54 protein-coding genes and 8 tRNA genes (2 of these 62 cut by a window edge) are annotated in these 55055 nt (G+C 66.5%); 35 read left to right on the top strand and 27 right to left on the bottom strand.

Annotated features, from left to right (window positions below):
- The 4 genes from AC5W54_RS05880 to AC5W54_RS05865 all read right to left on the bottom strand — a co-directional run.
- Positions 1–799, bottom strand: the start of a protein-coding gene (locus tag AC5W54_RS05880; protein WP_495961135.1) for a hybrid sensor histidine kinase/response regulator. Its footprint begins 3152 nt before the window's first position; the window shows 799 of its 3951 coding nt (coding positions 1–799); it begins with the start codon at positions 797–799; its stop codon lies beyond the left edge, outside the window.
- Between the two features lie 90 nt (positions 800–889).
- Positions 890–1423 (bottom strand): hypothetical protein, encoded by a 534-nt coding sequence (locus AC5W54_RS05875; protein ID WP_495961134.1) that lies wholly within the window; start codon positions 1421–1423, stop codon positions 890–892.
- 97 nt (positions 1424–1520) lie between these two features.
- Complete coding sequence (locus AC5W54_RS05870) at positions 1521–3317, bottom strand: sodium:solute symporter family protein (protein WP_495961133.1); 1797 nt, start codon at positions 3315–3317, stop codon at positions 1521–1523.
- A gap of 6 nt (positions 3318–3323) precedes the next feature.
- Complete coding sequence (locus tag AC5W54_RS05865) at positions 3324–3584, bottom strand: DUF4212 domain-containing protein (protein WP_495961132.1); 261 nt, start codon at positions 3582–3584, stop codon at positions 3324–3326.
- A 523-nt stretch (positions 3585–4107) separates the two neighbouring features.
- On the opposite strand from AC5W54_RS05865, the gene AC5W54_RS05860 reads away from it, so the two are divergent.
- From AC5W54_RS05860 to ttcA, 3 genes are all read left to right on the top strand, one after another.
- On the top strand, positions 4108–5931 hold the full coding sequence (locus AC5W54_RS05860; RefSeq protein WP_495961131.1) for a putative nucleotidyltransferase substrate binding domain-containing protein: 1824 nt from the start codon (positions 4108–4110) through the stop codon (positions 5929–5931).
- A 48-nt stretch (positions 5932–5979) separates the two neighbouring features.
- The gene (locus AC5W54_RS05855) at positions 5980–6606 is read left to right on the top strand and encodes a 3'-5' exonuclease (RefSeq protein ID WP_495961130.1); all 627 of its coding nucleotides are present in this window, start codon (positions 5980–5982) and stop codon (positions 6604–6606) included.
- Between the two features lie 96 nt (positions 6607–6702).
- The gene (gene ttcA, locus AC5W54_RS05850; RefSeq protein ID WP_495961129.1) at positions 6703–7614 is read left to right on the top strand and encodes a tRNA 2-thiocytidine(32) synthetase TtcA; all 912 of its coding nucleotides are present in this window, start codon (positions 6703–6705) and stop codon (positions 7612–7614) included.
- 222 nt (positions 7615–7836) lie between these two features.
- On the opposite strand, the gene fnr is transcribed toward ttcA, so the two are convergent.
- The 11 genes from fnr to ccoN all read right to left on the bottom strand — a co-directional run bounded on the left by fnr (position 7837) and on the right by ccoN (position 18904).
- Positions 7837–8580, bottom strand: a complete 744-nt coding sequence (gene fnr / locus AC5W54_RS05845; RefSeq protein WP_495961128.1) for a fumarate/nitrate reduction transcriptional regulator Fnr — start codon at positions 8578–8580, stop codon at positions 7837–7839.
- 101 nt (positions 8581–8681) lie between these two features.
- Positions 8682–10097: an oxygen-independent coproporphyrinogen III oxidase gene (hemN, locus tag AC5W54_RS05840; RefSeq protein WP_495961127.1), complete on the bottom strand. Its 1416-nt coding sequence runs from the start codon at positions 10095–10097 to the stop codon at positions 8682–8684.
- 95 nt (positions 10098–10192) lie between these two features.
- Positions 10193–10891 carry a sulfite exporter TauE/SafE family protein gene (locus tag AC5W54_RS05835; RefSeq protein ID WP_495961126.1) on the bottom strand — a complete coding sequence of 233 codons (699 nt, stop codon included), beginning with the start codon at positions 10889–10891 and terminating at the stop codon, positions 10193–10195.
- Positions 10891–11109, bottom strand: a complete 219-nt coding sequence (gene ccoS / locus AC5W54_RS05830; RefSeq protein ID WP_495961125.1) for a cbb3-type cytochrome oxidase assembly protein CcoS — start codon at positions 11107–11109, stop codon at positions 10891–10893. Before ccoS ends, AC5W54_RS05835 begins: the two co-directional genes overlap by 1 nt.
- Complete coding sequence (locus AC5W54_RS05825) at positions 11106–13574, bottom strand: heavy metal translocating P-type ATPase (RefSeq protein ID WP_495961124.1); 2469 nt, start codon at positions 13572–13574, stop codon at positions 11106–11108. The genes ccoS and AC5W54_RS05825 overlap by 4 nt, the downstream gene beginning before the upstream one ends.
- Before the next feature lie 37 nt (positions 13575–13611).
- The gene (locus AC5W54_RS05820) at positions 13612–14127 is read right to left on the bottom strand and encodes a FixH family protein (RefSeq protein WP_495961123.1); all 516 of its coding nucleotides are present in this window, start codon (positions 14125–14127) and stop codon (positions 13612–13614) included.
- 2 nt (positions 14128–14129) lie between these two features.
- Entirely contained in the window at positions 14130–15569 is a 1440-nt protein-coding gene (gene ccoG / locus AC5W54_RS05815; protein WP_495961122.1) for a cytochrome c oxidase accessory protein CcoG, read from the bottom strand.
- A gap of 123 nt (positions 15570–15692) precedes the next feature.
- Positions 15693–16622 carry a cytochrome-c oxidase, cbb3-type subunit III gene (ccoP, locus tag AC5W54_RS05810; protein WP_495961121.1) on the bottom strand — a complete coding sequence of 310 codons (930 nt, stop codon included), beginning with the start codon at positions 16620–16622 and terminating at the stop codon, positions 15693–15695.
- On the bottom strand, positions 16619–16846 hold the full coding sequence (locus AC5W54_RS05805) for a cbb3-type cytochrome oxidase subunit 3 (protein WP_495961120.1): 228 nt from the start codon (positions 16844–16846) through the stop codon (positions 16619–16621). Before AC5W54_RS05805 ends, ccoP begins: the two co-directional genes overlap by 4 nt.
- Position 16847: 1 nt before the next feature.
- A complete protein-coding gene (ccoO, locus tag AC5W54_RS05800; RefSeq protein ID WP_495961119.1) occupies positions 16848–17456 on the bottom strand; it encodes a cytochrome-c oxidase, cbb3-type subunit II in 609 nt (202 codons plus the stop codon).
- Positions 17457–17479: 23 nt separating this feature from the next.
- Positions 17480–18904: a cytochrome-c oxidase, cbb3-type subunit I gene (ccoN, locus tag AC5W54_RS05795; RefSeq protein WP_495961118.1), complete on the bottom strand. Its 1425-nt coding sequence runs from the start codon at positions 18902–18904 to the stop codon at positions 17480–17482.
- Between the two features lie 165 nt (positions 18905–19069).
- Here ccoN and AC5W54_RS05790 point away from each other — a divergent pair, with 165 nt between their 5' ends.
- The 10 genes from AC5W54_RS05790 to AC5W54_RS05745 all read left to right on the top strand — a co-directional run bounded on the left by AC5W54_RS05790 (position 19070) and on the right by AC5W54_RS05745 (position 27718).
- Positions 19070–19792, top strand: coding sequence for an alpha/beta family hydrolase (locus AC5W54_RS05790; RefSeq protein ID WP_495961117.1), 723 nt, complete (start codon positions 19070–19072; stop codon positions 19790–19792).
- A 134-nt stretch (positions 19793–19926) separates the two neighbouring features.
- A tRNA-Val gene (locus AC5W54_RS05785) sits at positions 19927–20002 on the top strand.
- Positions 20003–20041: 39 nt separating this feature from the next.
- A tRNA-Asp gene (locus AC5W54_RS05780) sits at positions 20042–20118 on the top strand.
- 27 nt (positions 20119–20145) lie between these two features.
- A tRNA-Asp gene (locus AC5W54_RS05775) sits at positions 20146–20222 on the top strand.
- Positions 20223–20261: 39 nt separating this feature from the next.
- Positions 20262–20338 (top strand) — tRNA-Val (locus AC5W54_RS05770).
- Between the two features lie 3 nt (positions 20339–20341).
- A tRNA-Asp gene (locus AC5W54_RS05765) sits at positions 20342–20418 on the top strand.
- 223 nt (positions 20419–20641) lie between these two features.
- Positions 20642–22651 carry an FAD-dependent oxidoreductase gene (locus AC5W54_RS05760; RefSeq protein ID WP_495961116.1) on the top strand — a complete coding sequence of 670 codons (2010 nt, stop codon included), beginning with the start codon at positions 20642–20644 and terminating at the stop codon, positions 22649–22651.
- A gap of 266 nt (positions 22652–22917) precedes the next feature.
- Positions 22918–24840, top strand: coding sequence for a PrkA family serine protein kinase (locus tag AC5W54_RS05755; RefSeq protein ID WP_495961115.1), 1923 nt, complete (start codon positions 22918–22920; stop codon positions 24838–24840).
- Between the two features lie 28 nt (positions 24841–24868).
- Positions 24869–26149: a YeaH/YhbH family protein gene (locus tag AC5W54_RS05750; RefSeq protein ID WP_495961114.1), complete on the top strand. Its 1281-nt coding sequence runs from the start codon at positions 24869–24871 to the stop codon at positions 26147–26149.
- 18 nt (positions 26150–26167) lie between these two features.
- A complete protein-coding gene (locus tag AC5W54_RS05745) occupies positions 26168–27718 on the top strand; it encodes a SpoVR family protein (protein WP_495961113.1) in 1551 nt (516 codons plus the stop codon).
- Between the two features lie 78 nt (positions 27719–27796).
- Here AC5W54_RS05745 and AC5W54_RS05740 read toward each other — a convergent pair whose 3' ends face one another.
- Positions 27797–28111: a high-potential iron-sulfur protein gene (locus tag AC5W54_RS05740; RefSeq protein WP_495961112.1), complete on the bottom strand. Its 315-nt coding sequence runs from the start codon at positions 28109–28111 to the stop codon at positions 27797–27799.
- A gap of 242 nt (positions 28112–28353) precedes the next feature.
- On the opposite strand from AC5W54_RS05740, the gene AC5W54_RS05735 reads away from it, so the two are divergent.
- From AC5W54_RS05735 to AC5W54_RS05725, 3 genes are all read left to right on the top strand, one after another.
- Complete coding sequence (locus AC5W54_RS05735; protein ID WP_495961111.1) at positions 28354–28815, top strand: methylated-DNA--[protein]-cysteine S-methyltransferase; 462 nt, start codon at positions 28354–28356, stop codon at positions 28813–28815.
- Positions 28816–28915: 100 nt separating this feature from the next.
- Positions 28916–29191 (top strand): Lrp/AsnC family transcriptional regulator, encoded by a 276-nt coding sequence (locus AC5W54_RS05730; RefSeq protein ID WP_495961110.1) that lies wholly within the window; start codon positions 28916–28918, stop codon positions 29189–29191.
- 75 nt (positions 29192–29266) lie between these two features.
- Complete coding sequence (locus AC5W54_RS05725) at positions 29267–30136, top strand: DNA/RNA non-specific endonuclease (protein WP_495961109.1); 870 nt, start codon at positions 29267–29269, stop codon at positions 30134–30136.
- A gap of 104 nt (positions 30137–30240) precedes the next feature.
- On the opposite strand, the gene AC5W54_RS05720 is transcribed toward AC5W54_RS05725, so the two are convergent.
- From AC5W54_RS05720 to AC5W54_RS05710, 3 genes are all read right to left on the bottom strand, one after another.
- Positions 30241–30327 (bottom strand) — tRNA-Leu (locus AC5W54_RS05720).
- Between the two features lie 45 nt (positions 30328–30372).
- Positions 30373–30459: transfer RNA gene (locus AC5W54_RS05715), tRNA-Leu, on the bottom strand.
- Between the two features lie 79 nt (positions 30460–30538).
- A tRNA-Leu gene (locus tag AC5W54_RS05710) sits at positions 30539–30625 on the bottom strand.
- 240 nt (positions 30626–30865) lie between these two features.
- Between AC5W54_RS05710 and rnr the strand changes: the two genes are divergently transcribed.
- The 10 genes from rnr (at position 30866) to hemH (ending at position 39928) form a co-directional block, all read left to right on the top strand.
- A complete protein-coding gene (gene rnr / locus AC5W54_RS05705) occupies positions 30866–33253 on the top strand; it encodes a ribonuclease R (RefSeq protein ID WP_495961108.1) in 2388 nt (795 codons plus the stop codon).
- 32 nt (positions 33254–33285) lie between these two features.
- Complete coding sequence (rlmB, locus tag AC5W54_RS05700; RefSeq protein WP_495961171.1) at positions 33286–34089, top strand: 23S rRNA (guanosine(2251)-2'-O)-methyltransferase RlmB; 804 nt, start codon at positions 33286–33288, stop codon at positions 34087–34089.
- A 117-nt stretch (positions 34090–34206) separates the two neighbouring features.
- Positions 34207–34578, top strand: a complete 372-nt coding sequence (gene rpsF / locus AC5W54_RS05695) for a 30S ribosomal protein S6 (protein WP_495961107.1) — start codon at positions 34207–34209, stop codon at positions 34576–34578.
- Positions 34579–34611: 33 nt separating this feature from the next.
- Positions 34612–34839, top strand: coding sequence for a 30S ribosomal protein S18 (gene rpsR / locus AC5W54_RS05690; RefSeq protein ID WP_016853668.1), 228 nt, complete (start codon positions 34612–34614; stop codon positions 34837–34839).
- 12 nt (positions 34840–34851) lie between these two features.
- Positions 34852–35703, top strand: a complete 852-nt coding sequence (locus AC5W54_RS05685; RefSeq protein WP_495961170.1) for a hypothetical protein — start codon at positions 34852–34854, stop codon at positions 35701–35703.
- Positions 35704–35718: 15 nt separating this feature from the next.
- On the top strand, positions 35719–36165 hold the full coding sequence (rplI, locus tag AC5W54_RS05680) for a 50S ribosomal protein L9 (RefSeq protein ID WP_495961106.1): 447 nt from the start codon (positions 35719–35721) through the stop codon (positions 36163–36165).
- 280 nt (positions 36166–36445) lie between these two features.
- Positions 36446–37834 (top strand): replicative DNA helicase, encoded by a 1389-nt coding sequence (gene dnaB / locus AC5W54_RS05675; protein ID WP_495961105.1) that lies wholly within the window; start codon positions 36446–36448, stop codon positions 37832–37834.
- A 68-nt stretch (positions 37835–37902) separates the two neighbouring features.
- A complete protein-coding gene (locus tag AC5W54_RS05670) occupies positions 37903–38196 on the top strand; it encodes a hypothetical protein (RefSeq protein WP_495961104.1) in 294 nt (97 codons plus the stop codon).
- A gap of 148 nt (positions 38197–38344) precedes the next feature.
- Entirely contained in the window at positions 38345–38647 is a 303-nt protein-coding gene (locus AC5W54_RS05665; protein ID WP_495961103.1) for a DUF6482 family protein, read from the top strand.
- Positions 38648–38842: 195 nt separating this feature from the next.
- A complete protein-coding gene (gene hemH, locus AC5W54_RS05660; protein WP_495961102.1) occupies positions 38843–39928 on the top strand; it encodes a ferrochelatase in 1086 nt (361 codons plus the stop codon).
- Positions 39929–39946: 18 nt separating this feature from the next.
- Here the strand turns inward: hemH and AC5W54_RS05655 are convergent, their stop codons facing one another.
- The 6 genes from AC5W54_RS05655 to AC5W54_RS05630 are packed head-to-tail and all read right to left on the bottom strand — an operon-like array spanning position 39947 to position 45841.
- On the bottom strand, positions 39947–40384 hold the full coding sequence (locus AC5W54_RS05655) for a Na+/H+ antiporter subunit G (RefSeq protein ID WP_495961101.1): 438 nt from the start codon (positions 40382–40384) through the stop codon (positions 39947–39949).
- A gap of 10 nt (positions 40385–40394) precedes the next feature.
- Positions 40395–40664, bottom strand: a complete 270-nt coding sequence (locus tag AC5W54_RS05650) for a K+/H+ antiporter subunit F (protein ID WP_495961100.1) — start codon at positions 40662–40664, stop codon at positions 40395–40397.
- Entirely contained in the window at positions 40658–41155 is a 498-nt protein-coding gene (locus AC5W54_RS05645; RefSeq protein WP_495961099.1) for a Na+/H+ antiporter subunit E, read from the bottom strand. Before AC5W54_RS05645 ends, AC5W54_RS05650 begins: the two co-directional genes overlap by 7 nt.
- Entirely contained in the window at positions 41152–42693 is a 1542-nt protein-coding gene (locus tag AC5W54_RS05640) for a monovalent cation/H+ antiporter subunit D (RefSeq protein ID WP_495961098.1), read from the bottom strand. Before AC5W54_RS05640 ends, AC5W54_RS05645 begins: the two co-directional genes overlap by 4 nt.
- Positions 42690–43031, bottom strand: coding sequence for a Na+/H+ antiporter subunit C (locus AC5W54_RS05635; protein WP_495961097.1), 342 nt, complete (start codon positions 43029–43031; stop codon positions 42690–42692). Before AC5W54_RS05635 ends, AC5W54_RS05640 begins: the two co-directional genes overlap by 4 nt.
- Entirely contained in the window at positions 43031–45841 is a 2811-nt protein-coding gene (locus AC5W54_RS05630; protein WP_495961096.1) for a monovalent cation/H+ antiporter subunit A, read from the bottom strand. Before AC5W54_RS05630 ends, AC5W54_RS05635 begins: the two co-directional genes overlap by 1 nt.
- Before the next feature lie 401 nt (positions 45842–46242).
- On the opposite strand from AC5W54_RS05630, the gene AC5W54_RS05625 reads away from it, so the two are divergent.
- The 8 genes from AC5W54_RS05625 (at position 46243) to AC5W54_RS05590 (ending at position 53559) form a co-directional block, all read left to right on the top strand.
- Positions 46243–48576 carry a putative monovalent cation/H+ antiporter subunit A gene (locus tag AC5W54_RS05625; RefSeq protein ID WP_495961169.1) on the top strand — a complete coding sequence of 778 codons (2334 nt, stop codon included), beginning with the start codon at positions 46243–46245 and terminating at the stop codon, positions 48574–48576.
- On the top strand, positions 48569–49000 hold the full coding sequence (locus AC5W54_RS05620) for a Na+/H+ antiporter subunit B (protein ID WP_495961095.1): 432 nt from the start codon (positions 48569–48571) through the stop codon (positions 48998–49000). The genes AC5W54_RS05625 and AC5W54_RS05620 overlap by 8 nt, the downstream gene beginning before the upstream one ends.
- A 54-nt stretch (positions 49001–49054) precedes the next feature.
- Positions 49055–49402 carry a Na+/H+ antiporter subunit C gene (locus AC5W54_RS05615; protein ID WP_495961094.1) on the top strand — a complete coding sequence of 116 codons (348 nt, stop codon included), beginning with the start codon at positions 49055–49057 and terminating at the stop codon, positions 49400–49402.
- Positions 49399–50973, top strand: coding sequence for a Na+/H+ antiporter subunit D (locus tag AC5W54_RS05610; protein ID WP_495961093.1), 1575 nt, complete (start codon positions 49399–49401; stop codon positions 50971–50973). Before AC5W54_RS05615 ends, AC5W54_RS05610 begins: the two co-directional genes overlap by 4 nt.
- The gene (locus tag AC5W54_RS05605) at positions 50970–51443 is read left to right on the top strand and encodes a Na+/H+ antiporter subunit E (protein ID WP_495961092.1); all 474 of its coding nucleotides are present in this window, start codon (positions 50970–50972) and stop codon (positions 51441–51443) included. The genes AC5W54_RS05610 and AC5W54_RS05605 overlap by 4 nt, the downstream gene beginning before the upstream one ends.
- A 21-nt stretch (positions 51444–51464) precedes the next feature.
- Positions 51465–51734: an MrpF/PhaF family protein gene (locus tag AC5W54_RS05600; protein ID WP_495961091.1), complete on the top strand. Its 270-nt coding sequence runs from the start codon at positions 51465–51467 to the stop codon at positions 51732–51734.
- Positions 51727–52131 (top strand): monovalent cation/H(+) antiporter subunit G, encoded by a 405-nt coding sequence (gene mnhG / locus AC5W54_RS05595; RefSeq protein WP_495961090.1) that lies wholly within the window; start codon positions 51727–51729, stop codon positions 52129–52131. Before AC5W54_RS05600 ends, mnhG begins: the two co-directional genes overlap by 8 nt.
- Positions 52132–52272: 141 nt before the next feature.
- Positions 52273–53559, top strand: a complete 1287-nt coding sequence (locus tag AC5W54_RS05590) for a lytic murein transglycosylase (RefSeq protein ID WP_495961089.1) — start codon at positions 52273–52275, stop codon at positions 53557–53559.
- Between the two features lie 22 nt (positions 53560–53581).
- Here AC5W54_RS05590 and AC5W54_RS05585 read toward each other — a convergent pair whose 3' ends face one another.
- On the bottom strand, positions 53582–54157 hold the full coding sequence (locus AC5W54_RS05585) for a PRC-barrel domain containing protein (RefSeq protein WP_495961088.1): 576 nt from the start codon (positions 54155–54157) through the stop codon (positions 53582–53584).
- A gap of 195 nt (positions 54158–54352) precedes the next feature.
- Between AC5W54_RS05585 and rloA3 the strand changes: the two genes are divergently transcribed.
- Positions 54353–54931, top strand: a complete 579-nt coding sequence (gene rloA3 / locus AC5W54_RS05580) for a retropepsin-like aspartic peptidase RloA3 (protein ID WP_495961087.1) — start codon at positions 54353–54355, stop codon at positions 54929–54931.
- A 7-nt stretch (positions 54932–54938) separates the two neighbouring features.
- Here rloA3 and AC5W54_RS05575 read toward each other — a convergent pair whose 3' ends face one another.
- Positions 54939–55055 carry the final stretch of a 16S rRNA (uracil(1498)-N(3))-methyltransferase gene (locus AC5W54_RS05575; protein WP_495961086.1) on the bottom strand. The gene runs 597 nt beyond the window's last position, so 117 of the gene's 714 nt are visible here — the last part of the coding sequence; the start codon falls outside the window, past its right edge — the gene reads right to left on this strand; it ends in the stop codon at positions 54939–54941.

The following is a 55055-nucleotide window of genomic DNA, read 5'->3' as shown; positions in this document are numbered from 1 at the left end:
CCACGTGGAACTGGCGGGGCAGGCAGAGGATGGCCAGCATGGCGAGCAGGGTCTGGGCCCAGAAGCTCTGGCCGAAGTCCTGCTGGGCGAGCTGACGCTGCAGTTCCAGTTGGGTTTCGGCCCGCCCCAGCAGATCGCCGAGCCCGTCGAACATGCCCCAGGTGACGTAGGCACCGAGCAGCAGGAAGGCGAGCAGCTTGACCAGCGACTCGAAGGCCACGGCATGGATCAGCCCCTCGTGGTGCTCGGTGGCGTCGGTGTGGCGGGTGCCGAAGAGGATGGCGAAGGCCGCCATCACCAGCGCCACGTAGAAGGCGGTGTCGCCGAACAGCGGGGTGCGGGTGATGTCGCCGGCATCGGTGAGCACGCCGAAGGAGGTCGATACCGCCTTCAGCTGCAGCGCGATGTAGGGCAGGGTGCCGATCAGCGCGACCAGGCTGGCGAAGGCCGCCAGCGACTGGGTCTTGCCGTAGCGGGAAGCAATGAAGTCGGCGATGGAGGTGACGTTCTGATGCTTGGCCACTCGGATCATCTTGGCCAGCACCGGCCAGAACAGCAGGAACGTCAGGATCGGCCCCACGTAGATGCTGGCGAAGGACCAGCCGGCGGTCGCCGCCTGGCCCACGGCGCCATAGAAGGTCCACGAGGTGCAGTAGATCGCCAGCGCCAGGCTGTAGATCACCGGGCGGCGACGGCTGGCGCCGTGCTGCCGGGCATGCCGGTCTCCCCGCCAGGCGATGGCGAACAGCACGGCGATGTAGGTCAACGAAACGGCTATCAACAGCCAGCCTGCGAACATGCGCACTCCCCCCTGTGTGCGCCCATTCTAGGGCAATGCCGCCCGCGAGGGCAGCCGGGAGCCGCGTGGTCGTCCGCCGACCGGTGGCCGTCAGGTACCCTGGGGGGCTTTCTCGTCGGTGCACAGCGCCCGGAACAGCGGAGCGTCGGCATCGACACTGCTCAGGTCGTCGAAGCGTGGCCGGCGCTGCTCGCCGACGAGGGGCAGCTTGGACCGCGTGGTGCAGTTCATCAGCCAGGCCTGGTGCGTCACCTGGTCCACGTACTGTCTTTCGAAGCGATAGAGGATGAACTCGACCAGACGGTGGTCCTCCACCTGCCGTCGTACCAGGTTGTCCCCGTCCACGACACTGAACGCCGTGGTCATGGGGAAGACGTAGGTCCAGGGGCGCCAGAAGGCGCCGCCCCGCTCGACGGAGACGACCCGGGCCGATTCGGGCAGCTGAAACTGTTTCTGGTGGAACCAGGAGTACTCGTAGTGGATCTGGTAGCCCAGCATGCCGAGGCCGCCACAGACGGGAATGATCCAGCGCGGCAGCCGCTTGCCGCTGACAAAGCGCAGCATCAGGCCGATCCCCGCGGCGCCCAGACCGGCAAAGATGGCGCCAATCAAATGCCATAACATAAATCGACCTTCCTCAAAGAAATCGGGCTTCCTGCTGGAAGCCCGATCTGGTTTGGGTCCACGACGCGGACGTGTTGCGTCAGGGAGCCATTATGGCTTAGTGGTCGACCGCGGCGCCAGCGCCTTTCGGGAAGCGAACGCTCTCGACCAGGTCCTGGATCTCCTGCGGCGGTTCCTCGGTCGCGCTGGAGACGGCGAAGGCCACGGCGAAGTTGATCATTGCGCCGATCGCACCGAAGGAGAGCGGCGAGATGCCCAGGATCCAGTTGTCCGGCGTGTTGGGCAGCATGTTGGTGCCCGGAATGAACAGCCAGCCGAGGTAGGTGAAGATGTAGAGCAGGGTCGCGATCAGACCGGCCAGCATGCCGGCAACCGCGCCCTTGTTGTTCACCCGCTTGGAGAAGATGCCCATCATCAGTGCCGGGAAGAGCGAGGCACCCGCGATACCGAAGGCCAACGCCACTGTCTGCGCCGCGAATCCGGGTGGGTTCAGGCCCAGGTAGGTGGCCAGCAGGATGGCACCGGCCATGGAGATTCGCGCCGCCAGCATCTCGCCCTTCTCGGTGATGTTGGGGTTGATGGTGGTCTTGATCAGGTCATGACTGATGGCCGAGGAGATGGCCAGCAGCAGGCCTGCGGCGGTGGAGAGTGCCGCGGCGATACCGCCCGCGGCGATCAGGCCGATGACCCATCCGGGCAGGTTGGCGATCTCCGGGTTGGCCAGTACCAGGATGTCGTTGTTGACCACCAGCTCGTTGCCTTCCCAGCCACGCTCGGCAGCAGTGGCAGCGAAGGCCTCGTTCCCCTCGTTGTAGAACTGGATGCGGCCGTCGTCGTTCAGGTCATTGAAGGTGATCAGGCCGGTCTCCTCCCAGGTCCTGAACCAGTCGGGACGCTCTTCGTAGAGCAGGGCACCGTCCATCGCCTCTTCGTAGTTCTCTACCTGGCCGGCGGTTTCCGGATAGACGGTGGTCAGCAGGTTGAGGCGTGCCATGGAGGCCACCGCCGGTGCGGTCAGGTAGAGCAGGGCGATGAACACCAGGGCCCAACCGGCGGACCAGCGCGCGTCGGCCACCCGGGGGACGGTGAAGAAGCGGATGATGACGTGGGGCAGGCCCGCGGTACCCACCATCAGCGACAGGGTGAACAGCACCATGTTGAGCTTGTTGTCCACGTCGGCGGCGTAGTCCCGGAAGCCGAGCTCGACGAGGACTTCGCTCAGCTTGGCCAGCAGCGGCATGCCGGACTCGTTGTGCACGCTGAACATGCCGAACATCGGAATGGGGTTGCCGGTCAGCTGCAGGGCGATGAAGACGGCGGGAATGGTGTAGGCGATGATCAGTACCACGTACTGAGCCACCTGGGTGTAGGTGATGCCCTTCATGCCGCCGAATACCGCGTAGAGGAAGACGATGAAGGCGGCGATCCAGATGCCCCAGGTGTTGCTCACCTCGAGGAAGCGCGAGAAGGCCACGCCGGCACCGGTCATCTGGCCGATGACGTAGGTGACGGAGGCCACTACCAGGCAGATCACCGCGACCAGGCGTGCGGTATTGCTGTAGAAACGGTCACCGATGAAGTCGGGCACGGTGAACTTGCCGAACTTGCGCAGGTAAGGCGCGAGCAGCATCGCCAGGATGACGTAGCCGCCCGTCCAGCCCATCAGGAAGGAGGAGTTGGCATAACCACCGGATGCCAACAGGCCCGCCATGGAGATGAAGGAGGCGGCCGACATCCAGTCGGCGGCGGTGGCCATACCGTTGGTGATCGGGTGCACGCCGCCACCGGCGACATAGAAGTCCTTCGTCGAGCCGGCGCGTGCCCAGATCGCAATGCCGATGTAGAGGGCAAAGGAGGCGCCCACGAATAGCAGGTTGATGGCAAACTGACTCATGCTGGCTTACTCCCCGAGGCCAAACTGTTTGTCCAGCCTGTTCATTTTCCAGGCGTAGAAGAAAATGAGGCCGATGAAGGTCAGGATGGAGCCCTGCTGGGCGAACCAGAACCCGAGGTCGGTACCACCGATGGGGATCCCTGACAGCAGGGGGCGCAGCAGGATAGCGAACCCGTAGGACACCAGCGCCCACACGATCAAACAGCCGGTAATCAGACGGACATTCGCCTTCCAGTACGCAGCGGCATTGGATTTCTCATCTGCCATGGTGTTGCTCTCCACTTGTTATTGGGGGATGAGTAGTTGCACTGATAGATCCCAAGGCCCATCAGGGCAATCGCACGTGTACAACGACGATCTCTCGAACGTTCATCCTGTACGAGACATGTGGCATGCCTGTTGGCGACATGGATTGTCGACGTGCGATTGCCCTGCATGACTCAGGATTGATACTGGGCAATGAATGGAAAAAATAAATCCCAGACTTTGGTATCATGAAAGAATGCCGATGGAAGTGATTGTTTATTTTTCCTTTTAATTCATTATCTTATGATTGGCGATTCGCATCGTTACGACATCGGCGAGAGGCGTATAGGACGATGGTCTAGCCGCTCGGTCGTGGGACGATGGTCTAATCTTGCAGTCGCTATGACGTTAGTCTAACGCTAAAAGGATAGGACGATTGTCTAGGTTCTTTCCTGAATCGCCACTTTGCTATCTTGAATTCACAGTGGCGATGATGTGCGTATGAACCTGCGGGGTGAGACAGCCGCCCAACGAGGACAGCCCCATGGTCGATGTCGATCTCTCTCAACCACCCTTCACCTTCCTCGATGAGGAAGGGCGGGAGCGCGTTCGTGGTGGCATCGACCTCGCCTATTTCGACCGTGACGAGATCATTCTCGAGACCGGCCAGCCCGGTGAGTTCGTCTTCATCATCCACAAGGGGGAAGTCGCGGAACTGGATACGACCCTCCCTGGTGCACGCGAGCGCATCGGCCACTACACCCACGGCGACCTTTTCGGGGCCATCAGCATCCTCAACGGCAAGAGCCGCTACCGCTTCCGTGCCGAGCAGGAGAGCCTCTGCTATCTACTTCCCAAGGCGCTGTTCCTGCAGCTGTGCGAAGACTATCCGCCGTTCGCCGAGTTCTTTCGCCAGACCCTGGCCCACAAGGCGCGCCTGCTGACCGAGCAGCGTGCCGAAGGCGGCGTGACCATGGCCGGATTCATGCTGGCCAGGGTCAGCGAGTGCATGCGCGAGCCACTCTGCGTGGGGCCGGAGTCGACCATCGGCGAGGCGGTGACCACCCTGCACGACAGTCATGCCGATAGCCTGCTGGTCGATGGCGAGCAGGGGGCGGGCATGGTCACTAAGACCGACCTGCTCAACGCCCTGGTGCTGGAGGGGCGGAAGCAGGACAGCCCAGTGCAGGCGGTCGCCCACTACGAGCTGGTGACGGTGACCCCGGAACAGTACCTGTTCGAGGTGCTGGTGGTGATGACCCGCCACAAGGTAGAGCGCGTGGTGGTCATGGAACAGGGAAGCCCCTGTGGTGTGGTGGAGCTGACCGACGTGCTCAGTTACTTTTCCAGCCGCAGCTACGTGGTCAGCCTGCAGGTGGAGCAGGCGGACAGCCTCGAGGCGTTGGCCGCCGCCAGCCGGCGGACGCCGGAGTTGGTGCGGGCCCTGATGGCCCAGGGCGTCAAGCTGCGCTTCGCCATGGGGCTGCTGGCGGCGCTGAATGGTCGCATCATCAACAAGGCCTGGGGCTTTCTGATCGACGAGCGCCATCACGGTGACAGCTGCCTGATGGTGATGGGCAGCGAAGGGCGTGGGGAGCAGATTCTCAAGACCGACCAGGACAATGGCCTGATCCTGGCCGACGACGTCGACTGGCCCGACTGCGCCGAGCAGATGCAGCGGCTCACCGGGACCCTGATCGAGCTCGGTTATCCGCCCTGTCCGGGTAACATCATGGTCTCCAATCCCGAGTGGGTGGGCACCGTCAGCGAGTGGCGCGGCCGCATCGCCCACTGGGCGGCGAGCCGCGACGGCGACAGCCTGATGAAACTCGCCATCATGCTCGACTCCCACGCGGTGGCGGGCAACCCGGGGCTGCTCGAGCAGGTCCGTGAGGAGCTGTTCGAGCGCTGCTCCCGGGACGAGATCCTGCTCTCCTACTTCGCTCGTCCGGCGCTGCGCTTCTCCACGCCGCTGACCCTGTTCGGTTCGCTGAAGAAGCCTCAGCACGGCATCGATATCAAGAAGGGAGGCATCTTTCCCATCGTTCACGGCGTACGCGCCATGGCCCTGGAGCGCGGCATCCGCGTCACTTCGACCCTGGAGCGCCTGGATGCGCTGGCCGAGGACGGCCGCCTGGAGGCGCGTTTCGCCGAGGACCTGGGCGAGGCGCTGTCGTTGTTCACCCAGTTGCGCCTCGAGCAGCAACTGGCGCGGCTGGGCGACGATGGCGGCAAGGACGACAAGCCCGATCGGGTGGTGGTCCAGGAGCTCTCGTCGCTGGAGCGAGACCTGTTGCGCGAGGCGCTGCACATCGTCAAGGACTTCAAGCAGCGGCTGTCGCACCGCTTTCATCTGGAGTATTCGTGACCTGCGGCAGGTGCTCCGGGATCGACGACAACCACGGGAGGTCACTCCATGCTCAAGGTACTGCGCCGGGTCGCCGACCGGCGTCGCCAGGCCGACGGCTACTACGCCTGGCTGTTCCAGCCCTACACCGGTGACGAGCTGGTCGCCATCGACAGCGAGACCACCGGACTCGATACCCGCAGTGCCGAGCTGGTATCCCTGGCCGCGGTGAAGATTCGCGGCGATCGAGTGCTGGCCAGCGAATCGCTGGACCTGCGTCTGCAACGGCCTGCCTCGTTGAGCGGCGATTCGATACGCATCCATGGCCTGCGTGGCGTCGATCTGGAGGAAGGGGAAAGCATCGAGACGGCCTTGCGCCGCTTCCTGGACTTCATCGGCAATCGGCCGCTGGTGGGCTGGTGCCTGAATTTCGACCTGGCGATCCTCAACCGGGAACTGCGACCGCGCTTCGGCTTCGACCTGCCCAATGCCGGCATCGACGTGGCCCAGACCTATGTCCGTCAGTTACGGCGTAGCCATCCCGAGATCGAGCCCGGCCTGCGCTTCGAGCAGGTGGCCGGCGCCCTGGGGGTGCCGGTGATGGGGCGTCACACCGCCCTGGGCGATGCGGTGACCACGGCGCTGATGTACCTGCGCCTGGAGAGAGGCGCCATGCTGGCGAAGCGATCCTCCTGAGGCCTGCGGAATCCGGGGCATTCCGTCGCCAGCTGGCGGCGGCAGTGGTAGGATAGGCACCCGTCATTTTCCAGCCGCTCTGGCAGTGCCCCGACCATGCAAGATGCCGTGAACTTCGATCCCAGCCCCGCTGACGCCTCCGTCACGGATGGCGATGCCACGCCTCTCGACGCCCTCGACGCGAAGGGCCGGCGCGAGTTCAACAAGCTGCAGAAGCGGCTGCGACGCCAGGTGGGCAACGCCATCATCGACTACGAGATGATCCGCGAGGGCGACCGGGTGATGGTCTGCCTGTCCGGCGGCAAGGACAGCTACACTCTGCTCGAGATCCTGCGTAACCTGCAGCGCAACGCCCCGGTGAATTTCTCGCTGGTGGCGGTCAACCTCGACCAGAAGCAGCCCGGTTTTCCCGAGCATGTGCTGCCCGAGTACCTGGACGGCACCGGCGTCGAGTATCACGTCCTCGAGCGCGACACCTATTCGGTGGTCAAGGAGAAGACCCCCGAGGGCAAGACCACCTGTGCGCTCTGCTCGCGGCTGCGGCGCGGCTCGCTCTACGGCTTCGCCGAAGAGATCGGCGCCACCAAGATCGCCTTGGGTCACCACCGCGAGGATATCCTCGAGACGCTGTTCCTCAACCTGTTCTTCGGCGGCAGCCTCAAGGCGATGCCGCCCAAGCTGCTCTCCGATGATGGCCGGAACATCGTCATCCGCCCGCTGGCCTACTGCCGCGAGGCGGATATCGCCGAATTCGCGCGGTTGATGGCCTTCCCGATCATTCCCTGCAACCTCTGCGGCTCCCAGCCCAACCTGCAGCGTCAGGTGGTCAAGGAGATGCTCGCCGAGTGGGAGGCCAAGCATCCCGGTCGACTCGAGAGCATGTTCAAGGCGGTGACCAACGTGGCGCCCTCGCAGCTGGCCGATCGGGAGCTGTTCGACTTTGCCGGCCTGGAGGAGAAGCAGGCCCGGTGGCAGGCCGAGCGCATCGATATCCTCAACGAGTTGTAGGTGTGAGATGGTGGACCAGTTCCAACCACGCGAGCGGCGCCGGGGACAGGCCGAAGCGGAGGTCATTTGCCAAGGATGGCAAATGTAGCGCCCAGGGAGGGGTTCACAGCGCCTCCGCGCAGGCCTGTCGCCGGGTAAGCCGCGACTCCCTGCCCCTGCTGTTCAACAGAAACCCCCGTTGGGTGTGGTATTCCAGCGGGGGTTTCTGCTTATGGTATGGCGCTAGCGGGCGCCATCCTCTTCGGCGACCCGGGCCAGCGCCGCCAGGTCGAGGATATTGACCTCGCGGCCGGAGACGGCCACCAGCCCCTGGGACTGGAAGCGACCGAGGATGCGGCTCACCGTCTCCACCGCCAGGCCCAGATAGTTGCCGATGTCGGCCCGGGACATGGAGAGGCGGAAGCTGTAGGGCGAGTAGCCGCGGCGGCGGAAACGATCCGAGAGGCTGGCGAAGAAGGTCGCCAGGCGTTGGTCGGCGGTCTTGCGCGACAACAGCCGCATCATGCGGCGATCGTCGCGCATCTCCTTGCTCATGCTGCGGTAGAGCTGGGTGCGCAGCTCCGGCAGCTCCTCGGAGAGGGCATCGAGACGATCGAAGGGAATCTCGCACACGGTGGTGGTCTCGAGCGCGACCACCGTGCCGGGATAGCGTTCCTCGTCGATGCCATCGAGGCCCACCAGTTCGCTGGGCAGGTAGAAGTTGGTCAGCTGGTCCTCGCCGCTGCCCTCGGTGGTGACCTGCTTGAGGCTGCCCGAGCGCACGGCGTAGACGCTGGTGAAGGCACTGTCCTGGCGGAACAGTGCCTCGCCCTTCTTCAGGGGCGCGCGGCGGCGGATGATGGCATCGAACTGGTCCATGTCCTGGAGCTCGAGCGCCAGCGGCAGGCAGAGCGAGCTGAGGCTGCAGGTCTGGCAGCGGGTCTCGTGCAGCAGGGAATGCCGCCTGCCGATCGCGGTATCGGGCATGCTCGCCTCCATGATGATGACTCAGTCACCATTATGGAGGATTACCCCAGGCCGGCAAAGCATCCCTTTGGAGGTAGCCTCCCGCCATTGGAGGTAGTCGCTCACGCGCTGCGGGAGTCGTTCGACACCGGCCGTAGTGGCAGGTAGGCGTCGAAGGCCATGGCGAGGTGCTGGATCAGCAGCCGGCCGCTCGGCGTGACGACGAGCCGATGGCCGCGGCGCTTCACCAGGCCGTCGCGTTCGGCGGCTTCCAGCCGGGCCAGGGCGTCGGCCAGGCAGGCCTCGGCGTCGACCCCGAAGGCCTGGCCCAGTGCTTCGAGGTCGAGGGCCATGTCGCACATCAGGCGCTCGATGGCGTGCCGCCGCAGCCGGTCGTCGAGGGTGAGGCGCAGCCCGCGGGCGGTGGCCAGCTGACCGGCATCCAGCGCCGCCTCGTAGGCGACGAGGTCTGCGGGATTCCGGGCGTAGACGTCATCGACACGACTGATCGCCGAGACACCGAGCCCCACCAGGTCGCATCTCGTGTGCCTGGAGTAGCCCTGGATGTCCCGCGCGAGGGTGCCCTGACGCTGGGCAACGGCCAGGCTGTCGTCGGGGCGAGCGAAGTGCTCCATGCCGAGATGCACATAGCCGGCCGAGGTCAGCATGTCGAGGGTGGTATGCTGCATCGCCAGCGTCTCCTCGGGGCCGGGAAGATCCTCGGCGCGGATGTGCCGCTGGGACGTGAAGCGCTCGGGCCGGTGGACGTAGTTGAAGACCGACAGTCGAGCCGGGGCCATGGCGATCACCTGCTCCAGGGTCTCGGCGAAGCTGTCGCGAGTCTGCAGTGGCAGTCCGGCGATCAGGTCGAGGTTGAGCGAGCGGAAGCCGAGGCGGTCGGCCTCGTCGATCAACGACTCGGTGAGCACTCGGGGCTGGAGCCGGTTGATCGCCCGCTGGACCCTGAGGTCCAGGTCCAGGACGCCGAGGCTCAGGCGATTGAAGCCCAGCGCCTGCAGGTGGCGCAGGGTGAAGACACTGGCCTCCCGCGGGTCGATGTCGATGGCGTAGTCGCGCTCCCTCGAGCCCGAGAGACCGAAGCGGGCATCGAGACGATCGATCAGGTCGCTCATCTGGGCGAGCGAAAGAAAGGTCGGGGTGCCGCCACCCCAGTGCAACTGCTGGACTTCCCGCGACGCGTCGAGATGGCGAGAGGTGAGTACCATCTCCCGGTCGAGCCGCGAAAGGTACGCTTCGGCCAGCCGCGTGTCACCGGTGGCGATCTTGTGGCGGGCACAGTGGAAGCAGGCCAGGCGGCAGAAGGGTACATGCACGTAGAGCGACAGCGGGCGACCATCGTCGTTGCTGCGCTCGAGTGCCGCGATGAACGCCTCGGCCCCGAAGTCGTCCCCGAAGCAGTGCGCCGTGGGGTAGGTAGTGTAACGTCTCCCGGGGGTGTCATAGCGGCGCAGCAGAGCCGCGTCCCAGACGAACCGGGCGGAACCCCCTGGGCCTTGGCGATTCGCGTGAGCGGACATGACGGCACTCCGGATGATGGGCATGTCCTGATGGTAGCGAGAGCGGCCCTTGGCCGTGTTGAGCTGGGTCAAGCCGGGGCGTGATCGCCGCTGGATCAGGCGTGGCCGACACCGGGCAGCAGCACCCAGAGCTGCCACAGGGCGAAGGCGATGATCGACGTCGCGGCCAGCATGCGGGTGGCTCGGTGGCGGATCAGGGCGCCGAGCTGGCGTGCCGCCAGGCCGGTGACCAGCAGGGCCGGCAGGGTGCCCAGGCCGAAGGCGCCCATCAGCGCCGCACCATGGTGCGGGGCGGCACTGGCCAGGCTCCAGGCGAGCATGGAGTAGACCAGGCCACAGGGCAGCCAGCCCCAGACCGCCCCCAGCGCCACGGCCTGGGGAACCTTCACCACCGGCATCAGCCGCCGGCCCACCGGCTCCAGATGGCACCACAGCCGCTTGCCGACGGCCTCCACCCTGAGCAGCCCCTTCCACCAGTCGGCGATATAGAGCGCCATCAGGATCAGCATCACCGCGGCCAGCCCCTGCAGCGCCAGTCGGGCGCCGGGGGCCACCCCGATCAGGGTGCCGAGCCCGGCGACCAGGGCCCCGGCGACCATGTAGCTGGCGATGCGCCCCAGGTTGTAGCCCAGCAACAGGCCGGTGAGCCGGGTCGCTGAACGCATGCTGGGGGGCACGGCGAAGGTCAGCACACTCATGATGCCGCCGCACATGCCGATACAGTGGGCACCTCCCAGCAGGCCGAAGACGAAGGCCGCCATCAGCGGCGGCAGGCCGAGGCCGGTGGGATCCATCAGGCCCCGTCGTCGCCGGCGTCGTCGCGCCGGGTCTGTTGCCGCCGACGCTCACGCTCCTCGGCGGGGAGGTCGTTCTCGTCCTCGTCGAAGAGGATGCGGTGGGCGGGGCCTTCCAGGTCCTCGAACTGGTCGTTCTTCACCGCCCAGAAGAAGGCCCAGACGGCCAGGCCGAGCAGGATCAGCGACAGCGGAATCAGCAGATAGAGAATGCTCATGCGTTCACCAGCCGTGGAGTCGGGACGATGGGCGCGGCGGCCGAGCGGAAGCGGTTGAGGCGCAGGGCATTGCCCACCACCACCAGGGAACTGGCCGACATGCCCAGCGCGGCCACCCAGGGCGGCACGATGCCGATGGCCGCCAGGGGCAGGGCCGAGGCGTTGTAGCACACCGACCAGATCATGTTCTGGCGCATGGTCCGGCGGGTGGCACGACTGATCTCGATGGCCTCGACGATACGCATCAGCCGCGGGCTGAGCAAGACGGCGTCGGCACTGGTACGGGCGAGGTCGGTGGCGCCGTTCATGGCGATGGCCACGTCGGCACCGGCGAGCACCGGCACGTCGTTGATGCCGTCGCCGATCATCGCCACCTTCTCGCCCTCGGCCTGCAGGGTGCGGATGCGCGCGAGCTTGTCCTCGGGGCTGGCCGAGGCGTGCCAGGTCGTGATGCCGAGGCGCTCGGCCAGCCGGCTCACGGCCGCCGGGGTGTCGCCGGAGAGCAGCTCCACCTCGAGCCCCTGCGCCTGCAGGGCGGCGATGGTGTCGGCTGCGTCCTCACGCACATGGTCGTGCAGGGCGAACCAGGCGCGAGGCTCGCCCGCTTCGGCGAGCAGCAGCCACTGGTCCTCGCCCGGCGGCGTGAGCGAGAGTCCGGGTGCGGCGAAATCGGGTTTGCCCAGGCGCCAACGGCGGCCCCCGATCTCGCCCTCCAGGCCCTGGCCGGTGCGGCTGACCAGGTGCTGCGCGCGCATGGTGGCGTCGCGGTGAGGACGGAAGGCCCGAGCGATGGGATGTTCGGAGCTCGCTTCCAGGGCCGCGGCGAGTGCCCGAGCGCGTTCACCGTCGAGATCGCCGAGCGGTCGGGTCTCCACCAGCGCCATCCGGCCGGTGGTCAGGGTGCCGGTCTTGTCGAGGATCACCCGGTCGAGCTGGGAGAGCGCCTCGATGGCGTCGGCCCGGGTCACCAGCACACCACGCCGCCGCAGCTGGCCGTGGCCGGCGGTCAACGCCGTGGGAGTGGCAAGTGCCAGGGCACAGGGGCAGGTCACCACCAGCACCGAGAGAGTGACCCAGAGCACCCGGGGGGGATCGATGAACCACCAGACGGTGGCCACCCCGAGGGTGACGAACAGCAGTCGCAGCACGAAGAGGTGCGACATGCGGGCGGCCATCCGGGCCAGCCGCGGGCGACTGGCGAAAGCACGATCGGTGAGGTCGACGATGCCGGCCACCCGGGCCTCGGGGCCGGCGTGGGTCACGCGCACCACCAGCGGGCTCTCGATGTTCTGGCTGCCACCGGTGACGGTCTCGCCGACCCGGCGCATCACCGGCAGGTACTCGCCGGTGAGCATCGATTCGTCGAGGCTCGACTCGCCATCCTCGATCACCCCGTCGGCGGGCACCCCGTGGCCGGCCTTGACCAGCACCCGGTCGCCGGCGGCGAGTTCGCTGGCCGGCAGGATGCGCTCCTCGCCCTCGTCGGTCAGGCGGATCGCCGAGAGCGGCAGGGCGCCGGACATGGCATTGCCGCTGTGACCGCTGCGGCGCCGGGCGCGGGCCTCCACGTAGCGGCCGAAGAGCAGGAAGAAGGTGAACATGGCCACCGAGTCGAAGTAGACCTCGCCGGTGCCCGAGAGCACCGCATAGCCGCTGGCGAGATAGGCGCCGCCGATGGCGAGCGACACCGGCACGTCCATGCCCAGCACCCGGGTGCGCAGGTCGCGCAGGGCATTGCGGAAGAAGGGCAGGGCGGAGAAGAACACCACCGGCGTGGCCAGGGCGAAGGAGAGCCAGTGGAAGAGGGCGTGGAAGTCGTCACTGATCTCACCGGGGCCGGCCACGTAGATGGGGATGGAGAACATCATCACCTGCATCATGCCCACGGCGGCGACGATCAGTCGCCGCACGTTCATGCGCTCCTCGTGGTGCAGACGCGCCTGGGCCGCGTCGGGCTCGTAGGGCTGGGCCTGGTAGCCGATCGTCGCCATCTCGGCGAGGATGCGCGACAACTTGGCTCTCCGTGGGTCCCAGCTCACCCGCACCCGGTGATGGGTGAGGTTGACGGCGCTGGAGTCGATGCCCTCCAGGGCGTTGAGGCGGTGCTCGATCAGCCAGGCGCAGGCGGCGCAGGTGATGCCGTCCACCGCCAGGGTGGCGTGGACGTGCTCGCTGCCGGCCTCGGGGTGCACGAACTGCCGCTGCAGGCCGGGATCGTCGAACACCGCCCAGGTCTCGGCCCTGGCCGCCTGGCGGTCATCCGGGCGCTCCGGCAGCTCGGTGCGGAAGCGGTAGTAGCTCGCGAGTCCGCCGTCGACGATGGCGTGGGCCACCGCCTCGCAGCCGGGGCAGCAGAGCGGGTGCGCCCGGTCGTCGAGGGTGATCGACCAGGGCGCCCCGGCGGGGACCTGGCTACCGCAGTGGTAGCAGTCGAGTTCGGACGCGGCGGCGGCTTCTGCGGTCATGGGGTGGTCGGGGTGGCGACACCGGGCCGGATGGCGGTCATTCGGCCGCCGGGCGGCCCGGTGTCAAGGTGATGACGTTCTCGTCGGGGAAGCGTGCCTCGCCGACCAGGCGCCACTCCGGCGTCTCCTGGGCGGGTTGCAGCTGCAGGTACCAGCGGTAGCGCAGATTGTCCGGTGCCTGGCCCACATAGCGGCCATCGCGCACGTGCTCCAGGGTAAGCTCGATGTCGCGGTCGTCCTGGGTGGGGAAGATCAGCTCGAAGTCGAGCCGGTCGGGGCGCGAATCGCCCTCCAGGTCCAGCACCACGTCGCTGGTGACGGGGTCGATGCGCAGCGCGCCCGACAGGCCGAGTGCGGCGGCACGCTTCTGCTTGGCCAGCACCATGTTGATGGCGCGGCCGTGCTCGTAGTAGTCCTCCTGGACCATGCCATCGGCGCTGCGCACCGCGAGGAAGGCGAAGGTCGAGCTGACGCCGATCGACAACATCAGCAGGCCAATCAGGAACCAGGGCCAGAACTGCTTGTACCAGGGGGTCACGGGGTGGGTTTGCACGGTTATCTCCGGATCTGTCCGATGAAGCGCGCTTCGCGCTCCAGGGCGATGCGTTCGTTACCCTCGGCGGCGAGGTGCAGGTGGATGGTGTGGCTCGGTAGCTCGACCACGTCCGGGTCGGCGGTGATGCTCACCACGGTCCGGCGAAATTCGCCGGCGGGCACGCTGATGCTGCCGGTATCCAGCTCGAGGCCGGGCAAGCCGCTGGCTCGGAGACGATAGACGTGATCCTCGTGGTCGAGATTGCGGATGGTCAGCGTGTAGACATTGCTGATCAGGCCTTCACGGGTCATCTGGAACAGCTGGTTGCGCTCGCGCTCGACCTCGAAGCCGAGCGGCATGCGCTCGGACAGGGCCCAGGCGAAGGCGCCGACCATCACCAGCAGCGCGGCCAGGTAGCCGAGCAGGCGCGGGCGCAGGATACGACTCGGGCGGCCCTCCAGGGCGTGCTCGGTGGTATAGCGGATCAGCCCCCGGGGGTAGCCCATCCTGTCCATCACGCTGTCACAGGCATCGATGCAGGCCGCACAGGTGATGCATTCGACCTGCAGGCCGTCACGGATGTCGATGCCGGTAGGGCAGACCTGCACGCAGAGATCGCAGTCGATGCAGTCGCCATACCCCGCCTCGCGTGCCTGCTGGTGGCTGAGGCTCTTCTTGCGCGAGCCGCGAGGCTCGCCGCGAGCCTCGTCGTAGGAGACGATCAGGGTGTCGGCGTCGAACATCACCGACTGGAAGCGGGCGTAGGGGCACATGTAGATGCACACCTGCTCGCGCAGCCAGCCGGCGTTGAGGTAGGTGAAGACCAGGAAGAAGCCGACCCAGAAGTAGGACCAGCCATGGGCCTGCAGCGTCGGCAAGTCGACCACCAGTTGGCGGATCGGGGTGAAGTAGCCGACGAAGGTGACGCCGGTCGCGAGCGCGATGGCCAGCCAGATGGCGTGCTTGACCCCCTTGCGCCAGGCCTTGTCGAGCGTCATCGGCGCCTTGTCGAGCTTGATGCGCCGGTTGCGCGGTCCCTCGAGGCGATGCTCGAACCAGATGAACAGGAAGGTCCAGACGCTCTGGGGGCAGGTGTAGCCGCACCAGACGCGACCGGCGAACACCGTGACGAAGAACAGGCCGAAGGCGCAGATGATCAGCAGCCAGGAGAGCAGCATGAACTCCTGGGGGTAGAAGGTGGCGGCAAAGATATGGAATTCGCGCCCCGGCAGGTCGAACCAGATCGCCGGGCGCCCCTCCAGCTGCAGCCAGGGGAGGCCGAAGAAGAGCAGCATCAGCCCCCAGTTGGTGCTGCGGCGCAGGCGCTGGAAGACCCCCTTGATCTCGCGCACGTAGATGTGGCGTCGGCTGGCGTACATCTCCTGCCGGACCGTGTCCCCGGGCGCATGGTGCCCGACCGGACTCGGGGTGACGTCTTGCGTGGGTATCTTGTCGCTCATGGCAGGCTCGCGGAGGACTCGGCGGAAGGGGCGGGGGAGTCGCGATCCATTGTATCGACCCCGTCGCCCAACGAGACAGGGTGCGACCCGAGGCCGCACCCCGCTCGCGCAGTACGGGCCGCCTCAGTCCCTGAAGCGCAGGCTATAGATATAGGCGGCAACCAGGTGGACACGCTCCTCGCCGATATAGGCCGCCTGGGCCGGCATGTGGCCGTTGCGGCCGTTGCGCAGGGTCTGACGTACCGAGTCGGCCACGCTCTGCCCCGGGGCCTGATAGAGCCAGATGTCGTTGGTCAGATTGGGTGCCCCCAGGGCCTGGTTGCCGCTGCCGTCGGGCATGTGGCAGGCGGCACACACCGAGGCATAGACCGCGGCACCCGGTTCGGCGCGCTCGGGGTCATGCTCGTTGCCGGAGATCGCCAGCACGTGCTGGGTGAGGTTCTCGATGTTGTTCTCGCCCAATTGCTGCCAGGAGGGCATCAGGCCGTTGCGACCACGGGTCAGGGTGGTGACGATGTTCTCCGGTTCGCCGCCGTAGAGCCAGTCGTCGTTGGTCAGGTTGGGGAAACCGTAGCCGCCCCGGGCATTGGAGCCGTGACAGACCGCACAGTTGTTGAGATAGATGCGCTCGGCCACCTGCATGGCGTCGTCGTCGCGGGCCAGCTCGGGAATCGGCACTTCCTGGTACTGGGCGAAGATCGGCGTGAAGCGCTCCTCGGCGCGGGCCACCTCCTCCTCCCATTGTCCCTCCTGGGTCCAGCCCAGCAGGCCGGCAAAGTTGCCCAGTCCCGGGTAGAGCAGCAGGTAGCCCAGCGAGAACACCACGGTGCCGACATAGAGCTGGAACCACCAGCGCGGCAGCGGGTTGTCGTACTCCTCGATGCCGTCGGCGGCGTGGCCGGTGGTTTCGACGTTGCCCTCGGAGTCGGGGATCTTGTCGGTCCGGCGGTTGGCGTAGAGCAGCCAGAAGGCCAGCCCGATGGAGCCCAGCGTGATGACGATGATCCAGGCGCTCCAGAAACCCGAAAGGGAGTCATCCCAAAGATTGTTCATGTGTTCCTGTCTCCCTTGTCGTCTCGGGAATCGGCCTCGTGCGTTCGCTCTTCCGGCGAGAGGCGCTCGTCACGGTTCGGTTGCTCGTCATCGTCGGCGAAGGGCAGGTTGGCCGCTTCGTCGAAGTCCGGCTTGCGCCGCTTGGAGTAGGCCCACCAGGTGATGCCGAGGAAGGCCAGGATCAGCAGCCCGGTGATGATGCCGCGAAAGGTCCCGGTATCCATGTCAGCGCGTGCCCTCGAGGACGGTACCCAGCTGTTGCAGGTAGGCGACCAGGGCGGTGATCTCCTGCTGGCCGCGTACCTCGCGGGTGGCGTTCTCGATCTGCTCGTCGGTGTAGGGGACGCCCAGGCGGCGCAGGGTCTCCATCTTCTTCGGCGTGGCCCGCCCGTCGAGGGTGTTCTCGAACAGCCAGGGGTAGGCCGGCATGATCGACTCCGGGACCACGTCACGCGGGTTGTACATGTGGGCGCGGTGCCAGTCGTCGCTGTAGCGCCCGCCGACGCGGGCCAGGTCCGGGCCGGTACGCTTGGAGCCCCACAGGAAGTTGTGGTCGTAGACCGACTCGCCGGCCACGCTGTAGTGGCCGTAACGCTCGGTCTCGGCGCGGAAGGGGCGAATCATCTGCGAGTGACAGCCGACGCAGCCCTCGCGGCGATAGATGTCACGCCCCTCCAGCTCCAGTGCGGAGAGCGGGCGCAATCCCTCGACGGGTTCGGTCGTCTGCTTCTGGAAGAACAGCGGCACGACCTCGGCCAGGCCGCCGAAACTGATCACCACCAGGATCAGCACGGCGAGCAGGCCGACATTCTTTTCGACGATCTCGTGTCTCATTGGTGTCGGTTTCCCCGGTTGGCTCAGGCAGTCTGCGGAATCGGCTGGCGAGCGGTGTCGCTGCGCTTGACGGTCATGGTGACGTTGTAGGCCATGATCAGCATGCCGAGCACCCAGCACAGGCCGCCGACCAGGCGCACGATGTAGCCGGGGCCGCTGGCCTCGACGGACTCGATGAAGGTGTACATCAGGGTGCCGTCGGGATTGATGGCACGCCACATCAGACCCTGCAGGATGCCGTTGACCCACATCGAGGCGATATAGAGCACGGTGCCGATGGTCGCCAGCCAGAAATGCACGGCGATCATGCCGACCGAGTACATCTCGGTACGGCCGAAGAGGCGCGGGATCAGGTGGTACATGGAGCCGATGGTGATCATCGCCACCCAGCCGAGCGCCCCGGCATGGACATGGCCGATGGTCCAGTCGGTGTAGTGGGAGAGCGCGTTGACGGTCTTCACCGCCATCATCGGCCCCTCGAAGGTCGACATGCCGTAGAAGGAGAGGGCGACCACCAGGAAACGCAGGGTCGGGTCGGTGCGCAGTTTGTGCCAGGCCCCGGAGAGGGTCATCATGCCGTTGATCATGCCGCCCCAGGAGGGGGCGAGCAGGATGATCGACATGATCATGCCCAGCGACTGGGCCCAGTTGGGCAGGGCGGTATAGTGGAGGTGATGCGGCCCGGCCCACATGTAGATCATGATCAGTGCCCAGAAGTGGACGATGGAGAGCCGGTAGGAGTAGACGGGGCGTTCGGCCTGCTTGGGCACGAAGTAGTACATCATGCCGAGGAAGCCGGCCGTCAGGAAGAAGCCGACCGCGTTATGGCCGTACCACCACTGGACCATGGCGTCGATGGCGCCGGCGTAGATGGAGGTGGAGTACATGGCGGTGACCGGGATGGCGGCATTGTTGACGATGTGCAGCACCGCGACGGTCAGGATGAAGGCGGCGAAGAACCAGTTGGCCACGTAGATATGCGAGGTCCTGCGCTGCTTGATCGTCATCAGGAAGACGATGGCATAACTGACCCACACCACGGCGATCAGGATATTGATCGGCCACTCCAGCTCAGCGTACTCCTTGGTGGTGGTATAGCCGAGCGGCAGCGAGATCACCGCCGACAGGATCACCGCCTGCCAGCCCCAGAAGGTGAAGGCCGCGAGCTTGTCCGAGAACAGCCGCGTCTGGCAGGTGCGTTGCACCACGTAGTAGGAGGTGGCAAACAGCGCCGAACCGCCGAAGGCGAAGATCACGGCGTTGGTGTGGAGGGGGCGCAGGCGGCCGAAGCTCGTCCATGGCAGCCCCAGGTTGAGTTGCGGCCATACCAGCTGTGCGGCGAGGATGACACCGAGGGTCATGCCCACGATGCCCCACACCACCGTCATGATCGCGAACTGCCGAACTACTTTGTAGTTGTAGGTCGGGTGTTCCAGTGCTGTGCTCATGTCAGGTTCCCATCGAATGCGGTATTGGGTTGCCCCGCGGCATTCTGCCCCGAGTCGGCCTCCCGCTGGATGATGCAGGTCAAGATTCCGCGGGAATTCTAGCGCAGCGCAGCAACAACCTGAACACATCCAAGGGAGAATTCATGAACTCGAAGAGGGCACCGAGTGTCTAATTTTTTTTGTCAAGTCGACACCTGCATCCCTTCTGCCCGGCTTCGCCACCACCTGTTGTCGGAGGAGCAGGGGCGCTGGCTGGTCGAGGGGCTCGGCCCCCTCGAGGTGCGCGGGGTGGCGCGGGTTGGGCGCCTGCTGTTCGCCCATGGGGCGGGGGCTGGGCAGGACTCGGCCTTCATGGCGAGGCTGCGCAATGCGCTGGCCGGAGCGGGGGTCCAGACCCTGGCCATCGAGTTCGGTTACATGCAGCAGATGCGCCGTGAGGCGCGGCGCCGCCCCCCGCCGCGGATCGACCATCTGGTCGATGAGCTGGCTCGCTGGTGCGACACCGTGTCGCATTCGCGGCTCGCTGCCCCCTGGCTCGGCGGCAAGTCCATGGGCGGGCGCGTCGCCAGCCTGTTCGCCGCGCGTGACCAGGCGGCCGGTCTGGTGCTCTGCGGCTATCCCTTTCACCCTCCCGCCCGGCCGGCGGACCGGCGCCTGGCCCACTGGCCGTTGCTGGCCTGTCCGACCCTGGTGCTGCAGGGCAGCCGCGACCCCTTCGGTAGCCGGGAGGAGCTGGCCGGTTATGCGCTGCCCGGCGTGGCCAGGGTGCACTGGCTCGAGGATGGCGATCATGACTGGAAGCCCAGGCGCGTCTCGGGGCGTGACCAGGGGCAGCTGATCGATGAGGCGGCCAGGACGATCGCCGCCTTCATGGCCGACCACTCATGAAGTCCATGCCACGGACGATGCGGGCAAGTCGATGAAAGGGCGGCGGTTATGTGGCGGACCGGGCGGCCCCGTGGGGATGCAAAAAGCGTTGACATTGGACGGTGCCCCTGTAGAATGCAGCGCCACGTGACCGGGGGTGGTTAGCTCAGCTGGGAGAGCACCAGCCTTACAAGCTGGGGGTCACAGGTTCGAACCCTGTACCACCCACCATTGCCTCGGCAATGCCCGATCACGTCGGAAGCACGCAGCGGACCGGTAGTTCAGTCGGTTAGAATGCCGGCCTGTCACGCCGGAGGTCGCGGGTTCGAGTCCCGTCCGGTCCGCCATCGTCTTCCAGACTGCAGTCGTCTTGTGGACCGGTAGTTCAGTCGGTTAGAATGCCGGCCTGTCACGCCGGAGGTCGCGGGTTCGAGTCCCGTCCGGTCCGCCACGTCGGCCTGGCAGTTGCAGCAAGCAGTTCGATGTTCGTGGGTGATTAGCTCAGTTGGTTAGAGCACCAGCCTCACATGCTGGGGGTCACTGGTTCGAGTCCGGTATCACCCACCATGCGGACCGGTAGTTCAGTCGGTTAGAATGCCGGCCTGTCACGCCGGAGGTCGCGGGTTCGAGTCCCGTCCGGTCCGCCATCACGAATTCCCCGAACCCCGAGTCTCATGGCTCGGGGTTCTTTCGTTCGTGCCCGCCCTCTGTGCCGGGGTCGCCTGCCTTGCCGCTCGCTCGCGCCTTGGCCTATCTTGCCATACGCCACCTGCCCTTTTGCCGCGTCGGTGAGCGCTTTGCGCTTCGCGGCTATCTATCATACAGTTGTTTGAATATTGGCCGTGACGTGACCAGCAGGAGGAACTCGGCGTGCGCTATCCGCATCTCTTTCGCCCCCTCGAGGTGGGCCACCTGACGCTGCCCAACCGGGTGCTGATGGGCTCCATGCACACCAACCTCGAGGAGGCGCCCGGCGGCTTCGCGCGGCTGGCGGTTTTCTATGCCGAGCGCGCCCGCGAGGGCGTCGGCCTGATCGTCACCGGGGGCATCGCACCGAACCCCGAGGGGGCCGTCTTCCAGGGAGCGGCGACGCTGGTGCATCCCGAGCAGGTGGTGGAGCACCGTCAGGTCGTCGAGGCGGTGCATCGGGAGGAGGGGCGGATATGCCTGCAGATCCTGCATGCCGGGCGCTACGCCTACACGCCGGAGCTGGTGGCCCCCTCGGCAATCCAGTCGCCGATCACGCCCTTCATGCCCCGGGAGCTCTCCGCCGAGGAGGTCGAGGCCCAGATCGACGACTACGTGCGTTGCGCCACCCTGGCCAGGGAGTCCGGCTACGACGGCGTCGAGGTGATGGGGTCGGAAGGCTACCTGATCAACCAGTTCGTCTGCCCGCGCACCAACCGGCGCGACGACGGCTGGGGCGGGAGCTTCGAGAACCGGATCCGCTTCCCCGTCGAGGTGGTGCGGCGGATTCGTGCGGCGGTGGGTGACGACTTCCTGATCATCTTCCGGCTGTCGATGATCGACCTGGTGGAAGAGGGCAGCACCCATGAGGAGGTGGTCGGCCTGGGCCGCGCCATCGAGGGTGCCGGCGCCGACCTGATCAACACCGGTATCGGCTGGCACGAGGCGCGGGTGCCGACCATTGTCACCAGCGTGCCCCGGGCCGCCTTCACCGAGGTCACCCGGCGCATGAAGGCCGAGCTCGCGATTCCGCTGATCACCACCAACCGTATCAACATGCCCGAGGTGGCCGAGCGCGTACTGGCCGAGGGCCATGCCGACATGGTCTCCATGGCGCGGCCCTTCCTCGCCGACCCGGCCTGGGTGACCAAGGCCGCCGAAGGGCGTGCCGAGGAGATCAACACCTGCATCGCCTGCAACCAGGCCTGCCTGGATCACACCTTCCAGGGCCGGATCACCTCCTGCCTGGTCAACCCTCGCGCCGGCCACGAGACAGAGCTCACCATCGAGCCCGCCGGCACGCCCCGCGAGATCGCGGTGGTCGGCGGCGGGCCGGCGGGGCTGGCCACCGCGGTCACCGCGGCGAGCCGTGGCCACCGGGTCACGCTGTTCGAACGCGACGGCGAACTGGGCGGGCAGTTCAATTTTGCACGCCGTATCCCCGGCAAGGAGGAGTTCGACGAGACGCTGCGCTACTACCGGGTGATGCTGGACAAGCACGGCGTGCGGATACGCCTCAATACCGAGCCCGACCTCCACGCGCTCAGGGATTTCGATGAGGTCGTGCTGGCCAGCGGGGTGCGGCCGCGCCGCCTCGAGCTGCCCGGCATCGAACACCCCAAGGTGATGAGCTACCCGGTGGCCATTACCCACCCGGAGCGTGTCGGGCCACGGGTGGCGATCATCGGCGCCGGGGGTATCGGCTTCGATGTGGCGGAGCTGCTGACCCATGTGGGTCATCCCGCGCTCGACCGCGATGCCTGGTGCGACGAGTGGGGCGTCGATCTGGCCGTGGGCAGTCGCGGCGGCCTCAAGGCACCGAACCGGCCCGAGACGCCGCGCCAGGTGTTTCTGCTGCAGCGCAAGGCGTCCAAGCCCGGCAAGGGGCTCGGCAAGTCCACCGGCTGGGTGCATCGGGCGTCGCTCCGTCATCGAGGCGTCGAGGCCCTGGCCGGTTGCGAGTACGTCGGCATCGACGACGCGGGGCTGCACATCCGTATCGACGGTGAGCCGCGCCTGCTCGAAGTCGACTCCATCGTGGTCTGTGCCGGCCAGGAAGCGGTACACGATCTGCTCGAGCCACTGCGGGCGGCGGGGATGGCGGTGCATGTCATCGGCGGTGCCTTCGATCCCGCGGAACTCGACGCCAAGCGTGCCATCGATCAGGGTACGCGGCTGGCGGCCCGGCTGTGATCGTTGCCGACCGTCCGTCGGGCGAGGGTGGCGGTCCGAGCCTGCCCGCCGCTGTCATTCGGCGGGCGGCGTGCCAGCGGCGTTGAAAACTGCACAATTCTTTCGCGAACCGGGTCCTTCTCCCGGGTTCATAGTGGAGGAGGGCTCCGAGCGTTGATTCGATCGGTAAACCGTTATCCGCTGATGCTGTCTACGCTGATGAATACCCACTCTGGTACGCTTCCTCTCATCTGGCTGCCGGAGATCCGGGCAAAAAGGAGGCATCGATGAGTATCTTCGATCATGTGCAGAATCGCTTCGCTCGTGTCCAGCAGGAAGAGATGACCCTGCAGGAGTATCTGGAGCTCTGTCGTCAGGAGCCCGTGGCCTATGCCACCGCGGCGGAACGGATGCTGGAGGCCATCGGTGAGCCAGAAGTGATCGATACCGCCAAGGACTCGCGGCTCTCGAGGATCTTCTCCAACAAGGTGATCCGTCGCTATCCGGCGTTTTCCGAGTTCTACGGCATGGAGGAGGCGATCGAGCAGATCGTGGCCTACTTCCGCCACGCCGCCCAGGGGCTGGAAGAGCGGAAGCAGATCCTCTACCTGCTGGGCCCGGTGGGGGGCGGCAAGTCATCGCTGGCGGAGCGGCTCAAGCTGTTGATGGAGCGGGTGCCCTTCTACGCCATCAAGGGCTCGCCGGTCTATGAGTCGCCGCTGGGGCTCTTCTCGCCGGAGGAGGACGGGGAGCTGCTCGAGAAGGAGTACGGCATCCCGCAGCGCTATCTCAAGAGCGTAATGTCGCCCTGGGCCGCCAAGCGGCTCAAGGAGTACGGCGGCGACATCTCCCAGTTCCGGGTGGCGCGCCTCTACCCCTCGCGGCTCAACCAGATCGCCATCTCCAAGACCGAGCCGGGCGACGAGAACAACCAGGACATCTCCTCGCTGGTGGGCAAGGTGGACATCCGCCAGCTCGAGCTTCACTCCCAGGACGACCCGGACGCCTACAGCTTCTCCGGCGGGCTGTGCAAGGCCAACCAGGGCCTGATGGAGTTCATCGAGATGTTCAAGGCGCCGATCAAGGTGCTGCACCCGCTGCTCACCGCCACCCAGGAGGGCAACTACAACCCCACCGAGGGCATGGGGGCGATCCCCTTCGAGGGCATCGTGCTGGCCCACTCCAACGAGAGCGAGTGGCAGACCTTCCGCAACAACCGCAACAACGAGGCCTTCCTCGACCGGGTCTACATCGTCAAGGTGCCCTACTGCCTGCGGGTCACCGAGGAGATCAACATCTACAAGAAACTCCTCGAGCACTCCTCGCTGGCCGAGGCGCCCTGTGCGCCGGACACCCTGCGCATGCTGGCGCAGTTCTCGGTGCTCTCGCGGCTCAAGGAGCCGGAGAACTCCAGCATCTACTCCAAGATGCGGGTCTACGACGGCGAGAACCTCAAGGACACCGACCCGAAGGCCAAGTCGATCCAGGAGTACCGCGACGCCGCCGGGGTCGACGAGGGCATGGACGGGCTGTCGACGCGTTTCGCCTTCAAGATCCTGTCCAAGGTGTTCAACTTCGACAACCACGAGATCGCCGCCAACCCGGTGCACCTGCTCTATGTGCTCGAGCAGCGCCTGGAGCAGGAGCAGTTGCCCAAGGAGACCTTCGAGCGCTATCTGCGCTTCATCAAGGAGTTCCTGGCGCCGCGCTATGTGGACTTCATCGGCAAGGAGATCCAGACCGCCTACCTGGAGTCCTACTCCGAGTACGGCCAGAACATCTTCGATCGCTACGTTACCTATGCCGACTTCTGGATCCAGGATCAGGAGTATCGCGATCCGGAGACCGGCGAGTTCCTCAACCGTCAGGCGCTCAACGAGGAGCTGGAGAAGATCGAGAAACCGGCCGGCATCTCCAATCCCAAGGACTTCCGCCATGAGGTAGTCAACTTCGTACTGCGGGCGCGGGCCCAGAACAACGGCATGAACCCGAGCTGGCAGTCCTACGAGAAGCTCAAGGGGGTGATCGAGCAGAAGATGTTCGCCAACACCGAGGAGCTGTTGCCGGTGATCTCCTTCAATGCCAAGGCATCGACGGCGGATCAGAAGAAGCACGAGGATTTCGTGGCGCGCATGGTCGAACGCGGTTACACCGAGAAGCAGGTGCGCCTGCTCTCCGAGTGGTACCTGCGGGTACGCAAGTCGCAATGACGGTGACGGCCACCAGCCGGGAGGTCACATGACCTATTTCATCGATCGTCGTGCCAATGCCAAGCACAAGAGTGCGGTCAACCGCCAGCGCTTCCTCGATCGCTATCGCACGCACATCAAGCGCTCCGTGGAGGAGGCGGTGAACCGCCGCTCGATCACCGACATGGAGCGTGGCGAGAAGGTGTCGATTCCCAGTCGGGACATCTCCGAGCCGGTGTTCCAGCACGGCCCCGGGGGCAAGCGCACCATCGTCACCCCCGGCAACAAGGAGTTCGTCGAGGGTGATCGGCTGCGGCGCCCCAGCGGCGGCGGGGGTGGCGGCGCCGGCGAGGGGGGGGCCTCGAACCAGGGCGAGGGCATGGACGAGTTCGCCTTCACTCTCTCCCGCGAGGAGTTCCTCGACTTCGTTTTCGACGGCCTCGAGTTGCCGCACCTGGAGCGCAAGTCGATGGTGGACCTCGACGAGGTGCGACCGGTGCGGGCCGGGGTCTCCCGCGACGGGGTGCCGGCGCGGATCAATATCGTGCGCTCCATGCGCGAGGCCCATGCCCGTCGCATCGCGATGCGGGCGCCGATACGCCGAGCCCTGCGCGAGGCACGGGAGGCCCTGGAGGAGGAGGAGAGCAAGGACCCGGTGCTGCGCAACCCGGCGCGGATCAATGAGCTCAAGGAGGAGATCGAGCGCCTCGAGAAGCGCCTCGAGTCGATCCCCTTCATCGATACGTACGACCTGCGCTACAACAACCTGATCAACCAGCCGCAGCCCTCGAGCAAGGCGGTGATGTTCTGCGTGATGGACGTCTCGGGCTCCATGACCCAGGCGCACAAGGACATCGCCAAGCGCTTCTTCCTGTTGCTCTACCTGTTTCTCGAGCGCAACTACGAGAGGGTCGAACTGGTGTTCGTGCGCCATCACACCGCGGCCAAGGAGGTCGACGAGGAGGAGTTCTTCTACTCCCGCGAGACCGGCGGCACCATCGTCTCCAGCGCCCTGACCCTGGTCGACGAGATCATCACCAAGCGCTACCCGCCGGGGCAGTGGAACCTCTACGTCGCCCAGGCCTCGGACGGCGACAACTGGGACGACGATTCGGTCACCTGCAGCGACCTGCTGCTGAAGACACTGATGCCTCGGCTGCAGTATTTCACCTATGTGGAGATCACACCCCATGCGCACCAGGCGCTGTGGGAGGAGTACGAGAGTGTGGCTGCCGAATTTCCCGAGCGTTTCGCCATGCGACAGATCGTCGAGGCCGGCGATATCTACCCCGTGTTCCGCGAGCTGTTTCGGCGCCGTGTCGTTCAGTGAGACGGCCAAGGAGGCACCATGACCCGACGCAAGCCGATCGCCACCGGCTCCGACTGGAGTTTCGACACCCTGACCGAATTCGAGCGCGAGATCGCGCGTCTCGCCGACGAGTACCGACTGGACACCTATCCGAATCAGATCGAGATCATCACCACCGAGCAGATGATGGATGCCTATGCCAGCGTGGGCATGCCGGTGGGGTATCACCACTGGTCGTTCGGCAAGCAGTTCCTGGCCGTCGAGCAGGCCTACCGTCGCGGCCAGATGGGGCTGGCCTACGAGCTGGTGATCAATTCCGACCCCTGCATCGCCTACCTGATGGAGGAGAACACCCTGATGATGCAGGTGCTGGTGATGGCCCACGCCTGCTACGGCCACAACTCCTTCTTCAAGGGCAATTACCTGTTCCGCACCTGGACCGATGCCTCCTCGATCATCGACTACCTGGTGTTCGCGCGAAAGTACATCGCCGAGTGCGAGGAGCGCCACGGCGTGACGGCTGTCGAGCAACTGCTCGATGCCTGCCATGCGCTGCAGAACTACGGGGTCGATCGCTACAAGCGCCCTTCCCCGATCTCTCCCGCCGAGGAGGCGCAGCGCCAGAAGGAGCGTGAGGAGTACCTGCAGGCTCAGGTCAACACCCTGTGGCGGACCATTCCCGGGAGGGGATCACTCGAGTCGACACCTGGCGCTGCCGACGAGGAGGATCCCCTGGGGCTGCACGAAGGGGGGCGTTACCCCGCCGAGCCCCAGGAGAATCTCCTCTACTTCATCGAGAAGAATGCGCCGCTCCTGGCCCCCTGGCAGCGGGAGGTGGTACGCATCGTGCGCAAGCTGGCCCAGTACTTCTATCCACAGCGCCAGACCCAGGTGATGAACGAGGGCTGGGCCACCTTCTGGCACTACACCCTGATGAATCGGCTCTATGAGGAGGGGCTGGTGGACGAGGGATTGATCCTGGAGTTCCTGCAGTCCCACACCGCGGTGGTCAGCCAGCCCGGCTTCGACAGCCCCTATTTCAGCGGCATCAACCCCTATGCACTGGGCTTCGCCATCTATACCGACCTGAAGCGCATCTGCGAAGCGCCCACCGCCGAGGATCGCGAGTGGTTTCCCGACACGGCGGGCAGCGACTGGCGCGAGACCCTGGACTTCGCCATGCGCAACTTCAAGGACGAGTCGTTCATCCAGCAGTTTCTCTCGCCCAAGGTGATCCGCGACCTCAAGCTGTTCATGGTGGTGGATGACGATCAGGATGAGATGCTGGAGGTGGCGGCGATCCACGATGAGCGAGGCTATCGGCGTATCCGCGAGTCCCTGGCCACCCAGTACGCGCTCTCGGTGCGTGAACCCAACATCCAGGTCTATTCGGCGGACATCCGTGGCGACCGCTCGCTGACCCTGCGCCACGTCCAGGACAGTCGCCGGCCGCTGGCGCGCAGCGTCTACCCGGTGATCCGCCACCTGCACCAGTTGTGGGGGTTCCCGGTGAAACTGGAGTCGGTGGAGGGCGACGAAGTGGTGCGTCGCTACCAGTGGCCACTTCCCGACGAGGCGCGCCAGGAGTAAATCGGCGCCCGGAGGACGACGAGACCCGCGCCACTGGCGCGGGTCTCGTGCTGGTGGGGCGGTCTGGGACCGGGGAGATCAGCCCTCGGCGGTCCAGGACTGGCACCATCCGCCGGGTTCCACGCTGTTCTGGGGAAACAGCTGACAGCCTTCGGTGTCGGCCTGCCAGAACATGCAGTTGTCGCAGCGCTCGCCCTCCTCGTAGGCCGGGTGGTCGCTCGCCTCGCTGGCATCCTCGACATAGTTCAGGGCCTGGGCCTGGTCGGAGGCCGGGTCGAGGCGTGGCAGCTCCTGGGCGAAAGCGGACTTGGACAGGATCCCGGCACCCAGCGGCAGGGCGGCGAGGCCCAGCAGGCTGTGGCGCATGAAATCACGACGACTGTGATTGGCCATGGTATCTCCTTGTCATCACGGTGTGGCGTCTTGTCACGGTAGGGCATGTCGGGATGCCCGCGTCCTTCTTCGGGTGGTGGGCCACCTCTGCACGGGTGGTGAGCCACCCTTACTCCGACAGAGCCTGCACGACGGAGTTCGACTGCTCTATGGTAGGGGAATGCCCATCCCGGCGTGAACCACGCCACCGGCAGTGCGGCGATCGGTCGCGCCGCCGCCCGATCGCTCAGAGGAGTCCCCCCATGATCTTCACCCGCTTTGCCTCTCCCCTCGGCGAGATCCTGTTGTGCGGCGACGAGCAGGGTCTGCAGCGTCTGGTGTTGGCCGCCGAGGCGACCCCCGACCCGTCGGAGGCGCGTCGCGACGAGGCCGTCCTCGCCGAGGCCCGCGAGCAACTGCTGGCCTACCTGGAGGGCCGGCGCCGCCACTTCAGCCTGACTCTGGCGCCGGGTGGCAGCGAGTTCCAGCGCCAGGTGTGGGCGGCGCTGCTGCGCATTCCCTACGGCGAGACCCGGACCTACGGCGATCTGGCCCGCCGGCTCGGTCGCGAGGGGGCGGCGCGCGCCATCGGTGCGGCCAGTGGCGCCAACCCGCTGCCGCTGCTGATTCCCTGTCACCGGGTGGTGGCCGCCGATGGTCTCGGTGGCTACAGTGGCGGCCCGGAGCTCAAGCGCCGGTTGCTGACCCTCGAGGGGGTGGCATGAGTGGCGGGATGCCGCCCGGCGTGGTGCCCTGCTATACTCGCGCCAGTGCCGGTGACGTCTCGGTCGGCCGGGGAGCCAGTCTTGAGCAGGGGAGTGCCCGATGCAGAATGCCGTGATTCTGATCAACACCGACAAGGGACAGGTCAAGTCGGTGGCCGAGCGATTGGCCGATGTCGAAGGGATCAGCGAGGTCTATTCCACCTGCGGGCGCTACGACCTGGTGGCGATCGCCCGCACCCGTGATTTCGATAGTCTCGCCGAACTGGTGACCGAGCGTCTCAATGCCGTCGAGGGTATCCGCGATACCGAGACCCTCAACGCCATGCAGGTGCACTCGCGTCACGACCTCGAGACCATGTTTTCGCTGGGCTGGTAGCCTCGTGTTCCACGCCTTCCCGGCACGAGGCCGGGGCGGTGCGACTCTCACCGACTGGATGTGATGCGCTCAAGGATGACACGCCGCCGAGTTCCCGTTCGTTCCCGCTGGCGCCGGCAGGTGCGTCGATTCGGCATCAGTCTGCTGTTCGTGGTGGTCGGTAGCGGCCTCTGGTACGCCCAGGAGCGGGATCAGCGCGACCAGCTGGTGTGGATGGGGGTGCCCACCTGGGAGAGTCCCTCGCCGCTCACCCTTCATCGTGTGCTGCGCAACGAGGGCTTCCTGGTCGGCTGGTCCGATGTGCGGGTCAATCCGCTTTGGGTCGGTTATCTGTTGCACGAAGTGGAGGCGCCGCGGGCCGGGGCGCGCCCCGATTTTCGACGCGACTGGCGCACCCTCTGGCCCATCGCTGCCGACAGCTACTTCGGAAGCGGCTACGATCGCGGCCACTTGGCCCCCAACTACGCCATCGCCGTGGTGCACGGCCGCGAGGCGCAGCGTGACACCTTCACCATGAGCAACATGTCGCCCCAGCGCCCCGACCTCAACCGTCGCCTGTGGCAGCGCCTCGAGGAGGTGGTGATCGATCACTTCGTGCCACGCTTCGGGGTGGTGCAGGTGATCACCGGGCCGGTATTCCCCGAGCGTTTCCTCGACAACGTCCTCAACCGCGTCGGGCTCGTCGAGATTCCCGCGGCCTTCTACAAGATCATCGTGGTGCCGGCCGAAGAGCCCAGGGCGCTGGCCTTCATCATGCCCCAGGAGGTAAGCGGCGACGAGCCGCTCGATGACTACCTGGTGAGCATCGACGAGGTGGAGGCACGAACCGGGCTGAACTTCTTCCCGCGACTGCCCGAGGAGGTGGCCGAGGTGCTGGAAGGCGAAGTGGTGGCCGAGGGCTGGGCGCTCGACGAGGTGGCCCGGCTTCCGGGAAGGTTCCAGTAGGGGCTGTCCGGCTGGCGCCGACAGGCACGAAAAAACCGCGATCCTGGCGTCGCGGTTTCCTGTGGGGGCTGCTGGTGTGGGCTCGGGTGCATGAAGCGGTGAAATGGTGCCCAGGAGAGGACTTGAACCTCCACATCCGTAAGGATACTAGCACCTGAAGCTAGCGCGTCTACCAATTCCGCCACCTGGGCGCATCATGCTGTCGTCGTGTTCGCTGGCATCATCGTCGTGGATGATGGTGCCCAGGAGAGGACTTGAACCTCCACGTCCGTAAGGACACTAGCACCTGAAGCTAGCGCGTCTACCAATTCCGCCACCTGGGCGAACACGGGCGATCTCGAGCTGACAAAGAGCATGGGAGCGAACTCCCGGATACCCGATCGGCGAGGCGTCGGATATCGATGGTGCCCAGAAGAGGACTTGAACCTCCACGTCCGTAAGGACACTAGCACCTGAAGCTAGCGCGTCTACCAATTCCGCCATCTGGGCAGGCGAGGCGTATGGTACCGGATTTTTCGGGCAATGCAATAGCGCCCGGGCCGCTGTGATCGAAATACGGCATGGGGCGGTGGAGGTGACCGAGTGTGCGGACGAGGTTGGGTCGCGTCGTCGGCGGCGCTATACTGCGGCCATGACAATAGACCTCAATAGCAAGACCTTATGCCCGCGGCGCTGCTCCGGCGCTTTCTCGAGGACGCTGCTCCCGATGCTGTCAAGGATGCCCTTCGCATGACCCACTGGACGCTCAGCGACGATCCCCACGCCAGCCGCGAGGCCCACAAGTACGACAATCCCGCTCCCAGTCGCCAGTACCTGCTGGCGCGGCTGGAGGAGTACGGCAAGCCGATCACCCACGAGAAGATGAGCCGCCTGCTGGGCCTCGACGACGAGGAGTTGCAGGAGGCGGTGCGTCGCCGTCTGGCGGCCATGGAACGCGACGGCCAGGTGCTGCGCAACCGCGCCGGCGCCTATGCGCTGATCGACAAGCTCGACCTGATCAAGGGCAAGGTGCTCGGCCACCGTGACGGCTTCGGCTTCCTGCTGCGCGACGACGGCAAGAAGCCCGACCTGGTGCTGCCGCCGCGGCAGATGCGTCGGGCCTTCCACGGCGACCATGTGCTGGTGCGCATCAGCGGCCGCGACCGCCGCGGCCGCGACGAGGCGACCATCGCCGAGGTGCTCGCCCGCAATACCCAGACCATCGTCGGCGTCTACCGGGAGAACACCCCGGAATTCGGGGTGCTGATCCCGGAGAACCCGCGCATCACCCAGGAGGTGATCATTCCCCACAGCGCCTGCGGCGGGGCGAAGGACGGCCAGGTGATCTCGGCGCGTATCGTCCAGCAGCCCGAGACCCGGGTGCAGCCGGTGGGGGAGGTGGTCGAGGTGCTCGGCGAGCGCATGGATCCGGGGATGGAGATCGACATCGCCATCCGCAGCTACGAGATTCCCGCCGAGTTTCCGCCGGAGGTCCACGACCAGATCGCCGCGATGTCGCCCGAGGTGGCCGAGGGGGACAAGGCGCACCGCATCGACCTGCGCGACGTGCCGCTGGTGACCATCGACGACGAGACCGCCAAGGACTTCGACGACGCCGTCTGCGCCTGGAAGACCCGGTCCGGCAGCTGGAAGCTCGTCGTGGCCATCGCCGATGTCTCCCACTACGTCCGACCCGGCAGTGCCCTGGACCAGGAGGCGATTCGCCGCGGCAACTCGGTCTACTTTCCGGGGCAGGTGGTGCCGATGTTGCCGGAGCTGCTCTCCAACGGCCTCTGCTCCCTGAACCCGGACGTCGATCGCCTGGCCATGGTCTGCGAGCTGAACATTTCCCAGAGCGGGGCGATCAGCCGTTATCGCTTCTACGAGGCGGTGTTCCGCTCGCACGCGCGACTGACCTACAACAAGGTGGCGGCGATCCTCGACGGCGAGGACGAGGAGGCCGACTCCCTGCGCCAGGAGCATCGCGAGCTGGTGCCGTCGCTGAAGAACCTCCATGCGCTCTACCGGGTCCTGCGCGAGGCCCGCGAGGCCCGCGGCGCCATCGACTTCGAGACCACCGAGACCGCCATCGTCTTCAACGACGAGCGCAAGATCGAGAAGATCGTGCCGCGCAGTCGCAACGACGCCCACAAGATCATCGAGGAGTGCATGCTGGCGGCCAACGTGGCCACCGCGCGTTTCCTCGACAAGCACGACCTGCCGGCCCTCTACCGCATCCATGAGCGCCCCTCGCCTGAGCGCCTCGACAAGCTGCGGCTGTTCCTGGCCGAACTGGGACTCTCGGTGGGCGGCGGCGACGAGCCCACCCCCCAGGACTACCAGACCCTGGCCGAGGCGATCCGCGGCCGCCCCGACGCCGACGTGATCCAGACGGTGATGCTGCGCTCCATGAGCCAGGCGGTCTACTCGCCCCACAACGAGGGGCACTTCGGCCTGGCCTACCCGGCCTACGCCCACTTTACCTCGCCGATCCGCCGCTACCCCGACCTGCTGGTGCATCGCGCCATCCGCTCGGTGATCCGCGGCCCGCGCCAGACCGCCACGGTGCTGCGCGCCGAGGGGGGCAAGGTGGAGCCGCCGAGCAAGTGGTGCCCCTACACCTTCGAGCAGATGCTCGAGCTCGGCGAGCACTGCTCGATGACCGAGCGCCGCGCCGATGACGCCACCCGCGACGTGGAGGACTGGCTCAAGTGCGAGTTCATGTCCGACAAGCTGGGCGAGGTCTATGACGGTACCATCGCCTCGGTGACCCAGTTCGGCATCTTCGTGCGCCTCGAGGAGGTCTATGTGGAAGGGCTGGTGCACGTCACCTCGTTGCCCTCCGACTACTACCACTACGAACCGGAGAAGCACCGCCTCAAGGGCGAGCGCAGCGGCATGAGCTATCGCCTGGGCGATGGCGTCACCGTCCAGGTGGCCCGGGTCGATATGAACGATCGCAAGATCGACTTCGCGCTGGCCGACGACAAGCCGCGTCCGAAGCGTCAGCCGCGCAAGCGTCGCGCTGCCGGTGAGAGCGCCTCCCAGGCGGCACCCGCCGGGGACAAGACCGACGATCAGAAGGGCAAGGGCGGCAGGCGTCGCCGCGGATCGCGCAAGCCTCGAGTGCGCGGCTGATGGCAATGGGGCGCAAGGGGCCGCATCGCGACATGAAGAAAGGAAGCCCGCGCCGTTCCACCGGGGCTCCCGGTGGCCTCGATGCCGTCTTCGGCGTGCACGCGGTACGTGCCCTGCTCGACCGCGGCGAGAGCCCGCGGGAGCTCTGGGTACAGGAGGGGGATGCCGGTCAGCGTCTGGCCGAGCTGGTCGAGGCGGCCCGCCGGGCTGGGGCACGCATCCGGGTACACCCCCGCGATGAGCTCGATCGACTGGCCCAGGGGGCGGCTCACCAGGGAATCGTCGCCTTCGCCGCGCCGCTCACTGCCGAGGGCGAGGCTTCGCTGTGGCTGCGTCTCGAGGCCTGGCCCCACGCCACGCCACCGCTGCTGCTGGTGCTCGACGGCGTCACCGACGTGCACAATTTTGGCGCCTGCCTGCGCAGTGCCGATGCCGCCGGTGCCCATGGTGTCATCGTGCCCCGGGACAAGGCGGCACCGCTCAATGCCACGGTGCGCAAGGTCGCCTGCGGCGCGGCGGAGAGCGTGCCCGTCTATCAGGTCACCAATCTGGCCCGTACCCTGACGAAGCTCAAGGCGCTGGGTGTCTGGATCACCGGTACCGCCGGCGAGGCCGAGGCGAGCCTGTTCGAGGGCGACTTCGCCGGCCCCACGGCGCTGGTGATGGGCGCCGAGGGCAAGGGCATGCGCCGGCTGACTCGCGAGGCCTGCGACACCCTGGTCAAGCTGCCCATGGCCGGCAACGTCTCGAGCCTCAATGTCTCGGTGGCCGCCGGCATCTGCCTGTTCGAGGCGGTGCGCCAGCGCCGGCTTGCATCCCGCGCCACTCCTCACTAGAATGCTTGCGCCCGCTCGTCCGACGAGCGGGCTTCGTGTCTTTCGACAATCACTCCTTGCTTCCCCTGAGCGACCGAGGTCCTCAATGAGGAAGCTGCCAAACCGCAAGGAGATCCCATGCGTCACTACGAGATCGTGTTCATGGTCCACCCGGACCAGAGCGAGCAGGTACCGGCGATGGTCGAGCGCTACACCAGCCTCGTCACCGAGAACGGTGGTACCGTGCATCGCCTCGAGGATTGGGGCCGCCGTCACCTGGCCTACCCGATCAACAAGATCCACAAGGCTCACTACGTGCTGATGAACGTCGAGTGCCGCGGCGAGACCCTCGACGAGATCGAGAACATCTTCCGCTTCAACGACGCCATCATTCGCAGCCTGGTGGTGCGCTGCAAGGAAGCTGTCACCGAGGCTTCGCCGATGATGAAGCCGGCGGAAGAGAAGCGTGTCCGTCGCGACGAGAAGCCGCGCAGCGCCGAAACCGCCTGAGCCCACCCATCGCACGTTTGAAGGAGTCTTTCCATGGCACGCTTTTTCCGTCGCCGCAAGTTCTGCCGTTTCACCGCCGAGGGCGTGAAGCAGATCGATTACAAGGACCTGGATACGCTCAAGGCCTACATCACCGAGACCGGCAAGATCGTTCCCAGCCGTATCACCGGTACCAAGGCCCGTTACCAGCGCCAGCTGTCCACCGCCATCAAGCGGGCTCGCTATCTGGCACTGCTGCCCTACACCGATAGCCACCAGTAAGAACGACTCGTGATGCTGCCGATCGCCCGCTGGATGATGCGAGGCACGCCCCACGCCGCTGGCGGGGCCGCCATTGCTTCACTCATCCCCTGGCTGTTCTGGCTGGGTGCCGCCATCGCCGCGCTGGTCACCCTGCGGCGTGGCCTGTCGCCGGCGTTGCCGGTGATCATCGCCGCGGCGATTCCGGCCGGCTGGTGGTGGACCCAGGGTGATGCCATCCCGCTGGCCAGCATCCTGCTGGTGACCCTGATGGCGGTGGTGCTGCGCGCCCGCATGCGCTGGAGCGAGGCGCTGATCGTGGGTGCCCTGGCCGGAGCGGCGATGATCCAGTTGGGGGTCTTCCTGCCCCCCGGCGGGGCCGGGTTCATGCTGGAACAGTTGCGCCAGGGCTCGGCCGAGATCGACGGCATGCTCCGCGAGCTCGCCGCCCAGGGGGTCGACACCGAACAGCTGGCGTCACTGCTGATCAGCGGGGTCACCGGCCTGGTCGTGTTGCTGGCTGCCGTTGCCTGCCTGGCGCTGGCCCGCGGCTGGCAGGCGGGGCTCTACAACCCCGGCGGCTTTCGCGAGGAGTTCCATGCCCTGCGCCTGGCGCCCCGGGAGCTCGCCGTGCTGGTGGTGCTCGGGGTGGTGGGCATGGTGCTGGGGATCCCGGCGCTGGGCCTGCTGGCCTGGATGCCGTTGCTGGTGACGGGCATCGCACTGGTTCACGGTTTCATCGGATTGAAGGGAATGAACGGGCTGTGGCTGGTCGCCTTCTATGTGCTACTGATCACGACCTGGCCCATGATTCTCATCGTGCTGCTGCTGGCCTTCATCGACACGTTCGCGGACTTTCGCGCACGACTGGCCAGAAGCGACTGACAAGAGGTTAACGAGATGGAAGTCATTCTGCTCGACAAGATTGGCAAGCTGGGTGGTCTGGGTGACAAGGTCACCGTCAAGCCCGGTTATGGCCGCAACTACCTGGTGCCCTACGGCCTGGCCGTGCCGGCCACCAGGGACAACGTGGAGGCCTTCGAGGCCCAGCGTTCCGAGCTCGAGGCCCAGGCCGCCGAGCGCAAGGCCGTCGCCGAGGCGCGCGCCGCCCAGTTGGGCGAGATCGAACTGTCGCTGGTGGCCAAGGCCGGTGACGAGGGCAAGCTGTTCGGCTCCATCGGCCCGCGCGATCTGGCCGAGGCGATCGCGTCTGCCGGCATCGATGTCGCCAAGAGCGAGGTCCGCATGCCGGAAGGCCCGATTCGTCAGACCGGCGAGTACGACATCGATCTGCACCTGCACGCCGAAGTCGACGCCACCGTGCGCGTGGTGGTCGTGGCCGAATAAGTAAGCCGCCGCACCGCCGAGCACCCGAGGGGCGCGAGGGAATCTCCCTCGCGCCCCTCTCTATTGACGGACCCGCGGCCTGGGGGCTCCAGGGTATCCGCCCGGTCGCTTGGACATGGGTAGTTTCTGACGTCTTCGGCCCGGCGTCTGGTCGGGCCGCTGTTACGATCCTTGCCCGCGACCCGCGATGGTGGCGGGTTTTTGCCGTTCCGGGAGTGTGGGGTGGGCCCCGGGCTTCGGGTAGAATGAGCCGGCCCGTTCCCCTGAAGGTTGCCATGCCATGAACGACACCCTCGAGCTCGATCAGGAAACCGCCGCCCTCAAGGTGCCGCCGCACTCGCTGGAGGCCGAGCAGTCGGTGCTCGGTGGCCTGATGCTCGACAACCAGGCCTGGGACAACGTCGCCGACCGCCTGGTGGCGGACGACTTCTACCGCTACGAGCACCGCCTGATCTTCAACGTCATGGCGGGGCTCGCCGAGGGCGGGCGTCCACTGGACGTGGTGACTCTCTCCGAGGCGCTGGAGGGGCGCGACCAGCTCGATACCGTGGGCGGGCTGGCCTACTTGGCCGAGCTGGCCCGCAACACCCCCTCGGCGAGCAACATCCGCGCCTATGCCGATATCGTTCGCGAGCGCGCGACCCTGCGCAAGCTGATCCGCGCCGCTAGCCAGATCGCCGACGGTGCCTTCAGCCCCCAGGGGCGGCCGGCCGACGAGCTGGTCGACGAAGCCGAGCGGCTGGTGTTCCAGATCAGCGAGGAGCGTCCCAAGTCGGGCGGCCCCATCGGCATGAGCGAGCTGCTGGCCAAGGCGGTGGACCGCATCGACGAGTTGTTCAACATGCAGGGTGAGATGACCGGGCTGTCCACCGGTTTCCGCGATCTGGACGAAATGACCTCGGGGCTGCAGCCCTCGGACCTGGTGATCATCGCCGGGCGCCCCTCCATGGGCAAGACCACCTTCGCCATGAACCTGGTGGAGCATGCCGTGATCGCCAGCGAGAAGCCGGTGATCGTCTTCTCCATGGAGATGCCCGCGGACGCCCTGATGCTGCGCATGCTCTCCTCGCTGGGGCGCATCGACCAGACCCGGGTGCGGACCGGTCAGCTCGAGGACGAGGACTGGCCGCGCCTCACCTCGGCGGTCAACCTGCTCAAGGACAAGCAGCTGTTCATCGACGACACCGCGGCACTCTCGCCCAACGAGATGCGCTCGCGGGTCCGGCGGCTGGTCCGCGAGCACGGCAACGTCGGCCTGATCATGATCGACTACCTGCAGCTGATGCAGATTCCGGGGTTCTCCGAGAACCGCACCGGCGAGATCTCGGAGATCTCGCGCTCGATGAAGGGGCTGGCCAAGGAGTTCGGCTGTCCGGTGATCTGTCTTTCCCAGCTCAACCGCTCCCTGGAGCAGCGTCCCAACAAGCGCCCGGTGATGTCGGACCTGCGCGAGTCCGGCGCCATCGAGCAGGATGCCGACGTGATTGCCTTCGTCTATCGCGACGAGGTCTACAATCCGGATAACCCGGACAACCAGGGCCTCGCCGAGCTGATCATCGGCAAGCAGCGTAACGGTCCCATCGGCACGGTGCACATGGCCTTCATCGGCAAGTACACGCGCTTCGAGGATCTGGCGCCGGACAGCTATGGGGACGGCTTCGGCGAGTAGGCGCCCCCTTGAGTCCGGCCTCCGGCCCCGTATAATGCCCACCCCTTGACCACAGCGAAGGAGGCAGCATGGCAGGCGGATTCCGACGCGGCAATCGCCGTCGTACCCCGAAACTCGAGGCCCGCGGCGAGCTCCAGGCCCTGGAGCGCGAAGGCCCCTTCAAGGAGTGGCTGGGCATGCCGGACCTCTACCGGTATCACCTCGTGGTGGACGGCGAGAGCTACAGCTACCAGACCGAGGACGCCGAGCTGCCGGTGCAGGTCGGCGACCGGGTGGTGTTCCGCTACAAGGAGACCAAGGCCGGCAAGTGGGTCGATCGCAACTCCCTGGGCAAGGCCATCGATCCCTCCGATTACCAGTGAACCGGGAACCTGATGCCTAGGCCCGGGTCACATAACGATAATGTCGGGTACACGACACCGTCATCGGGCGCAGCCATGCTGTGCCCAATTTGTATCCGTCATTCGTGATGCGCCGTCCGGGCACGTCGCCCGTGAGTTGGAGGGAACCATGGAATTCAACGACCTCAAGGCCCTCGTGGCCAGCCACGACAACTTCGAGATCCGCGTGATCGGCCACGCCGGTAGTCACGTCTACCAGGTGGAACTGGAGGACGTGGAAGGGGGGCGCCACATGCTGACCCGGTCCGGGAAGCCGGTGCTGTTCCGCACCCTCGAGGATGTCTATCTCGAGCTCAAGCGCGCCGGTATCCACCGTGCCTACCTGGTGCAACAGGTGCCCCACGACGAGGTGATCGGGCGCGAGGCCCACTATCGGGATCCGCTCACCTCGCGCATGCCGCTGGTGTTCTGATTCCGCCCCACGCCTTCCGCCAGCTTTCCCGCTTCCGCGCCTGCCTTAGGCGGGCGCGAAGGCGAGGAGGGCCGGAGGGGGCTTGATCCCGAGCTATACAAATCGCGTCAATAGTACAACTTTATCCCGTTTTCCGCCCATCCCCTGATAGACTGTGCGACAGCCGAGCCGTCACGACCGGGAGGATGCGCACGCATGACATCAGCCAATCTGGAGCAGGGGCCCTTCGGCCTGGGCCGGGCGGGGAGCGAACGCCCGGCCCGGGCCCCGGCCGACCACCCGCCGGTGCCGAAGAAGCGGGTCGGGGTGTTGCTGGCCAACCTGGGCACGCCGGACGCCACCGACTACTGGTCGATGCGCCGCTACCTCGGTGAATTCCTCTCCGACAAGCGGGTGGTCGATTACCCGAGCTGGAAGTGGCAGCCGCTGCTGCAGTTGATCATCCTCTCCCGCCGCCCCTTCAGTTCCGGCAAGGCCTATCGCAGCATCTGGAATACCGAGAAGGACGAGAGCCCGCTGCTGACCATCACCCGCGACCAGACGCGCAAGGTCGCCGAGGGGCTGGCCGCGGCTTATGGTGACCGGGTGGTGGTCGACTTCTGCATGCGCTACGGCAACCCCTCCACCGACAGCGTGCTGCGTCGGATGCAGGCCCAGGGTTGCGAGAGGATCCTGTTCTTTCCGCTCTACCCCCAGTACGCCTCGCCGACCACCGCCACGGCCAACGACCAGGCCTTCCGCACGCTGATGAAGCTCAAGTGGCAGCCGGCGCTGCGCACGGTGCCGGCCTACTTCGAGCACCCGGCGTATCTCGATGCCCTGGCCGCCTCGGTGCGCGAGGCCTATGCAGCGGCCGACACCGCTCCCGAGGTGCTGGTGGCCTCCTACCATGGCGTGCCCAAGCGCTTTCTGGCGGAGGGGGATCCCTACCACTGCCAGTGCCAGAAGACCACGCGGCTGCTCAAGGAGCGTCTGGGGTGGGCGGACGACGCCATCGTCACCGCCTTCCAGTCGAAATTCGGTCCCGAGGAGTGGGTGGGGCCGGCCACCGTGGAGCACGTGGCCGAGCTGGCCCACCAGGGCAGGAAGCACATCGCGGTGATCTCGCCGGCCTTCGCCGCCGACTGTGTGGAGACCCTCGAGGAGATCAACGAGGAGATCAAGGCGAGCTTCCTCGAGGCCGGCGGCGAGCGGTTCACCTACATTCCCTGTCTCAACGACCGCGACGACCATATCGCCGCGCTGCTCGCGGTCATCGAGAACGAACTCGCGGGCTGGTGATGCGCCCCGTCCGGTGGCTCAGCGAGGCAGCGTCGGGCGCTTGCGCTGGCGACGTGTTCTCCAGGGGTGGCGGGCCTTGGCGGGGCGTGCCACCCGGCTCTGGCCCACGTCCTCGTCACGGAACTCCGGCGTGGAGCCGCGGGTGCCGGTGATGAAGCGCAGGTGCATGTGCAGGCCGGTCTTGGCCAGCATATGGCCGGTCACCGGGGCGGAGATGAACAGGAACAGGGTAATCAGCAGCTCCTGCACATGGAACTCGCGCTGGGTGATGGTGAAGTAGAGCATCGAGGCGATCAGCACGCAGCCGATGCCAAGGGTGGTGCCCTTGGTGGGGCCGTGCAGGCGCATGAAGAAGTCCTTGAACTGCAGCATGCCGAGCGAGCCGGTGAAGGCGAAGATGCCGCCGGCAACCAGCAGGAAGGCGATCACGCCTTCGGCGATCACATAGAACAGCATGGCACCTCCTTCACTCGATGATGTCGCCGCGCAGCAGGTAGCGGCAGATGGCCATGGTGCTGACGAAACCGAGCATGGCGATCAGCATCGCCGCCTCGAAGTAGATCTTGGTGTTGAGCCACAGGCCCAGCAGTACGATCAGCGCGATGGAGTTCACGTAGAGGGTGTCCAGCGCCAACAGGCGATCGGGAATGTCCGGGCCGACCGCCAGGCGATAGATATTCATGGCCATGGCCAGCACGATCAGCATCAAACTGACCAGTAGCGCGGTGTCTAGCATTCGAAGATCTCCTTGAGCGGCCGCTCGTAGTGGTCGCGGATCTCGCGGATCAGGGCCTGCTCGTCGTCCATGTCCAGCACATGGATCAGCAGCGAGGAGCCATCCAGGCGCAGGTTGGTGGAGACGGTGCCGGGGGTCATGGTGATGGTGTTGGCCAGCAGGGTGATGGTCAGCCGGTCCTTGAGCTCGAGCGGGTACTCGACGAAACCGGGGTGGGGTTCGCGGCGCGGGGAGAGGATCAGCAGGCTCACCTGGATATTGGCCTTGATGATGTCCCACAGTACCACCAGCACGAATTTCACCAGCTTGAGGGGGCGCTTCACGCGCGGCAGTGGTTCCCAGAAGCCCCGGGTCAGCAGGGGGATTCCCACCGCGAGGAAGGCGCCGAGCAGTAACTGGCCGGGCGCGATGCTGCGCACCATCAGTAGCCAGACCGTCAGCAGCACCAGCGACAGCGTGGGGGTGGGAACCAGGCGGGAGAACAGGCTCATCGGGCTTTCCCCTGCAACTCGCGGAACTGCACCATGTCCCTCACGGCCTCGTCACCGAACAGTTGGGCAATCTTGGCCTTGGGGGCGGCCAGTTGTGCCGCGGTGGCCCTGGTGTAGTCGCTCACCGGGCCACCGAAGCCCACCAGCAATGGGGCGCTGGCCAGCAGCCACATCACGCCGGCGAGCTGGGCCCGGCTGACCCGGCCGGCGGCCACCTCGCCCTTGTAGCTGGCCCAGAAGAACACCGAGCCGGCGCGCGACATGGCGATCAGCGCGCACAGCCCCGCCAGCAGCAGCAGGGGCCACAGCCACAGCCGCGCCGCGCCGTCCACCGCCTGCAGCAGCAGCAGCTTGCCCAGTGCGCCGGCCAGGGGCGGCAGGCCCGCGACCGCCACCGCGGCCACCAGGAAGAGCCCTCCGAGCAGGAAGCGTTGATGCAGGCGGCGGGCCCGTACCAGGCGGGTGCCGGCCTTGCCACGCTGCTGGCCGATCAGGTCGGCGATCAGGTAGAGGGCTCCGCAGATCAGGGTGGTGTGGGGCAGGTAGTAGAGCAGGGCAGTGTTGGCGGCCGGGGTGGCCAGGGCGGTGCCGGCGAGCAGGGTGCCTACCGAGACCAGCACCAGGTAGGCGATCAGTGGGCGCAGGTCGCGGGCGGCCAGGACACCGATGCCCGCCAGCGCGATGGTGGCCAGGCCCGACCACCACAGCCAGGTGGCGATCGGCGCGGCGGCCGGGCTGTCGACGAAGATCAGCGACTGCACCCGCAGGATGGCGTAGAGCCCCACCTTGGTCATGATGGCGAACAGGGCGGCCACCGGGGCCGGGGCCGCCGAGTAGGTCCGCGGCAGCCAGAAGTAGAGCGGCAGCAGCGCCGCCTTGAGGCTGAAGACCACCACCAGCAGCAGGGCGCCGGCGGTCACCAGTGCCACCTCGTCACCGGACATGGCGGCAAGGCGGCGAGCCATGTCGGCCATGTTGAGGGTGCCGGTGGCGCCGTAGAGCACGCCGAGGGCCACCAGGAACAGTGCCGAGCCGGCCAGGTTGAGGATCACATAGTGCAGGCCCGCGCCGACCTGCGCCTTGCCGCCGCCATGCATCAGTAGGGCATAGGAGGCGATCAGCAGGATCTCGAAGAAGACGAAGAGGTTGAACAGGTCGCCAGTGAGAAAGGCGCCGTTGAGGCCCATCAGCTGGAGCTGGAAGAGGCCGTGGAAGTGGCTGCCGCGGACGTCGTCGCCGGCGCAGGCGAACAGCACGCAGCCCAGTGCCAGCACCGAGGTCAGGGCCACCATCAGTGCCGACAGGCGATCGAGCATCAGCACGATGCCGAAGGGGGCCTGCCAGTTGCCCAGGGCATAGAAGGTCAGCTCGCCGCTGCCGGCCCGGGCCAGCAGCCAGGCGCCGATCACCACCAGGGTGGCGGTGAGGGCAACGCTGACCCGTCGGTGGGTGTCGTCGCTGGCCTTGCCGGCCAGCAGCAGCCCCAGGCCACCGAGCAGTGGCAGCAGGATGGGAAGGACGAGCAGGTGCTGACTCATCGGCTGTCTCCCACTTCGCCCTGCTGTCCGTCCACGTGGTCGCTGCCCAGCTCGCTGCGGGCCCGGATGGCCAGGATCACCACGAAGGCGGTCATGGCGAAGCCGATGACGATGGCGGTCAGCACCAGGGCCTGGGGCAGCGGGTCGGACGGCCTCAGTGATTCGCCGATCACCGCTGCGGCATCGGTGTTGAGGCCTCCAGTGGAGAACAGGAAGAGGTTGACGGCGTAGGAGAGCAGTGTCAGGCCGACGATCACCGGGAAGGTACGACCGCGCAGCAGCAGGTAGATCCCGCTCGCGGTCAGGACGCCGACCACCAGGGAGAAGAGGATTTCCATCAGCGTTCCTCCGGGCGTGGGCGGTGCATGGTGGTGACCCGGCCCAGGTTGATCAGGATCATCAGGGTGGCGCCGACCACGGCCAGGTAGACCCCCACGTCGAAGAGCATCGCCGAGGCCAGCTCGACCTCGCCGATCAATGGGACGTCGAAGTGGCCGAAGGCCGAGGTCAGGAACGGGTAGCCGAACAGCCAGCTGGCCATGCCGGTGAGGGTGGCGATGGCCAGCCCCGAGACGGCCACCACTTGGTAGGAGATCGGTAGTCGCTCATGGGTCCAGTCGTGACCGCGGGCCATGTACTGCAGGATCAGCGCCACGGCGGTGACAAGACCGGCAATGAAGCCGCCGCCGGGCTGGTTGTGGCCGCGCAGGAAGATGTAGGCCGACACCAGCAGCGCCAGGGGCAGCAGGATCTGCGCCACCACGGCGAGGATCATCGGGTAGCGGTGCCGCGACCAGCGGATGCCTTCGAGGTTGCCCGCCGGCATGAACAGCTTGAGGCGGTTGAGCAGCTTGAAGGTGGCGAGTCCCGCCAGGGTCAGCACGCTGATCTCGCCCAGGGTGTCGAAGCCACGAAAGTCCACCAGGATGACGTTGACCACGTTGGTGCCGCCGCCGCCGGGCAGGCTCTCGCGCAGGAAGAAATCGGCGATGCTCAGGGTCTCCCGGGTCAGCAGCGCATAGTTGAGCATCGCCACCACCAGCCCCAGGGAGGTGGCCAGCAGCAGGTCGCGCAGGATGCGGCGACCGGAGACCAGCAGCGGTGGGCGCTGGGGCAGGAAGAACAGTGCCAGGATCAGCAGGATCATCGACGCCACTTCCACCGAGAGCTGGGTCAGGGCCAGGTCCGGGGCCGAGAAGCGCACGAAGGTCAGCGACACGGTCAGGCCCACCACCGAGAGCATCAGCAGAGAGACCAGCCGCCAGCGGTGGCTCAGTGCGCTGCCGATGGCACCGAAGACCATCAGCGCGGCCCCCAGCACCAGCATGCCGTCCACTGGCTGCAGCCCACGCGCGCCGGTCAGGGTGTCGAGCCGGCTCAGGCCGATGCCGGCCATGGCCAGGGCGCAGAGGATCAGCAGCGCCTGGTAGCGCTGCAGCGAGCCGTTTTCCAGCCGCAGGGTCAGCCACAGCGAGGCCTTGATCGTGCGTAGCATGGCAGCCTCGAAAACCAGGCCGGCGTTCCGGGTGGGGAAGAGGGCGGCAATGTCGGCGAAGCGCTTGTGCAGGCGCAGCACCAGGATGCCGCCCGCGACCGCGACCACGCTCATCGCCAGCGGCAGGTCGAGGCCGTGCCACAGCGCCAGGGTGAACAGCGGGGTGGTCTCGCCCTGCACCGCCAGGCTGGCGGCGTTGACCAGCGGGGCGGCGAGCGTCATGGGGAAGAGACCGACCAGCAGGCTCATGGCGGCCAGGAACAGGCCCGGCGCCAGCATGCCCTTCGCCGGATCGTGGGCCTGGAGCGGTGGCTGGGCCTTCTGCTCCCGGGTCAGCTTGGGGGCGGCGAAGAACAGGCTCCAGATCAGGCGCAACGAGTAGGCCACCGAGAGGATGGCCCCCATGACCACCAGCAGCGGGATGATGCCGCTCAGCGCCCCCAGCAGGTTGTTGACCAGGCTCTGCTCGAAGAGCATCTCCTTGGAGAGGAAGCCATTGAAGGGGGGGAAGCCCGCCATGGCGGCGCCGGCGAGAAGCGTCAGGGTGCCGGTGAGCGGCATCATCGACCACAGTGCGCCGAGGCGGTCGATGTCGCGGGTGCCGGTCTCGTGGTCGATGATCCCCACGCTCATGAACAGCGCCGCCTTGAAGGTGGCATGGTTGAGGATATGGAACACCGCGGCGACGATCGCCAGCGGGCTGCCCAGGCCCAGCAGCAGGGTGATCAGGCCCAGGTGGCTGATCGTGGAGAAGGCCAGTATTCCCTTGAGGTCGCGCTCGAGCAGGGCGAACCAGGCGGCGTAGAGCAGGGTGGCGAGGCCGACCAGTGACAGTGTGACGGCCCACAGGGCGGTATCGCCCAGGGCGGGATGGAAGCGCGCCAGCAGGAAGACCCCGGCCTTGACCATGGTCGCCGAGTGCAGGAAGGCCGATACCGGGGTGGGGGCGGCCATGGCGTGGGGTAGCCAGAAGTGGAAGGGGAACTGGGCCGACTTGGTGAAGGCACCGAGCAGCACCAGCACCACGATCAGCGGGTAGTGGGCCGAGGCGCGGAGCGTATCGCCGGCGGCCAGCACCTCGGCGAGGGCGAAGCTGCCCACCACCTGGCCGATCAGCAGGGTGCCGGCGAGCAGGGCGAGCCCCCCGGCGCCGGTGACGATGAGCGCCATGCGTGCGCCGCGGCGGGCGTCGCTGCGGTGACCCCAGAAGCCGATCAGCAGGAAGGAGGAGAGGCTGGTCAGCTCCCAGAACAGCCACAGCAGCAGCAGGTTGTCGGCCATGACGATGCCCAGCATGGCGCCCATGAACAGCACCATGTAGGCCAGGAAGCGGCCGTCGTCCTCGTCGGCGCGGAGATAGTAGCCGGTGTAGAAGAGAATCAGGCTGCCGATGCCGAGGATCAGCAGCCCGAAGAGCAGGGTCAGGCCGTCGATGCGCAGCGCCAGGTCAAGGCCCAGCAACGGCATCCAGGCGAGCGACTGACTGACGACGTCACCGCCGACCACCGCCGGGCCGTGCATGAGCATCAGGGTCAGGGCCAGCAGCGGGGCGACCAGGGTGGCGGCGACACAGGACCGGCGCCCATGACGGGAGGCGACTACCGGTACCAGGGGGCCGGCCAGGGTCAGGATGAGGATCCACAGCAATGACATCGGGCTCTTGGTCCACGCTGAGGCGGCGTAGTCTGCATCGTGCCACGCGCTCGGAGTCGTCGCTGTTATCGGTGGCGTCCGATGCGGTTGGTGCCGCCAGGCTCGTCCTTCCAAGGCAGTCGGGGGAACTGCCGTGCGTCGGCGTGCGCGAAAACAGCTGAATAATCATCATGTAATGATTACAATGCTGTCCTTCGTTTATGGTGGACACACGCCCTTTCTTGCCAGTCGTCGGCGAGAGTCTATAGGCTTTCACTTTTGATAAACAGGCTGTTGGCCGACGAGCCGGGTCATCCATTAGGCGAAGATCGCCTGGTTCATCAGGTGTAGAACATCCAGCGAACAGGCCTCCATTGCCCGGCGGGCAGGGGTGGCGACCATGATCAGGAGACTTTCGCGTGATGCAACTCGCCGTGCTATCCGGTTTCGTGCTGGCCGCCTTCGCGCCCCTGGTACATCGCTGGTGCGACGCCCGGACCAGCTTCGTGCTGGCGGCCTTCCCGGCGGCCCTGGCGCTGTGGTTCCTGGGCCGGATACCGGAGGTGATGGACGGGGAGGTGCTGACCCTGGCGCTGGAGTGGGTGCCGGCCCTGGGCATGAGCCTGACCTTCGTCATCGATGGCCTGTCGCTGCTGTTCGCGCTGCTGATCACGGTGATCGGCACCTTCGTGCTGATCTATGCCGGGGGCTACCTCAAGGGACACCCGGACCTGGTGCGCTTCCATGTGGTGATCCTGGCCTTCATGGTCTCGATGCTGGGGCTGGTGCTGGCCGACGGCCTGATCACGCTGTTCGTGTTCTGGGAGCTGACCAGCATCACTTCCTACCTGCTGATCGGCTTCAACCATGCCGACCTCGAGGCGCGCAAGTCGGCCCGCCAGGGGCTCTTCGTCACCGTGGCCGGGGGGCTGGCGCTGATGGCCGGGCTGGTGATGCTGGGCATCGCCGGCGGCAGCTGGTCGCTGGCCGAGCTCAACACCATGGGCGACGTCCTGCGCGAGCATGATCTCTACACCCCGCTGCTGATCTGCCTGCTGCTGGGGGCCTTCACCAAGTCGGCCCAGTTCCCCTTCCACTTCTGGCTCCCCAACGCCATGGCCGCCCCCACCCCGGTCTCGGCCTACCTGCACTCGGCGACCATGGTCAAGGCCGGCATCTACCTGCTGGCGCGCCTGCAGCCGGGCCTCGGCGGCACCGAGATGTGGGTCGGGGTGCTCTCGGTCGTGGGGGCCTTCACCATGTTCACCGGCGCCTTCCTGGCGATCCGTCACACCAACGTCAAGAAGCTGCTCGCCTACTCCACGGTGATGGCGCTGGGGGCGCTGACCATGCTGCTGGGCATCGGCACCGAAGGGGCATTGATCGCCTTCGTCACCTTCCTGCTGGCCCACTCGCTCTACAAGGGCGCCCTGTTCATGGTGGCCGGCATCCTCGACCACGAGACCGGTACCAAGGACGTCACCGCCATGGGCGGGTTACGGCCGCTGATGCCGGTCACCGCGCTGGTGGCGATGATCGCCGCCTTGTCGCTGGCCGGAGTGCCGCCGTTGTTCGGCTTCATCGCCAAGGAGCTGATGTTCGAGTCGGTGCTCGAGGCCAGCGCCTTTCGCTGGCTGATCGTGCTGCTCGCGTTCACCGCGGCCTTCCTGACCATCGCCGTGGCGGCGATCGTGGCGCTGCGGCCGTTCTTCGGTCAGCGGCGCCAGACCCCGCGGGTGGCTCATGAGGCCCCGGTTTCCATGCTGCTGGGACCGGCGGTGCTGGCCGTGCTGTCGCTGCTGCTGGGACTCGTGCCGGTGCTGGCCGGCGCGCGGCTGCTCACCGCCGCGGCGTCGGCGGTGGTGGGCGAGCCGGTCACGGTGTCACTGTCGCTGTGGCACGGCATCAACCTGCCGCTGGTGATGTCGCTGGTCAGCCTGGCGCTCGGCTACCTGCTGTTCCGCCGCTGGGATCGGGTGAGGGCGCGCCTGGCACGCCTCGACCCGCTGATCTCCCGGGGTCCGGAGGCCGGCTACGATGCGCTGATGGACAAGGTGGTGGTGGTCTCCGAATGGCAGACCCGGGTGCTGCAGAACGGCTACATGCGCAACTATATCCTGGTGATGATCCTCACCCTGATCGCCCTGGTGGGCAATTCGCTGCTGCTGCGCCATGCGCCCGAGTTCGCCTTCAGCCTGGACGTGCGCTTCCACGAGGCGGTCGTCGCCGGGGTGATGGTGATGGGGGCGCTGTTCGCCACCATTTCACGCTCGCGGCTCGGCGCCGTGGTCTCGGTGGGCATCATGGGGTTCTCCATCGCCCTGACCTTCATCCTCTTCAGCGCCCCGGACCTGGGCATCACCCAGCTGCTGGTGGAGACCCTGACGGTGATCCTGCTGGTGCTGGTGCTGTTCCGTCTGCCACGCTTCTCCCGCCTCTCCACGCCGCTGGAGCGGGTCCGCGATGTCATCGTCGCCGGCAGCGTGGGGGTGCTGATCACGTTGCTGATCCTGACGTCCTGGAGCATCGACCAGTTCATTCCGATCTCCGGCTACATGATCGAGAACAGTGCGCCGCTGGCCCACGGCCGCAACATCGTCAACGTGATCCTGGTCGACTTCCGGGCACTCGATACCCTGGGCGAGATCTTCGTGCTGGCGCTGGCGGCCATCGGCGTCTTCGCCATGCTCAAGCTGCGTGCCCCGGGCAAGCCGCCGAAGAAGGCCGCTCCGGCCAAGGAGTCCATCGATGGTTAAGTCCGGCACCATCATCCTCAACACCGCCGCCCGACTGTTGATGCCGCTGCAACTGCTGTTCTCGGTGTTCCTGCTGCTGCGCGGCCACGACGAGCCGGGCGGCGGCTTCATCGCCGGCCTGGTGGCGGCGGGGGCCTTCACCCTCTACCTGTTCGCCTTCGGGGTCAGCGCCACCCGCGAGGTGCTGCGCATGGTCGACCCGCGGGACCTGATCGGCCTGGGGCTGCTGCTGGGGATGCTCTCGGTCTTCCCGGCCTGGTTCCTGGATCAGCCTTTCCTCACCGCCCAGTGGTGGACGATTCCCGGCATCGACTTCAAGGCATCGACACCACTGATCTTCGATATCGGCGTCTACCTGGCCGTACTGGGCTCGGTACTGACCATGGTCATGACACTGATGGAGGTGGACAAGGATGAGCCTTGAGCGCATGCGTGGCGCCGCCGGCGCCGTTTCGCCCACCCGCAGGGGAGATCCGACATGGAGCCGGTAATGGCCGTGGCCATCGGGCTGCTCTACGCCGCGGCGATCTTCATGATGCTGCGTCGCTCGATCGTCAAGCTGGTGATCGGGTTGATGCTGCTGTCCAACGCCGCCAACCTGCTGATTTTCACCTCGGCGGGGATGACCCGAGGCGCCCCGCCGCTGATTCCCGAGGGGATGCTGGTGCCACCGGGCCCGATCGCCGACCCGCTGCCCCAGGCGGTGGTGCTGACCGCCATCGTGATCGCCTTCGGTGTGCTGGCCTTCGCCGTGGTATTGATTCGCCGCGCCTACGAGATCGTCAAAGCCGATGACCTGGACAAGATGAAGGATACCGACACGTGAGGCCCGAAGTCGCACTTCCCGTCCTCCTGCCGCTGCTGTCGGGCGCCATCTCGCTGCTGTTCTGGCGTTCGCGTCCCATGCAACGCTTCACCGCCGTGGCCGGCAACCTGGCCCTGCTGGTGGTGGCCCTGTGGCTGATGGCCTCGGTGTCCGCCGAGGGGTACGTGACCATCCAGATGGGTGGCTGGGAGGCCCCCTACGGCATCACCCTGGTGGCCGACACGCTCAGTGCGGTGATGGTGGTGCTGACCGCGATCATCGGCCTGGCGCTGGCGATCTACTCGCTGGCCACCACCGGCCCCGACCACGAGAAGTTCGGCTACTATCCTCTGATGCACCTGCTGCTGGCGGGGGTCGCCGGTGCCTTCCTCACCGGTGACATCTTCAACCTCTACGTGTGGTTCGAGGTGATGCTGGTGGCCTCCTTCGCGCTGCTGATCCTCGGTGGCGAGAAGGCGCAGATGGAGGGGGCGATCAAGTACGTGACCCTCAACCTGCTGGCCTCGGTGATCTTCCTCACCGCCATCGGCCTGCTCTACGGCATGGTCGGCACCCTGAACATGGCCGACATCGCCCTGCGCCTGGCCGAGGCGGAGCACCGCGGCATGGTCGAGGTGCTGGCGGTGATGTTCATGGTCGCCTTCGGCATCAAGGCGGCGGCCTTTCCGCTGTTCTTCTGGCTGCCGGCCTCCTACCACACGCCGCCGGTGGCGGTATCGGCACTGTTCGCCGGGCTGCTGACCAAGGTGGGGGTCTACTCCCTGTTCCGGGTGTTCACACTGATGTTCAACGAGACCATGGACTACACTCAGGATCTGCTGATCTGGGGGGCGGCCCTGACCATGGTCACCGGCGTGCTGGGCGCGGCCGCCCAGTACGAATTCCGCCGCATCCTGTCGTTCCATATCGTCAGCCAGATCGGCTACATGATTCTCGGCCTGGCACTGTTCACGCCGCTGGCCATTGCCGGGGGCATCTTCGCGGTGATGCACAACATCGTGGTCAAGACCAACCTGTTCCTGATCAGCGGCATCACCCGGCGGTTGCAGGGCACCTACCAGCTCAAGAAGATGGGGGGGCTCTATCGGGAGCGGCCGTGGCTCGCCGTGTCCTTCTTCATTTCCGCCTTCTCGCTGGCCGGGGTGCCGCCGCTGTCGGGCTTCTTCGCCAAGTTCGTGATCGTCCGCGCCGGTATCGAGGCCGAGGCCTATGTGGTCACCGGCATCGCCCTGGCGGTGGGGCTGATGACCCTCTATTCGATGGTCAAGATCTGGCACGAGGTGTTCTGGAAGGCACTGCCCGAAGACAACCTGGTGCCCGAGGCGGAGATGGTGGTGGGGGACGACAGCCGTATGGTCAAGCCGAGCCTGTGGCTGATGTACCTGCCGGTGGGGTGGCTGGCGCTCTGTGCGGTGCTGATCGGGGTCTTCGCCCAACCGCTGATGGTGATCATGACCACCATCGGCGACCAGTTGATGAACCCGCAGGGGTATATCGAGGCCGTGCTGGGGCAGGGGGCCGACGTGGGGGAGGCCCTGCTCGAGGCGCCGCCCGAGGAGGTGAGCCCATGACCGGAGCGATCTGGAACCTGTTGCTGGCGCTGGCCTGGGTCATCCTCAGTGGCGACTTCACCGGCCTCAACCTGGTGGTGGGCCTGGTCTTTGGCTATATCGCCCTGGTACTGATCGAGCCCCAGGTCGAGGCGCTGAGGGGCTATCCGGCGCGTATTCCGCGCATCCTGCAGTTCCTCGGCTTCTTCATCAAGGAGCTGTTGATGGCCAACTTCAAGGTGGCCTTCGACATCCTCACCCCGCCCTGGCTCATGAAGCCGGGGGTGATCGCCATGCCCCTGGCGGCGACTACCGAGCTCGAGATCACCATGGTCGCCAACCTGATCTCGCTGACCCCGGGCACCCTGAGCCTGGACGTCTCCGACGACCGCAAGGTGCTCTACATCCACGCCATGTTCCTCGACGACGAGGAGGAACTGCGCCGTAACCTCAAGGAACTGGAATACCGTGCCCTGGAACTGTTTCGCTGAGTCTGGCCGCGAGGTGACGCCGTGGAGATCGTGATCCTGATCAGCCAGGTGCTGATGGGCCTGGCCCTGGTGCTGGCCTTCGTGCGGGTGGTGCGTGGCCCCAGTCTGCCCGATCGGGTGGTGGCGCTGGAGCTGTTCGCCAGTATCGTGGTGGGGTTGGTGGGGCTCTATGCCATCGCCACCGAGGTATCGAGCTTTCTCGATGCCGCCATCGTCATCGCCCTGATGGGCTTCCTGGCCGCGATCGGTTTCGCCCGCTTCCTGGAACGCGGAGGGCCACGCGATGATTGAGTTCATCAAGGGGACCTTCATCCTCTCCGGTGCGCTGTTCATGCTGCTGGCGGCCCTGGGCATCCTGCGCCTCCCGGACCTGCTGACCCGCATGCACGCCACTACCAAGGCCGCGGCGCTGGGGGTGATCCTGATCATGCTGGCGGTGGCGCTGCATTTCGGTGAGGTGGCCGTGGTGGCGCGCGCTTTCGCGATCATCGTCTTCGTGGTGATGACCGCGCCGGTAGCCGCCCACGTGATCGGCCGGGCCGGCTACTTCGTCGGCTCCAAGCTGTGGAGCGGCACGGTGAAGGACGAACTGCGCCCCAATTACGATCCCCTGACCCACGAGCTGAAGAGCGGGCTCGAGACCGAAGCCAATGCCAAGCGTCAGCCGAAGGAGAGCGATCCCTCCTGAGCCCTCGGCGCCCAGTTGGACACGCCGGCCAGCTCCGGGTGGCCGGTGCACGCTCACGAAACGAGGGCGCCGCCTCTGGTCTGGGCGTGGATTCTGCGCGATGATCCCCTGCAGCCAATGTCGCCAAGGAATGCAGGAGTCATGATGTTCAGGATTCTTCCCGCCACGCTCTTCGTGGCTCTGCTCGCCGGGTGTCAGAGCAGTCCGACCACCGGGGCCGGCGTCGCGGATCGCGACACCGATGGGGTCGAGGTGGCGGCCATCCAGCCGCCGGCGCCCCCCCGCGAGCGCGTGGCCGAGGCCGCGTCGCCGGCGGACTTCACCATCTGGCTGGCCGGCTTCCGACGCGACGCCCGCGCCGAAGGCATCAGTGAATCGACTCTGGCCCGCGCCCTGGATGGCGTGCGCTATCGTCCACGGGTCATCGAACTCGACCGCTCCCAGCCCGAGTTCGTGCGACCGATCTGGCAGTATCTCGACAGTGCCGTCTCCGCCCAGCGGGTGACCCAGGGGCGGGCGAAGCTGTCCGAGCACCGCGATACCGCGCAGCGCATGGAACGGCACTACGGCGTGCCGGCCGAGGTGATCGTGGCGATCTGGGGTATCGAGAGCAATTACGGCGGCAACTTCGGCGACTTCTCGACTCTCGAGGCCCTGGCCACGCTGGCCTTCGATGGCCGCCGTCGCGACTTCGCCCGTGGCGAGCTGCTGGCGGCCCTGCGCATCCTCGACCAGGGCGACATCGCCCCCGAGCGCATGGTCGGCTCCTGGGCCGGTGCCATGGGGCATACCCAGTTCATTCCCTCGAGCTTCGAGAGCTACGCGGTCGACGGCGATGGTGATGGGCGTCGCGATATCTGGGGCAGTATTCCCGACGTGATGGCCTCCACCGCCAACTACCTGGCGCGGGCCGGCTGGCAGCCGGGCCAGGCCTGGGGGAGGGAGGTGCGACTGCCGGAAGGCTTCGACCATGCCCAGACCGAACTCGCCACCCGCCGCTCGAGTCGCGAGTGGAGCGCTCAGGGGGTGCGCGCGGTGAGCGGTGGGCCGCTACCCGAGTTCGCCTCGGCCTCGGTGATCGCCCCGGCCGGTGCCCGTGGCCCCGCCTTCCTGGTGGGCCCCAACTACCGGGCGATCCTGCGCTACAACAATGCCACCAGCTACGCCCTGGCCGTGGGCACGCTGGCCGACGAGATCGCCGGGCGCGACGGCGTGGTGCAGGGCTGGCCCCGTGACGAGCAGCCGCTCGCGCGCAGCCAGGTGCGCGAGATGCAGCAGGCGCTGAATGCCCGCGGCTTCGACGTGGGCACCCCGGACGGCATCATGGGGCCCAATACGCGCCGCGGCCTGCGGGCCTTCCAGCAGTCGATCGATGTCACGCCGGACGGCTTCGCCACCGTGCGACTGCTGGAGCGGCTGACGCGATGAGGGAAAGCCCCGGGCATCGGGTTCAGTTGGTCATGTCGTCGAGGGCATCGCTGATCGCATCCCCGGCGCGTTCGGCGCCTTCCCGGGTCCGCTCCCAGGCGCGCCCGGCGCGATCGCCGACGCGTTCCGCCCCTTCGCGGGTGCGTTGCCAGGCGCTCTCGGTCCCCTCCTGGGTGCGCTCCCAGGCCTCGCGTGAGCGCTCCTGTGCCTGCTGCCACCAGTCGCGGTCGTAGTGCGGCAGGGTCGCGAACTCCTCCTCGCTGGCCTCGACCACCACCCGGTGGGTGGTGGTGCCACCCTCGTCGATCCGAGTGTCGAGCCGATAGTGGGCGTTGGTGACCACGACCTCCCGGCCGCCGAGGCCCAGCGTGGCCCCGCTCTGCACCACCAGGGCATGGACCGCCATGTCGTCGCCGAGCAGGATGTCATCGACCTGGCCGATGCGGGTGTCGGGGGCGGATGCCAGGCTCACGTCGGCGTCGAGGATCGTGCGTGCCGAGTAGAGACCCTGGGGATCCGACTGGGCCTGGGCAGGGATGGCCAGGCTGGCGGCGAACAGGCCGGGCAGTATCGTCCTTGTGAGGTGTCGGGTGATCATGGGCTCTCCTCCTGTTGATGGCGCCATGGACTGCCTGCCGGGGCGTCGGCGACGCGTCCGGCAAGCCGATGTTCACAGCATTCGCGAGCCGTGCCGGGGCGTCAAGTCGGGAACCCGCGACGCCCGGTGTGGTCCACCTGCATGTTTTTTGTCTTTTTCCGTCCCCCGCGTGTCTCGCATGAGAGGAGGTCGCCAATGAGAGCCGCCCTATTGTTCCCCCGCTTTCCGATTCGCTGGTCGCCGCGCGTGCTCGGCCCGCTCGCCGGCCTGTTGCTGGCCGTCGGCGCGACCCAGGCCGCGGCCGAGGATGAGGTGTTCGGCTGGGTGGAGAAGGCCACCCTGGAGCCCTGGGGGGTGGAGGTGAAGGCCAAGCTCGACAGTGGCGCCCTGACCTCATCGCTCGATGCCCGTGACATCGAGCGCTTCGAGCAGGAGGGCGAGGAGTGGGTGAGCTTCCGTCTCGAGCTGGAGGATGAGGCGACCGGAGAGCGCTTCACCCATGAGATGGAGTTGCCGGTGTATCGCAACATCCGCCTGCGCGGTGCCGGCGGTAGCGACCGGCGTGCGGTGGTGCTGATGAAGGTGTGCATGGGCAACACCGTCTACGAGGAGCAGTTCAGCCTGCGCGATCGTGAGGAGATGCACTATCCGCTGCTGCTGGGTCGGCGCACCATCGGCCACCTGGGGCTGCTCGACGTGGGCCGCACCTTCCTCAACGCGCCGAACTGTGGTGAGGATGCCAAGGTGATGGCCCACGAGGACAAGGACGAGTAACACCCTCTCAGAAGAGGCGGGCGAGCAGGGCAGTCACCGCGGTCTCCACCCGCAGGATGCGGGGGCCCAGATGGATGCCCTCGCAGCCGGCGGCGAGCATTTTCTCCACTTCCCAGGGAATGAA

This window comes from Halomonas sp. LMYGS-3, assembly GCF_059509875.1.
Note: the sequence above shows the minus strand (reverse complement) of the source record. Positions and strands in the feature narration are given on the sequence as shown.

What these genes read in the sequence shown, in the direction of transcription:
- AC5W54_RS05855 (WP_495961130.1), top strand. Translation starts at nt 5,980, where the DNA reads ATGCTCAAGGTACTGCGCCGGGTCGCCGACCGGCGTCGCCAGGCCGAC.
- AC5W54_RS05640 (WP_495961098.1), bottom strand. Translation starts at nt 42,693, where the DNA reads ATGAGTCAGCACCTGCTCGTCCTTCCCATCCTGCTGCCACTGCTCGGT.
- rplI (WP_495961106.1), top strand. Translation starts at nt 35,719, where the DNA reads ATGGAAGTCATTCTGCTCGACAAGATTGGCAAGCTGGGTGGTCTGGGT.
- rpsR (WP_016853668.1), top strand. Translation starts at nt 34,612, where the DNA reads ATGGCACGCTTTTTCCGTCGCCGCAAGTTCTGCCGTTTCACCGCCGAG.
- AC5W54_RS05625 (WP_495961169.1), top strand. Translation starts at nt 46,243, where the DNA reads ATGCAACTCGCCGTGCTATCCGGTTTCGTGCTGGCCGCCTTCGCGCCC.
- rnr (WP_495961108.1), top strand. Translation starts at nt 30,866, where the DNA reads ATGACCCACTGGACGCTCAGCGACGATCCCCACGCCAGCCGCGAGGCC.
- AC5W54_RS05605 (WP_495961092.1), top strand. Translation starts at nt 50,970, where the DNA reads ATGACCGGAGCGATCTGGAACCTGTTGCTGGCGCTGGCCTGGGTCATC.
- AC5W54_RS05630 (WP_495961096.1), bottom strand. Translation starts at nt 45,841, where the DNA reads ATGTCATTGCTGTGGATCCTCATCCTGACCCTGGCCGGCCCCCTGGTA.
- AC5W54_RS05685 (WP_495961170.1), top strand. Translation starts at nt 34,852, where the DNA reads ATGCTGCCGATCGCCCGCTGGATGATGCGAGGCACGCCCCACGCCGCT.
- mnhG (WP_495961090.1), top strand. Translation starts at nt 51,727, where the DNA reads ATGATTGAGTTCATCAAGGGGACCTTCATCCTCTCCGGTGCGCTGTTC.
- AC5W54_RS05740 (WP_495961112.1), bottom strand. Translation starts at nt 28,111, where the DNA reads ATGGCCAATCACAGTCGTCGTGATTTCATGCGCCACAGCCTGCTGGGC.
- ccoS (WP_495961125.1), bottom strand. Translation starts at nt 11,109, where the DNA reads ATGAGCATTCTCTATCTGCTGATTCCGCTGTCGCTGATCCTGCTCGGC.
- rlmB (WP_495961171.1), top strand. Translation starts at nt 33,286, where the DNA reads ATGAAGAAAGGAAGCCCGCGCCGTTCCACCGGGGCTCCCGGTGGCCTC.
- fnr (WP_495961128.1), bottom strand. Translation starts at nt 8,580, where the DNA reads ATGCCCGATACCGCGATCGGCAGGCGGCATTCCCTGCTGCACGAGACC.
- AC5W54_RS05655 (WP_495961101.1), bottom strand. Translation starts at nt 40,384, where the DNA reads ATGCTGTTCTATGTGATCGCCGAAGGCGTGATCGCCTTCCTGCTGGTT.
- AC5W54_RS05635 (WP_495961097.1), bottom strand. Translation starts at nt 43,031, where the DNA reads ATGGAAATCCTCTTCTCCCTGGTGGTCGGCGTCCTGACCGCGAGCGGG.
- ccoO (WP_495961119.1), bottom strand. Translation starts at nt 17,456, where the DNA reads ATGAGACACGAGATCGTCGAAAAGAATGTCGGCCTGCTCGCCGTGCTG.
- AC5W54_RS05750 (WP_495961114.1), top strand. Translation starts at nt 24,869, where the DNA reads ATGACCTATTTCATCGATCGTCGTGCCAATGCCAAGCACAAGAGTGCG.
- ccoP (WP_495961121.1), bottom strand. Translation starts at nt 16,622, where the DNA reads ATGAACAATCTTTGGGATGACTCCCTTTCGGGTTTCTGGAGCGCCTGG.
- AC5W54_RS05730 (WP_495961110.1), top strand. Translation starts at nt 28,916, where the DNA reads ATGCAGAATGCCGTGATTCTGATCAACACCGACAAGGGACAGGTCAAG.
- AC5W54_RS05735 (WP_495961111.1), top strand. Translation starts at nt 28,354, where the DNA reads ATGATCTTCACCCGCTTTGCCTCTCCCCTCGGCGAGATCCTGTTGTGC.
- ccoG (WP_495961122.1), bottom strand. Translation starts at nt 15,569, where the DNA reads ATGAGCGACAAGATACCCACGCAAGACGTCACCCCGAGTCCGGTCGGG.
- AC5W54_RS05650 (WP_495961100.1), bottom strand. Translation starts at nt 40,664, where the DNA reads ATGCTAGACACCGCGCTACTGGTCAGTTTGATGCTGATCGTGCTGGCC.
- AC5W54_RS05860 (WP_495961131.1), top strand. Translation starts at nt 4,108, where the DNA reads ATGGTCGATGTCGATCTCTCTCAACCACCCTTCACCTTCCTCGATGAG.
- AC5W54_RS05755 (WP_495961115.1), top strand. Translation starts at nt 22,918, where the DNA reads ATGAGTATCTTCGATCATGTGCAGAATCGCTTCGCTCGTGTCCAGCAG.
- AC5W54_RS05585 (WP_495961088.1), bottom strand. Translation starts at nt 54,157, where the DNA reads ATGATCACCCGACACCTCACAAGGACGATACTGCCCGGCCTGTTCGCC.
- hemN (WP_495961127.1), bottom strand. Translation starts at nt 10,097, where the DNA reads ATGTCCGCTCACGCGAATCGCCAAGGCCCAGGGGGTTCCGCCCGGTTC.
- AC5W54_RS05615 (WP_495961094.1), top strand. Translation starts at nt 49,055, where the DNA reads ATGGAGCCGGTAATGGCCGTGGCCATCGGGCTGCTCTACGCCGCGGCG.
- ccoN (WP_495961118.1), bottom strand. Translation starts at nt 18,904, where the DNA reads ATGAGCACAGCACTGGAACACCCGACCTACAACTACAAAGTAGTTCGG.
- AC5W54_RS05590 (WP_495961089.1), top strand. Translation starts at nt 52,273, where the DNA reads ATGATGTTCAGGATTCTTCCCGCCACGCTCTTCGTGGCTCTGCTCGCC.
- AC5W54_RS05670 (WP_495961104.1), top strand. Translation starts at nt 37,903, where the DNA reads ATGGCAGGCGGATTCCGACGCGGCAATCGCCGTCGTACCCCGAAACTC.
- rloA3 (WP_495961087.1), top strand. Translation starts at nt 54,353, where the DNA reads ATGAGAGCCGCCCTATTGTTCCCCCGCTTTCCGATTCGCTGGTCGCCG.
- AC5W54_RS05665 (WP_495961103.1), top strand. Translation starts at nt 38,345, where the DNA reads ATGGAATTCAACGACCTCAAGGCCCTCGTGGCCAGCCACGACAACTTC.
- AC5W54_RS05725 (WP_495961109.1), top strand. Translation starts at nt 29,267, where the DNA reads ATGACACGCCGCCGAGTTCCCGTTCGTTCCCGCTGGCGCCGGCAGGTG.
- hemH (WP_495961102.1), top strand. Translation starts at nt 38,843, where the DNA reads ATGACATCAGCCAATCTGGAGCAGGGGCCCTTCGGCCTGGGCCGGGCG.
- AC5W54_RS05620 (WP_495961095.1), top strand. Translation starts at nt 48,569, where the DNA reads ATGGTTAAGTCCGGCACCATCATCCTCAACACCGCCGCCCGACTGTTG.
- AC5W54_RS05645 (WP_495961099.1), bottom strand. Translation starts at nt 41,155, where the DNA reads ATGAGCCTGTTCTCCCGCCTGGTTCCCACCCCCACGCTGTCGCTGGTG.
- dnaB (WP_495961105.1), top strand. Translation starts at nt 36,446, where the DNA reads ATGAACGACACCCTCGAGCTCGATCAGGAAACCGCCGCCCTCAAGGTG.
- AC5W54_RS05745 (WP_495961113.1), top strand. Translation starts at nt 26,168, where the DNA reads ATGACCCGACGCAAGCCGATCGCCACCGGCTCCGACTGGAGTTTCGAC.
- ttcA (WP_495961129.1), top strand. Translation starts at nt 6,703, where the DNA reads ATGCAAGATGCCGTGAACTTCGATCCCAGCCCCGCTGACGCCTCCGTC.
- AC5W54_RS05865 (WP_495961132.1), bottom strand. Translation starts at nt 3,584, where the DNA reads ATGGCAGATGAGAAATCCAATGCCGCTGCGTACTGGAAGGCGAATGTC.
- AC5W54_RS05870 (WP_495961133.1), bottom strand. Translation starts at nt 3,317, where the DNA reads ATGAGTCAGTTTGCCATCAACCTGCTATTCGTGGGCGCCTCCTTTGCC.
- AC5W54_RS05825 (WP_495961124.1), bottom strand. Translation starts at nt 13,574, where the DNA reads ATGACCGCAGAAGCCGCCGCCGCGTCCGAACTCGACTGCTACCACTGC.
- AC5W54_RS05805 (WP_495961120.1), bottom strand. Translation starts at nt 16,846, where the DNA reads ATGGATACCGGGACCTTTCGCGGCATCATCACCGGGCTGCTGATCCTG.
- AC5W54_RS05835 (WP_495961126.1), bottom strand. Translation starts at nt 10,891, where the DNA reads ATGGATCCCACCGGCCTCGGCCTGCCGCCGCTGATGGCGGCCTTCGTC.
- AC5W54_RS05875 (WP_495961134.1), bottom strand. Translation starts at nt 1,423, where the DNA reads ATGTTATGGCATTTGATTGGCGCCATCTTTGCCGGTCTGGGCGCCGCG.
- rpsF (WP_495961107.1), top strand. Translation starts at nt 34,207, where the DNA reads ATGCGTCACTACGAGATCGTGTTCATGGTCCACCCGGACCAGAGCGAG.